36 protein-coding genes and 1 pseudogene are annotated in these 47,051 nt (G+C 71.4%); 12 read left to right on the top strand and 25 right to left on the bottom strand.

All coding sequences use genetic code 11. The features are described from left to right. Window positions 1-2,599: 2,599 nt before the first annotated feature. The 5 genes from ACIBW6_RS23390 to ACIBW6_RS23370 form a co-directional block, all read right to left on the bottom strand. The gene (locus tag ACIBW6_RS23390) at window positions 2,600-2,995 is read right to left on the bottom strand and encodes an RHS repeat-associated core domain-containing protein (RefSeq protein WP_399062592.1); all 396 of its coding nucleotides are present in this window, start codon (window positions 2,993-2,995) and stop codon (window positions 2,600-2,602) included. An 814-nt stretch (window positions 2,996-3,809) separates the two neighbouring features. Beyond that, entirely contained in the window at window positions 3,810-7,112 is a 3,303-nt protein-coding gene (locus ACIBW6_RS23385; RefSeq protein WP_399062590.1) for an RHS repeat-associated core domain-containing protein, read from the bottom strand. 178 nt (window positions 7,113-7,290) lie between these two features. Continuing rightward, window positions 7,291-7,860: a hypothetical protein gene (locus ACIBW6_RS23380; protein ID WP_399062588.1), complete on the bottom strand. Its 570-nt coding sequence runs from the start codon at window positions 7,858-7,860 to the stop codon at window positions 7,291-7,293. Window positions 7,861-8,317: 457 nt separating this feature from the next. Further along, window positions 8,318-9,439, bottom strand: a complete 1,122-nt coding sequence (locus tag ACIBW6_RS23375; protein WP_399062586.1) for a tyrosine-protein phosphatase — start codon at window positions 9,437-9,439, stop codon at window positions 8,318-8,320. Between the two features lie 317 nt (window positions 9,440-9,756). Further along, a complete protein-coding gene (locus ACIBW6_RS23370) occupies window positions 9,757-10,656 on the bottom strand; it encodes an SGNH/GDSL hydrolase family protein (RefSeq protein WP_399062584.1) in 900 nt (299 codons plus the stop codon). A 184-nt stretch (window positions 10,657-10,840) separates the two neighbouring features. Here ACIBW6_RS23370 and ACIBW6_RS23365 point away from each other — a divergent pair. Next, a pseudogene (locus tag ACIBW6_RS23365) lies at window positions 10,841-12,123 on the top strand (PucR family transcriptional regulator). 69 nt (window positions 12,124-12,192) lie between these two features. Here ACIBW6_RS23365 and ACIBW6_RS23360 read toward each other — a convergent pair. From ACIBW6_RS23360 to ACIBW6_RS23350, 3 genes are all read right to left on the bottom strand, one after another. Next, window positions 12,193-13,119, bottom strand: a complete 927-nt coding sequence (locus ACIBW6_RS23360) for a hypothetical protein (RefSeq protein WP_399062582.1) — start codon at window positions 13,117-13,119, stop codon at window positions 12,193-12,195. 108 nt (window positions 13,120-13,227) lie between these two features. Continuing rightward, the gene (locus ACIBW6_RS23355) at window positions 13,228-14,421 is read right to left on the bottom strand and encodes a S1 family peptidase (RefSeq protein WP_399062580.1); all 1,194 of its coding nucleotides are present in this window, start codon (window positions 14,419-14,421) and stop codon (window positions 13,228-13,230) included. 238 nt (window positions 14,422-14,659) lie between these two features. Next, window positions 14,660-15,262 carry an HD domain-containing protein gene (locus tag ACIBW6_RS23350; RefSeq protein ID WP_399062578.1) on the bottom strand — a complete coding sequence of 201 codons (603 nt, stop codon included), beginning with the start codon at window positions 15,260-15,262 and terminating at the stop codon, window positions 14,660-14,662. A gap of 192 nt (window positions 15,263-15,454) precedes the next feature. Here ACIBW6_RS23350 and ACIBW6_RS23345 point away from each other — a divergent pair, with 192 nt between their 5' ends. Next, the gene (locus ACIBW6_RS23345; RefSeq protein WP_399062576.1) at window positions 15,455-15,664 is read left to right on the top strand and encodes a hypothetical protein; all 210 of its coding nucleotides are present in this window, start codon (window positions 15,455-15,457) and stop codon (window positions 15,662-15,664) included. A gap of 219 nt (window positions 15,665-15,883) precedes the next feature. On the opposite strand, the gene ACIBW6_RS23340 is transcribed toward ACIBW6_RS23345, so the two are convergent. Beyond that, entirely contained in the window at window positions 15,884-18,661 is a 2,778-nt protein-coding gene (locus ACIBW6_RS23340; protein ID WP_399062574.1) for a CDP-glycerol glycerophosphotransferase family protein, read from the bottom strand. Window positions 18,662-18,948: 287 nt separating this feature from the next. Here ACIBW6_RS23340 and ACIBW6_RS23335 point away from each other — a divergent pair, with 287 nt between their 5' ends. Together ACIBW6_RS23335 and ACIBW6_RS23330 are read left to right on the top strand one after the other, a co-directional pair. Beyond that, the gene (locus tag ACIBW6_RS23335; protein ID WP_399062572.1) at window positions 18,949-20,361 is read left to right on the top strand and encodes an endonuclease/exonuclease/phosphatase family protein; all 1,413 of its coding nucleotides are present in this window, start codon (window positions 18,949-18,951) and stop codon (window positions 20,359-20,361) included. Window positions 20,362-20,525: 164 nt separating this feature from the next. Continuing rightward, entirely contained in the window at window positions 20,526-21,341 is an 816-nt protein-coding gene (locus ACIBW6_RS23330; RefSeq protein ID WP_399062570.1) for an acyltransferase, read from the top strand. Window positions 21,342-21,433: 92 nt separating this feature from the next. On the opposite strand, the gene ACIBW6_RS23325 is transcribed toward ACIBW6_RS23330, so the two are convergent. The 7 genes from ACIBW6_RS23325 to ACIBW6_RS23295 all read right to left on the bottom strand — a co-directional run bounded on the left by ACIBW6_RS23325 (window position 21,434) and on the right by ACIBW6_RS23295 (window position 31,329). Next, the gene (locus tag ACIBW6_RS23325; protein ID WP_399062568.1) at window positions 21,434-22,501 is read right to left on the bottom strand and encodes an NAD-dependent epimerase/dehydratase family protein; all 1,068 of its coding nucleotides are present in this window, start codon (window positions 22,499-22,501) and stop codon (window positions 21,434-21,436) included. Next, window positions 22,498-23,214: a 2-C-methyl-D-erythritol 4-phosphate cytidylyltransferase gene (locus ACIBW6_RS23320; protein WP_399062566.1), complete on the bottom strand. Its 717-nt coding sequence runs from the start codon at window positions 23,212-23,214 to the stop codon at window positions 22,498-22,500. Before ACIBW6_RS23320 ends, ACIBW6_RS23325 begins: the two co-directional genes overlap by 4 nt. A 3-nt stretch (window positions 23,215-23,217) precedes the next feature. Further along, entirely contained in the window at window positions 23,218-24,786 is a 1,569-nt protein-coding gene (locus ACIBW6_RS23315; RefSeq protein ID WP_399062563.1) for a CDP-glycerol glycerophosphotransferase family protein, read from the bottom strand. Window positions 24,787-25,419: 633 nt separating this feature from the next. Further along, the gene (locus ACIBW6_RS23310; protein WP_399062561.1) at window positions 25,420-26,163 is read right to left on the bottom strand and encodes an ATP-binding cassette domain-containing protein; all 744 of its coding nucleotides are present in this window, start codon (window positions 26,161-26,163) and stop codon (window positions 25,420-25,422) included. Next, window positions 26,160-26,738 (bottom strand): hypothetical protein, encoded by a 579-nt coding sequence (locus ACIBW6_RS23305; RefSeq protein WP_399062558.1) that lies wholly within the window; start codon window positions 26,736-26,738, stop codon window positions 26,160-26,162. The genes ACIBW6_RS23310 and ACIBW6_RS23305 overlap by 4 nt, the downstream gene beginning before the upstream one ends. Beyond that, entirely contained in the window at window positions 26,735-28,024 is a 1,290-nt protein-coding gene (locus ACIBW6_RS23300; RefSeq protein WP_399062556.1) for a hypothetical protein, read from the bottom strand. Before ACIBW6_RS23300 ends, ACIBW6_RS23305 begins: the two co-directional genes overlap by 4 nt. Before the next feature lie 236 nt (window positions 28,025-28,260). Further along, the gene (locus ACIBW6_RS23295) at window positions 28,261-31,329 is read right to left on the bottom strand and encodes an AfsR/SARP family transcriptional regulator (RefSeq protein ID WP_399062554.1); all 3,069 of its coding nucleotides are present in this window, start codon (window positions 31,327-31,329) and stop codon (window positions 28,261-28,263) included. 160 nt (window positions 31,330-31,489) lie between these two features. On the opposite strand from ACIBW6_RS23295, the gene ACIBW6_RS23290 reads away from it, so the two are divergent. The 3 genes from ACIBW6_RS23290 (at window position 31,490) to ACIBW6_RS23280 (ending at window position 35,504) form a co-directional block, all read left to right on the top strand. Next, window positions 31,490-31,861, top strand: a complete 372-nt coding sequence (locus ACIBW6_RS23290; protein WP_399062553.1) for a hypothetical protein — start codon at window positions 31,490-31,492, stop codon at window positions 31,859-31,861. A 19-nt stretch (window positions 31,862-31,880) separates the two neighbouring features. Beyond that, window positions 31,881-32,267, top strand: coding sequence for a hypothetical protein (locus tag ACIBW6_RS23285; RefSeq protein ID WP_399062551.1), 387 nt, complete (start codon window positions 31,881-31,883; stop codon window positions 32,265-32,267). Window positions 32,268-32,732: 465 nt separating this feature from the next. Further along, entirely contained in the window at window positions 32,733-35,504 is a 2,772-nt protein-coding gene (locus ACIBW6_RS23280; protein WP_399062549.1) for an AAA family ATPase, read from the top strand. A 15-nt stretch (window positions 35,505-35,519) separates the two neighbouring features. Here the strand turns inward: ACIBW6_RS23280 and ACIBW6_RS23275 are convergent, their stop codons facing one another. Further along, the gene (locus ACIBW6_RS23275; RefSeq protein WP_399062547.1) at window positions 35,520-36,326 is read right to left on the bottom strand and encodes an alpha/beta hydrolase; all 807 of its coding nucleotides are present in this window, start codon (window positions 36,324-36,326) and stop codon (window positions 35,520-35,522) included. 232 nt (window positions 36,327-36,558) lie between these two features. On the opposite strand from ACIBW6_RS23275, the gene ACIBW6_RS23270 reads away from it, so the two are divergent. The 3 genes from ACIBW6_RS23270 to ACIBW6_RS23260 are packed head-to-tail and all read left to right on the top strand — an operon-like array spanning window position 36,559 to window position 38,956. After that, window positions 36,559-36,795, top strand: a complete 237-nt coding sequence (locus ACIBW6_RS23270; RefSeq protein WP_399062545.1) for an acyl carrier protein — start codon at window positions 36,559-36,561, stop codon at window positions 36,793-36,795. Next, window positions 36,792-38,033 (top strand): beta-ketoacyl-[acyl-carrier-protein] synthase family protein, encoded by a 1,242-nt coding sequence (locus ACIBW6_RS23265; protein WP_399062544.1) that lies wholly within the window; start codon window positions 36,792-36,794, stop codon window positions 38,031-38,033. Before ACIBW6_RS23270 ends, ACIBW6_RS23265 begins: the two co-directional genes overlap by 4 nt. Before the next feature lie 14 nt (window positions 38,034-38,047). Next, window positions 38,048-38,956 (top strand): alpha/beta fold hydrolase, encoded by a 909-nt coding sequence (locus ACIBW6_RS23260; protein ID WP_399062542.1) that lies wholly within the window; start codon window positions 38,048-38,050, stop codon window positions 38,954-38,956. Between the two features lie 63 nt (window positions 38,957-39,019). Here ACIBW6_RS23260 and ACIBW6_RS23255 read toward each other — a convergent pair whose 3' ends face one another. Continuing rightward, window positions 39,020-39,889 (bottom strand): SigB/SigF/SigG family RNA polymerase sigma factor, encoded by an 870-nt coding sequence (locus ACIBW6_RS23255; RefSeq protein ID WP_399062540.1) that lies wholly within the window; start codon window positions 39,887-39,889, stop codon window positions 39,020-39,022. Between the two features lie 139 nt (window positions 39,890-40,028). After that, entirely contained in the window at window positions 40,029-40,976 is a 948-nt protein-coding gene (locus ACIBW6_RS23250) for a DUF389 domain-containing protein (RefSeq protein ID WP_399062538.1), read from the bottom strand. Between the two features lie 105 nt (window positions 40,977-41,081). Here ACIBW6_RS23250 and ACIBW6_RS23245 point away from each other — a divergent pair, with 105 nt between their 5' ends. Then, the gene (locus ACIBW6_RS23245) at window positions 41,082-41,480 is read left to right on the top strand and encodes an ATP-binding protein (RefSeq protein WP_399062536.1); all 399 of its coding nucleotides are present in this window, start codon (window positions 41,082-41,084) and stop codon (window positions 41,478-41,480) included. A gap of 41 nt (window positions 41,481-41,521) precedes the next feature. On the opposite strand, the gene ACIBW6_RS23240 is transcribed toward ACIBW6_RS23245, so the two are convergent. The 6 genes from ACIBW6_RS23240 to ACIBW6_RS23215 form a co-directional block, all read right to left on the bottom strand. Then, a complete protein-coding gene (locus ACIBW6_RS23240) occupies window positions 41,522-41,893 on the bottom strand; it encodes an STAS domain-containing protein (protein ID WP_399062534.1) in 372 nt (123 codons plus the stop codon). A gap of 73 nt (window positions 41,894-41,966) precedes the next feature. Continuing rightward, entirely contained in the window at window positions 41,967-43,064 is a 1,098-nt protein-coding gene (locus tag ACIBW6_RS23235; RefSeq protein ID WP_399062532.1) for a serine hydrolase domain-containing protein, read from the bottom strand. After that, window positions 43,064-43,993, bottom strand: coding sequence for a DUF6895 family protein (locus ACIBW6_RS23230; RefSeq protein ID WP_399062530.1), 930 nt, complete (start codon window positions 43,991-43,993; stop codon window positions 43,064-43,066). The genes ACIBW6_RS23235 and ACIBW6_RS23230 overlap by 1 nt, the downstream gene beginning before the upstream one ends. A 743-nt stretch (window positions 43,994-44,736) precedes the next feature. Then, window positions 44,737-45,534, bottom strand: coding sequence for a hypothetical protein (locus ACIBW6_RS23225; RefSeq protein WP_399062528.1), 798 nt, complete (start codon window positions 45,532-45,534; stop codon window positions 44,737-44,739). Continuing rightward, window positions 45,531-45,725 carry a hypothetical protein gene (locus ACIBW6_RS23220; protein ID WP_399062526.1) on the bottom strand — a complete coding sequence of 65 codons (195 nt, stop codon included), beginning with the start codon at window positions 45,723-45,725 and terminating at the stop codon, window positions 45,531-45,533. The genes ACIBW6_RS23225 and ACIBW6_RS23220 overlap by 4 nt, the downstream gene beginning before the upstream one ends. A gap of 306 nt (window positions 45,726-46,031) precedes the next feature. Further along, window positions 46,032-46,499 (bottom strand): DUF6299 family protein, encoded by a 468-nt coding sequence (locus ACIBW6_RS23215; protein ID WP_399062524.1) that lies wholly within the window; start codon window positions 46,497-46,499, stop codon window positions 46,032-46,034. A gap of 468 nt (window positions 46,500-46,967) precedes the next feature. Here ACIBW6_RS23215 and ACIBW6_RS23210 point away from each other — a divergent pair. Next, the coding region (locus tag ACIBW6_RS23210; protein ID WP_399062617.1) for a cold-shock protein at window positions 46,968-47,051 on the top strand (84 nt) is incomplete at its 3' end.

The raw sequence follows: 47,051 nt of genomic DNA, 5'->3' as shown, positions 1-47,051 counted from the left end.
CGCGCGGTCTGCTCCGCAGACACGACGCGCCGCCACTACGTGGCGGAAAGACGGCCACGCTCCGCGTGGCTCACCGGCCGGCTCCGCCGTCCGGTGCGGCCAACTCCGTTGTCCGGGGCTCGAATTGCTCCGCAATTCGGCCTGCAGGAATTCGCTTCGCGAATTCCTGGGGCTGGCTGTGTCTTGAGGGGTCGTGGCTGTGGGGGTTGGTTGTGCTGGGTGTCAACATGCTTGTGTTGTGCGGTAGTTGATGGTGTGTGGGGGTGATGGGGTGTCAGGTTTGGAGGGTGAGGTGGCCGGCTGTGGTGTGGGGCTGTTGTTTGTCCCGGCAGGTGGTGCACAGTCCGCCCTGCATCGCTTCGGGCCGGCCCGGTGTCCTGCACTCGGTGTCCGCACACTCCACCAGATGACGACGGCGACCCTGGGGGACGGGAGGGGATACCGTCCCTGGGGGTTCTGCCCTGTACACGCGCTCGGGAGGAAGTTTCTCCCTCAGCCGGCGCTCCACGAACCCACGCGGACTATGCACCACAGGAGGCAAACCTCCGGACAATGCCTGAGCGAACCCCACCAGGTCAGGATCCCGCTCAAGCCACCGCACAGCCAGCGGCTCCAAAGCCTCACAATCCCTGGCAGACAGCCTCAGCCTCGCATCCCACACAGCAAGCCCGGCCAACGCCTGGTACGCCTCAGAACGAACAGTCAGACCAACAGAGACCGGAACCAACACACGCGCCGCAGGCGGTGCCTGTCCGGGCGTCAGAACCGGAAGCAGACTGGATGCCTGGCCAGGCCTCAGACCGGGTGCCTGTCCCGGTCTGAGGCCTGGCCTCAAACCGGCCTCCGGCTCTACTTCCACCTCCGGCACGAGCTCCAGCTCCGGCTCCGGCTCCGGCTCCGGCTCCGGCACATCACCATTGAGGAAGCAGGCCCACCACTCATCACTGCGTGCAATACGAGACCAGTACGTACGAAACACCCACCGCGTCACCCCACCCTCAGGACTCGCGAGAGTCCGCACACGACGCAGATGCCCCACCACAGACAACTCCGTCAAGGCACCCCGCACCGCCATCTGCCCATACAACGGCTGCTCCCTGGCGAGAGTCTTCACATCCATCGCCGCCTGCTCAGGCAACACGTCGACCAACCCCGCCACATACCGTGCACGCAAGGACAGATGAGCGAACGAGTCCCCCCGAAGAGTGCCCTGACCAGGCACAGCACGCTTCCCGAACCCCGGACTCGCCAGAGGATGTGCAGGAGACGGCACCACAACGGTAGAGTCAACACCAGCCACGAGATCGCCTCTAGGATCTTGTCGGTCAAACCCCGGCGGGTGTTGCTAGCACCCGGCCGGGGTTGTCTATTACCGCGGACGTTAGACGATCAACACACTACGTCGCAAGCCGATCACCCAAAGTCACCACCCCGCATGGCAACACCCGTTCAGCAGAAACGATCCGCTATCGCACGAAAGAAAAAAGCCGAACGGGGAGGGTGGGCGGGTGGGAAAGAACTTCACCCACCCAATCCTTACAAACACCGCTCGAACCTCGGCCCTCGAAGCTCAACACCCCCGGCCAAGATAAAACAGCAGCCCACACTCATCCCTTCCTAGCCCCCCACAACCCACCCCCAAAACCCGAGCCCCGAGCCTCGGGCCCCCAGCCGATCGGGAGCGCCTACTGCCGCCCCCGCAGGCACCGCGCACTCGGCAATCAGCTGGACGCAGGCCACGCTGAAAAAACGCACGTCGAAGCCCACCACAGCGAGTGAAGCTCGAGCTTCGAGGCTCGGCGTTTCCAGCGGACGCAGAGTCGACGGAAGCCTTGCAGCTGGGCGGAGGTGTGCTCCACGGCCCAGCGGCAGATGCCGAGTCTGGTGTCGTGCCGGGCGTTCCGGCGGCTATGGCAGGCACCGGGCCGCGGGCGCGGGCCTGGTCGCGGTGGGTGCAGTGGTCGGCGAGGTGCGAGTCGGTTGCGCCGAGGGCGAGTTGGCTGCGGAGGGATGGGATCGCCTCCCCGTGGAATCCGTGGCGAGATGCTGACCTCATTACAGTCCTTCAGTCAGGCCAGGACGCCATGCCCGACCCGAAGCCGAGTCCTTTGTTGGCAGCCGTCGTCTCCGAATCTCGCGAGAGCACTACCGCTTGAATTTCTTCCACAGAATGGCGCCAAGGATGACCGCGACAGCGATGGCCAGGGCGTAACCGGCTGCAGCCCTTTCGAAGAGATACCCACGCGCAGAGATCATGTTTTCCTCCGTCCTTGCGCTTGTGGCTGACCGGTCAACGCCTCAGCCGCCACACCGGTTACGGGACAACCTTTGGAGCGTCCTACCCGTGAACTTTGCCGCCCCCCAACGCCAGGAGGAACCGGAAAGCCTATTCGGGTTTCTACTTCTTGCCCTTCTTGATCCTTTTCTCGTACCTAGACCAGGAGAACAAGCTGATCACCACAACCAGAGTGAAAATTATTGCTCCTGTAGGCCAGAAACCGTTCACGGTGCTCCTTCCGATTCGCGGACGGTTACGTCCAGTCCCAACCACCGATCGCGGCACCGCCGAAGTAACTAATGCCTTCGTAGCCGATGTCAGTCATCTTTGCCGCCGTGCCCCCAACTTTGGCGGCCGCCATCGCGGTTCCAACTCCTCCGGTGCCTGCGCTAAGAATGCCGGTAGCCGCAATCTGTCCGGGGGAATCGCCCTCAAGGGTTCTTCCGGAGCGACACTCAGTCCAGTGCTCGCAACAGCTATTCCACCAGCGACCAAGGCGCAGCCTGGAAAAAACGAGGCCGCAGCGCTGATCAACGTTCCAGCGATGCCCCGAGCGTTGCCCCAGCCCTTCTTGTCAAGCCCGAGGAAGTCGAGTCCGCTCGGGTCCATGTGGTTGGTGGGGTCGCCGACCGCATAGGCGTAGAGATGGGATTCCTTGCCGGAGGGGTCGGGCTGGGGAAAGCGGCCGAGCTGGGGGTCGTAGTAGCGGGCGCCCATCTTGTAAGGTGCTGCGCGGCCAAGACTAATACTCTAGCTGTAGATCGTGATCTTCATGTCTGAGCTGCGGCTTGTCGCCGGGACTGGTGCCACCTTCTTCAGGCCGTGAGGTCGCCCCTCACCTGCTCCAGGTGCCCCAGAATTGTGTCGATCGAGTCGTCGCCGAGCGCCAACCACACCGGCGTCTCCTCCGCGTCGAGGGCCCGGGTGACCGCCGCCGCGGCCTTCGCCGGGTCGCCGGCTGAGTGCTGCCCCCCGTCTCCACGAAAGAGCGTGTCGCGCCCACCGTGTCCGCGTAGTCCACGATCCCGTCCGCGCTCAGGCTGTGGTTGCCGAACAGGCTCGTACGGAAGGCGCCCGGCTCCACGATCACTTCAGAGTGGTTCCGTGGCGGCAGCGGTCACGTTGCTGACAGTAGTGGGTTAGTAGAAGGCCGCGAGGCCGAGCGAGGCAATCCGCGCGGCGCCGAATTGAAGGATCCATAGCCCGAATGCCTCGCCGTGGGGGGCATCAGGGTATGCACGGGATTCACGTTCCTATCAGTCCTACAGCGATAAGAACACCTACAACCGCGAAGAGAACACCCGCACATCTGAATATCCAGACTATGGCACGTGACGTCTCTCTGGTCCGCTTCTCCCCGAAGAACTTTCCGGAACTCTCAGCGTTGGATCTTTCAACACTCTCGGCGCCTGCGGCGAAAAAGCATCCGAACAACGCCATGAGTATTCCAGCTACAATGTGACCCATTTCCGGGATCAACTCCATCTTGCCTCTGGTGGACGAGCCAGAGCCCGCCCACCAGAACTAGCTTCTAAAATTGGACTCTGGCCCCAGCAGAGCAGCCAGGGAAATTCAGGCCAGCGCCACCGCCGAAGCTGAAACTCTTTCCCAGATCCAATTCGAACTCTGGAACGACGGCGCTACAGTTGAGATACCCGTACCCGTCAGTCTCGCTGCCGATAGTGCCACTGTTCAGGTCGGCACTGAAGCCGCCTCCGGGCGTGCCAAGCCCTATCTGGAAATAACCGCCCCCTTCGCTGCCATCCGAGTTCTCGGCGTAGCCTCCTCCGAGACAAAGCCAAAAGCATGCCTCGGCTCCGAGCGACCATGAGCTGTGCCCGCTCGGGTCGAAGCGGTTGATGGGGTCGCCTGCGGCGTAGGCATAGAGGTTGCTTTCCTTGCCGGAGGGGTCGGGCTGCGTGAAGCGGCCGAGTTGGGGGTCGTAGTAGCGGGCGCCCATCTTGTACAGGCCGGACGGGTCGAGGTAGGTGCCGGTGTAGCGGTAGGGCTGGTTGGTGCCGGTGGTGGTGCGGGCTTCGCCGTAGGGGCCGTAGCTGTAGGTCGCGGTGCGCTTGCCGCTGGCGTCGACCAGGCCGATGACGCTGCCCTGGACGTCGGTGAGGTAGTACTGGCTCGACCCGCCGCTCGTCATGGCTGTCAGCGTGCCCGAGGCTTCCCGGACGAAACCGGTGGTGTTCTCGCGGGTCATGCCGGTCGCGGCGTTGGTGAACGTCGAACTGCCGCGCGTCAGGCGGTCGTTGTTGTCCACGCCCGCGTAGGTGTACGTCGACGCCGTGCCCGACGCGGTCAGCGCGGACAGCTGGGTGTACGGCGTCCACTGGCCGCCCGTGCGGGTGCCGGTGGGTGAGGCCGCGGAGGTCTCGTTGCCGTCGCCGTCGTAGCTGAAGGCGGTGTTGCCGCCGAGCGAGGTGAGTTCGTTCGCGTTGTTGTACTCGCGGGCGGACTGGGTGTCGGCGCAGGCGGGGAGGCTGGTGCCGGTGGAGCGGCCGGTCATGTTGCCGGCCTTGTCGTAGCAGTAGGCCCAACCCGCAGTCGTGGCGCTGTCCTTGGTCTCCACGGCCTTGGTCAGGCGGCCCTTGGAGTCGTAGGTGTAGGCAGTCGCGGCGCCGTCGGTGGTCCGCTTGTAGATCTTGTCGCTGTCCTTTCCGGACTTGTTGTAGTCGTACGTGATCGTGGACAGGACGGTGGAGCCGTTCTTGACCTCGATCTTCTGGGCGCGGCTGGACTTGTCGTAGTCCGTCTTCTGCACCGTGCCACCGGGGTAGGTGGTGGTGGTGCGGTCGCCGTTCTTGTCGTAGTCGTACGTGGTCTTGGCGCCGCCCGGCTGGGTGAGGGTGGTGAGCTGGTTGGCGTCGTTGTAGTCGTAGGTGAGGGTGCCGCCCGCGTCGGTGGCCGTCTTCACGTTGCCGGACGCATCGTAGGTCACCGAACTGGCGCCGCCCGCGGGCAGGGTGCGGGTGCGTTCGCGGCTCTGCTCGTCGTAGGTGTACGTGCTCGTACCGGTGGGCGAGGTGCGAGACTTGATGTTGCCGTCCGCGTCGTAGACGAACGTCGTCAGTTTGCCGTCGCTGGTCTGCGTCTTGAGGCGGTCGCGCTTGTCGTAGGTGTAGACGGTCTTGACGCCGCGGCCGTCGGTGACGGTGTCGGTGCGGCCCAGCGCGTCGTAGGTGTAGGTGATGTCCTCCTGCGCGGAGGGGCGGTCGACCTTGGTCAGGTTGCCCTTGGAGTCGTACGTGAAGGACGTCTTGTTGTCCTCGGGGTCGGTGGCCGAGCAGCGCTGGCCGGGCAGCCCGTCGCACTTCATCGTGCCGGACTTGGGGTTGTAGTCGTAAGACCACTTGGCGCCGTCGGAGCCGGTGGTGGTGTCGGTCTGCGACATCATGTTGCCCGAGGTGTCGTAGCCGTTGGTGACCTTGTCCCCGCTCGCGGAGGTGAGGGTCTCGGGGTAGTGGCCGCCGGACTTCTGCGTCCAGGCCGCGGTCGACTGCGCGCCCGTGGGCTGGGTCGCCGACTTCGGGTTGAAGGAGTCGTCGTAATCGAACTTCACCGTGTTGCCCGGAGTGGATCCGACGCCCATGCCGTCGACGGCGCTGGTGACGTTGTTGTCCGGGCCCCAGGACTTGGATCGTTCCCGGTCGAGGGGATCCTTGGTCTTCTTCACGCGCCAACGGGCGTCGACCGTGATCTCGGTGTTCTTGCCTCGCGGGTCGGTGACGCGGGCGACGCCTTCGCCTGCGCTGCCAGGCTGGGGAAGGATGTAGCGGAAGGCGGTGGTGGCGCCGGTGCCCGCGGTCTTGTCGACGACCCGGGTGATCGACGCGAGGAGGTTGGTGTTCCAGGTGAACCGCGTCTCGCGGCCCTCCGGCGTGGTCACCTTCGTCATCCGGTGCGAGGTGTCGTACTCGAAGACCGTGGTCTTGCCGTCGGTGTCGGTGAACGTCTTCAGGTCGTTGCCCGACCAGGTGTACGACACGTAGCGGCCGGTGTTGTCGGTGACCTTGGTGATCTGCTTGCCGTCATTGGTGAACGTCAGGGTGCGGCCGGAGGCGGAGGTGACCTTCGACGTGAAGGCGCCGGAGTACGTGATGGTGGTCGCGTTGCCGTTCTTGTCCTCGACCTTGCTCACGCGCGCGTCGCCGGTCGTGCCCGAGCGGGTGAAGGTCGTCTTCTGCCCGTTCTTGCGCGAGGTCAGGGTGAACGACTTCTTGTCCGAGGACTGTGTGAGGTCCTGTTTGTAGCCGGGGGCCGGGGTGAACCCCGAGCCGTCGCGCTCGAACACGGCGATCGTGCTGGAGGGGCCCTGCACGTAGACCGATGTCGGGTTGGGCTCGTGGATGAGGTAGTCGCTGCCTGTGGTCGCCTTCCAGCTGGTGTTCAGGCCGTTGTAGGCGAGACCGAAGGACAGGCCCGGGCCGGCGTCGGCGATGTCGAAGGCGTTCGCGGAGAGCAACAGGTTGCCGTTGCCGTAGTTGACCTGCGCGCCGACCGAGTCCGACAGCGGTGCCTCGTGGAACTCCGACCACGGGACCTGGCCGATGCCCAGGCCCTGGAACGTGGATTGCAGGATGCCTTCCTGCACCAGCTCGCGGTCCTTGCCCGGCGTACCGATCGGGGTGCTCTTGGGGGCCTTGGTCTTGCCCGACGGCGATGCGGACAGCGTGGGCGGGGTGGGCTTGTCGGCGGGCGCGGCCTGCGCCTGGGCGGGTATCAGCGCGACGAGCAGCGCCGTTCCGGCCGCTGTGGCGACTGCGGTTGCCGCTGCAGAGTATTTGCCGCGTCTGCTTCGCCGGTTTCCGGGCATGACAGAGTGCACGAGGGACTCTCCTTGGATCGGTCGGGCTTCACGGGCCGTTGGGCTGAGGAGCAGGACCCGGCGGGTGGCAGCCGGTGGGCGGCTGCCACCCGCACCCATTAGGTGCGCTCGTGGCGCACCGGGGCGGGGGCCCTGCGGTATGAGCCGGTGCGGGGTGGGCGCCCGCACCGACGGTGTGTCAGCAGCGCTTGGACGTCCTGCCGTTGTAGCCGCCCGGCTCGTCGGCGATGGTCAGCGTGCCGTCGCCCGAGGTGCAGTCGTCGACCGAGTCGGCGCCGTTGCCCCAGAACTCCTGGGACAGCGAGTCGTAGACGCGGCGCTCTCCTTGCAGCACCTCACGGTCGTAGTTCCAGACGCCGACCTGGAGGTCGAACTTGATCTTCTTGTCCAGGAACGACTTCCACACCCACACGTACCCGTAGTTCTCCTTGCACTGCGGCGAGTAGAACTGCTTGACCGAGGCGATCTTCTCGGTGCCCCGGTAGGCGTAGGCCGTCGTGCCGATCTGGTAGGCGTCGGAGCACACGCCGGCTGCCGCCGCGGCAGCGGTGGCCGGGTTTCCGGCCTCTGAAGGAGCGCTCGAGGCCGGCGGCTGCGCGCCGGGAGCGGGGGTGGGCCCCGTCCCGGCGGATGCCGTGCCCGCTCCGGCCAGCGTCAGGGCGAAGGCTCCCGAGGCGGCGGCCGCACAGGCCAGCGATCTCAGACTCTTCTGGGCGCGCGAAATCCGCGCACCGTTGGTGCGTCGCATCAAGACTTCCCCCCACAGGAAGACAGACCTCGCAGACCCCTGCGGTCACGAGGAGCCCACAACCTGTCACGGGACCTGCACAAGTCGGCGGTCGTGCCCTCGAACATCTGCACCACACGGGCCAGAACAAGCCCCTCCGCATAGCAAGTTCCGGACAGGGACGCACACGTCATCGGCACGTGTGTCGACGAAAGCCGGTCACCGGCCCGTCAAGTACCGGCAAAACATGGCTGGAATCGCTTGTTTGCGTTGCTCGACGTGCACGAGTGAGTATCCAACCGCACTGTTCGAGCCAGGTGTAGACCATGCTTATGGGGTTCTTGTTCCGGTATGCCGACCGTTTCGCCCTGTCATGGGGGTAGTTGGGGTCGCAGCGAAAATGGCGTCGGACATGAGCCGCTCGCCGAAACCCATTTGACAAGCGCTTTCCCTGACGAGGGCGCCGCCGCCTGTTCCGTCAGTCGGTCAGCAGCCTGGTGCGCAGGGCCGTGACCGTCGGTGTGTCCAGGCGCAGGCCCTCTCGTACGTACGTGTCGAAGTCCCCGTAGATGTGGTCGACCTCGGCGAACGCCGCGCGCAGCCAGCTCAGTTCGACCGCCTGCGGGTCGCCCGTGTACTGGTTGCTCGCGAGGAAGTCCGCCTCGACCGTGGCGCGTGGTACGCCGAGCAGGGTGAGGAGGACGGCCGTGCCCCAGCCGGTGCGGTCCTTGCCCGCGCTGCAGTGGAAGACCGTGGCGCCCGAGGTGTTCGCGGTGACGGCCGTGACCAGGTCGTGGAAGGCATGGTCGGCGCCCACGAAGTTGACCATGAACGGGTAGCCGATGGACTGGCCCAGGTCGGAGGAGCCGGAGAAGAGGCCGGCGGCGAGGGCCTGGGCCAGGGTCATCAGGGCCGGGTCGTGGAAGCGGATGCCGTGGCTGAGCGAGACGACGTCGGCGACCTGGTAGGCGACGCCGGCCGGCAGGCGGTCCGGCTCGTCGTGGCGCTCCATCGCGTTGCGCAGGTCCACGGCGCGCGTGAGGTGCTGCGAGACCAGTCGCTGCTGGTCGGCGTCGGTGAGGGCGCTCAGCTTGTTGGAGCGGTAGACCAGGCCGGGGCGGACCCAGTGGCCGTCGGTGGTGCGGTAGCCGCCGATGTCGCGGAAGTTGCGGGCCGACGCCAGGCCGAGCGAGCGGTCGGCGACGGTGAGCGCGGCGCCGCTGTCGGGAGTGAGGCGGAGGTACCAGCGCCCCGCCTCGGGCAGCGTGCCCGCCGGGACGGTCAGGGAGCCGGTGCCGGGCCCCGTTCCGAGGGCCGTGCCGGTGGTGGCGTCGGGTGCGGTGACGGCGGTGACGGTCACGGATGCGGCGGGTGAGGCCCAGGAGAGGGTGTAGCCGCCGTCGGCCGCGCGGGTCGCCGTGGCGGCGGTGAAGGGTACGGCGGGGGCCGTGTGCACGGTGGCCGCTGCCGCGGGGGCCGTGTGCACGGTGGCCGCTGCCGCGGGGGCCGTGTGCGGCGCGGCGAGCGCGGGCGGGGCGAGGGCCGTGCCGGTGAAGAGGGCGGCTGTGACGACGGCGCCGGCTATGCGGTGCGTACGCATGGTGGTGTCCTTGTCTGTCTCGGTCGAGGCATCAGGAGGTGGGCCGGGCGGTGCGGGGGGCGGTGCCGCGGACATTGATGACACGGCCGGTGGTCAGGAAGGTGGCCTGCCTTCTGCTGACGGGCGGCGGACGAGTGAAGGGGGGCCTCGTGCGGGGCGTGGCCGTACTCGGGTCCGGCGGGCGGGTGTTCCGCCGGACCCGGGTGGTCGTGGCCGAGACGTGCGCGGGCCGGCACCCCGGGCAGGGTGTGCGGGTCGGCGCGGGCCGGCGCGGGCACCTTGCCGTGCGGCTTCGTGTGCGGGTGCCGGCCCGTGGGTCAGTCGTCCTGCAGGTGTGCGCCGATGATGCGGGCGTAGTTCTCCTCGCCGCGCCGGTTGGGGTGCAGCGGCGCGGCCGGGGCCGTCGGCACGTATCCCTCGACCCATTTGGCGGACGGTGCCTGGCAGGCGTCGTGGCCCTTGCTCGGCGTGGCGAGGTCGATGTACTGGGCGTCGTGCGCGGCGCTCTGCTCGGCGATCACGGTGTTCATCCGGTCGACGCTGCCCTGGAGGAAGTCGGCGTCCACGGGGAGCACGGGCTGCAGGGGCCAGCAGCCGCCGGGTTTGATGTAGAGCCCGTATCCCGTGACGACGACCCTGGCCCGGGGCGAGCGCTGGTGGATGCCGTCCAGGACGTCCGCGAGGCGGGGCGCGAACTCCGCGAGTCTTTGCCCCACTTGGTCGACGCCGCCCGCGGTGTACCTCTCCTTGCAGGGCGTGGCGTTCGGGTCCAGCGTCGTGCAGTCCTGTGCGATGCCGACCAGTCCGGCGTCGTTGCCGCCGATGGTCAGGGTCACGAGGTCGGTGTCGGCGCGCAGGGCGTCGAACTGCGGCGGCGCCGAGCCCATCGGGATGTCCAGCAGCGACAGGGACTGCTTCTCGGTCATGTGCTGGGACTTGGCGCCGCTGCAGGTCACGTCGCGGAGCGAGGCGCCGAGGCTCGACGCCAGTTCGTGGGCGTAGTTGTGCGTGGAGCGGCCGCACGCCACCGGTCCCGTGATGTCCGGGATGAGCGGTCCCGAGGCCATGGAGTCGCCGAGGGCGACGTACGAGGGGGTGTCGTCGGCCGCCGCCAGGGCGCCGGTCGCCGTGGCGGCCACCGTCGTGGCGGTGAGCGCGAGGGCGACGGCGGAACCTCTGACGGTCCGCCAAGTCGACTTGCTACGAACGGAGTTCACGGTGGCCTCCGGTGCGGGCGAGGGCGTAGGGGGCATGGCGGGTGCTGCGGTCATCATGCAGACTCGGGCACCGGCTTTTAACTGGGGTGTGACGCAGACTTCGGCGGGGGCTTTTGTGACGCGTGACAAGGAGCGGCTCGCTGTGAACGGCGCGCAGGCGGGCCAGGACACGGGTGGGCGGCCGTTGTGCATCGCGGGGCGTCCGGTGGCGGGCCGGCTGCGGGCCCGTGTCCCCGCCCTGACCGAGCGCGTCGTCGCCCGGCTCCTGAGCGAACTGCCGGTCTACGCGGAGCTGCCCCAGGAGGAGATCGCGGGCGACATCGCCCACATCGTCCAGCACAACCTGCGGCTCTTCACCGACGTCGTGGAGCACCGCAGGGACGCGTCCGGCGCCGAACTCGCCGAGCAGCGGGACTCGGCGGCCCAGCGCGCCGAGGAGGGCGTACCGCTGGATGCCATCCTCGCCGCCTACCACATGGGCATCGCGATGTGCTGGGAGGAGACCGCGCGGGACGCCGGGCCCGGGGACCTGCCGGCCGTCCTGGAGGTCATGGACCGCCTGCTGGCCCTCCAACGCCAGCTGATCACGGCCGTGAGCGGCGCCTACCTGGAGGCCCGGCAGCTGCTGGACAGCCAGGAGCACGGCGGCCGGCACGCCTTGCTGGCCGCTCTGCTGAGCGGTGAGGACCTGGAGGGCTTCACCCGCCGGACCGGGCTGCGTCCCGCGCCCCGGTATCTGGCCATGACGCTCGCGCTCGCCCCGCACCCCGACGAGAGGGCCCAGGCCCCGGGGCCAGGACCGGGGGTCGCCGCCCAGCGCAAGATCCGCCGTATCCGTACGGTCCTGGACCGGTTCGCCGCGACGCCCGCGTTGACCGCCCTCGATCCGTCGGGCGGCACCGTCCTGCTGCCCGTCGCGCAGCGCCGCCGTGGGCCGGGCCCGGCGGGCTCACCGAACTGGTCGCCGCGGCGGCCCGGGCGGCGGGGGCGCCCGTCACCGCGTGGGCCGGGCCCGGCGGGCTCACCGAACTGGTCGCCGCGGCGGCCCGGGCGGCGGGGGCGCCCGTCACCGCGGCCGCCGAGACCGCGGAAGCTGCCGCGATACCCCGGGCGGTGGCCCGCAACGCCGAGGTCGTCGACCTCGTCATCCGCACCGGACGCGCGCCCGGCCTCTACTGTCTGGCCGACGTCCTGCTGGAGTACCAGCTGAGCAGGCCCAGTGAAGCGCTGCGGGGCCTCGCGCAGCTCCTGCGGCCGCTGGACGCCAAGCCCGAGCTGCTGCGCACCCTGGAGACCTATTTGCGGCACGGCCTGGATCGCCGGCGCGCGGCGGCCGCGCTGCACGTCCACCCCAACACCGTCGACTACCGCATCCGCCGCATCGATCGGCTGACCGGCCTCTCCCCCGCCCGTCCCGCGGACGTCCAGTACCTGTCGGCGGCGCTGATCGCCCGCCGGACGGTGTGAAGCGCTCGGCGCTGCGCGGGGCCGTCCTCATGGTCGGCCCCGCCGCCCTGCGACGGGAGCCTTCCGCGGTCATTCCCACTCCCACTCCAGCCCGTACACCCCCGGCGGGCACTTGGCGGGCAGGAGGTGGGCGGTGTGGGAGGCGTCCAGTTCGACGCGGTGGCGGTGGCGTGGTTCGCCGCCGAGTCGTTCCCGGTAGGAGTAGTGGCAGCGCGCCGGGAGCGCCAGCGGGTGGAACCGTACGTGCAGCAGGTAGGCCTTGAGCGGATCGCGGATGCGGCGTTCGTGGGAGTGGGAGAGCGCGGAGGTGGGGCCGGTGCGCAGGGTGTACTCGACCACCGCCGTCTCGTTACGGGTGAGCGGCCGGCCGAAGGAGATCTCGGCGACGACGCTGCGCAGCTCCGGCAGGAGTCTGCGGCCGGTCAGCTCACCGTTGTGGACGGCGATGTCCAGGTCGTCGAGCGGCGACGCGTCCAGGAAGTGGACGACGGTGAGGTGCCGGGCGCCCTCCGCGACGGCTCGCACGACGCTGGTCACGGTCGTCTCGCGGATGGCGCGGTGCGCGTCCAGGGTCACCGTCTCGTGGCTCATCAGCAGGTGGGTCTCGGCGTTGAAGTGCGCGAACGCCTCCCCGAGGGCTTGTTCGACGTCGGAGGCGTCGCCGTAGACGCAGCGGGCGGCGCCGGGGTCGAGGGGCAGGGAGCGGCCCCGGGGCCGGTGGGGGCCCAGCAGGGAACGCAGGGTGCCCGGGCGCAGGCCGAGCAACGGCTCCAGGGCGTCGACGGCCTGCAGCGACGTCGTGCGCTCGGGCTGGCTGCGGCCTCGCTGCCAGTGGCTGAGCGTGGCCACGCTCACGGTGATGCCCTGGTCCTGGAGGCGGTCGCAGACGCGTTCCAGGGGCAGTCCGCGGCGGCGCAGGGCGTCCCGGAGCGTCGAGGCGAAGTCCGTCTCGGGGGCGCCGGGTGTGGGGGGCGCGTGGTTCAGGTCGCTCGGCATGGTGTCTTTCTGCGCGAACGCGGGTGCGTGCGGGGTGGCGGGGCCGGGCCGCATGCCGGAGGGACCGTCCACCGTAGCCGGTGGACGGTCCCTGGGTGGGGGGCGGGATCAGTTGGTGTTCAGCGTCAGCCCGTAGTAGCCGAGCGCGTCGTCCAGCGGCTGGAAGTAGGAGGAGCCGCGCGAGTTCACGCCTCCGGTGCAGGTCTGTCCGGTGGGGCCGCCGGAGGTCATGCCCTGGGCCTGGTTGCCGGAGATGTAGGCGCCGCCGCTGTCACCGCCCTCGGTGCAGACGGTGGAGCTGCCGAGGCCGGTGACGACGGTGTCGGGGCCGCCGTTCTGGTCGGTGTACGTCACGCTGACGTTGTAGGAGCTGACCTTTCCGCAGGTCCAGCCGGTGGTCTGGCCGGACTTGCACAGGGCTGCGCCCGACGCGGCACGCCGGCTGCCCTGGACCGCGACCGGGCTGCCGTTGCCCCAGGTGCCCACGCTGGTGGCGAGGGAGTTGCCCGCGTCGAGGGCGGCGACGCCCATGTCCACGCTGCGGGAGCCCAGCGCGAACCGGGTGTGGGTGGCCTTGGCGAAGCGCACGTTGTCGTAGGAGAGGACGGGCAGGTCCGCCACGCAGTGGCCGGCGGTGACCAGGTACTGCTTGCCGTTCCTGTCGTGGGCGCCGTACCCGACGGAGCAGATGTAGCCGTTGAAGGTCATCCGGCTGCCGGGGTAGATCACCGCCTGCGGGGCGAGTTCCTCGCGGGCGGTGACGACCTTGACCGCGGAGCCGTACTTCGCGGCCTCGGCCAGGAACGCCTCGGCGGCGGCCCGGTGCCCGCTCGCGACCTCGACCGTGACGGTGTCGGTCGCCAGGTCGACACCCCACGCATTCACCCCGGTCGGCGTCCGCCGGGCGGCGACGGCGTCCAGCTTCGCCTTGATGGCGTCCAATTCCGCCTGCCCGCGGGCGGGTATCCGCGCGCCCAGGCCTGCTTTCTCTACTTTCTTCGCTGCCGCCGCATCGGGTGTATTGACGGTCAGCTTGCCGGCGGCGGTGAAGAACGCGCCGTCGGTGGATATCCCGCTCTTGGTCAGGCCCGCCAGTCTGTCCTGCTGTGCCGTCTGCCGGTCCAGGCGGTGGACGGCGGCTTCCTCACTGACGCCGAGCGAGGCGGCCAGGGCCTGCACCATCGCCGGCTGGTAGCGCGGGGAGGCGCCGTCCTGGTGGTCCTGGGCCGCCTGGGCTCCGCTCGCCACGGAGACCGAGAGGAGAATTCCGGCGGTCGCCACGAGGGCGTACTTACGCGACATGCGCACACTGATTCCTTCCAGTAGCAGGCAAGCCCTCAGCACAGAAAAGGGGGGGCGCTTGCCTGGCGGCGAAAGTATGGGGGGTGTTCGCCACGCCCCGACTCTGGCCGAGGTGCTACTGGGGCATCAAGGCTTGTGGTAGCGGGAGTTTTTTACAGAGAAAGCACGGAACTGTATAGGCGCGGTGGGGCTCTTGCGCGCTCGTGCCGGTCGCCGCCCGGCGGCCCGCGGCCGGTGGTCAGGCGTCGTCGAGGGGGTTGGCGGTGATTCTGGTGCCGAGGCCGGAGCGGATCGCGTCGGCGGCGGAGCTGTCCGGTTTGCGGGCGGCCTGGGCCGTGAAACAGGCGAGGAAGTCGTCGGTGAACCCCTGTCGCGGATAACGGCGCAGCACCTCGGCGCGGAACGCGGGGCTGAAGTCGTCGATACCCGCTCCGACGACGTCGGTGGCCGCGGCCCGGGAGATCAGGTGGCTCTCCGGGTCGTCGGCGACGTCCGCGACCGGTCCCATGTGCCGGACGATCACTGCGCTCAGGCGGTCGCGGCGCCGGCGTGGCCAGCCGGCGCCCGCGGCGAAGACGTGCGCGACGTGGCCGGCCGCCACCTCGAAGGAGAGGGTGGCGTGGTCGAACTCGGGTGTCAGGCCGATGTCGTGGAACAGGGCGGCGACGTAGAGGAGTTCGTCGTCGTACGTGATGGTGTGCTGCCGGGCGTGGGCGGCTGCCCAGGCGTGGACGCGGTGTGCGTGGTTGAGGAAGGCCGTGGACTGGTAGGCCGAGGCCACTTCCAGGGCCGTCTTCGTCGCGGCCGTGTCGGGTACCGCGAGGTCGTTCAGGGACGTCATGTGCGGACGATACGGCGCGGAAGGTGTGCGCGCGTGGTCCAATCGGCGCGGCGGGCCGTGGGCAACTTCTCCGCGGGGCGGGTGTGCGCGGCGCGGGCGATGTGGGGGCGTCCGCCTGTGTTGTCGTGGCGGGGCAGGTGTCAGAGCGGGGAGAGCGAGCATGGGGTGCGTATGACGCAGTGGATCGTAGCCATGGAGACGAACGACGCCGGCGGCCTGGTCGAGGAGGTCGACGCGGCGCCCGCCGATGCCGTGGCGCACGCTTTCGACCCGCGGGCCGAGGCGGCGCCGCACGCCATCGACTCCGCCTTCACCGTGCAGGCGGAGCATGCGTGGCAGATGCCGCTGGAGCGCGGGCGCCGCTGCCCGTTGTGTGCGGAGGCCGTTCCGCCGCACAGCTGACGGGGTGTGACCCGCAATTGCTGCGTACACCGCACCGTTTTCGATGGCGGACTGATGACGGTCGAGAGCTCGAAGGTCGCTTCCTGGGAGCGCTTCGCGCTCCACGTACCGTGAAGCGGCCGGCGCGACGGCCTGGCCGCCCCGCGCGCCGGAGGTCAGCGCACAAGCCCCTGACCGCACAGGTCAGGGGCTTCGTGGGTGCGGAGGGTTCGCGTTAGCTCAGTCGGTGGTCGGGGGCGCGGCGTGCGGGCCGCCGGCGAGCAGGCGGTCCACGACCCGCTGGGTGGCGAGACCGTCTCCGGGCTCGCAGAAGTCCGTTCGGAACCGGGCGTACTTCTCCCGGTACTCCGCCTCGACGGCCTCGATGTCGCGCACCGCCTTGACCAGTTCTTCGGAGTTCTCAAGGAGCGGGCCGGGGGCGCGGGTGGTGAAGTCGAAGTACAGGCCGCGCAGCGAGTCGCGGTAGTGCTCCAGGTCGTAGGTGAAGAACAGCATCGGCCTGCCCGAGTGGGCGAAGTCGAAGAGCGCCGAGGAGTAGTCGGTGATCAGCACATCGGTGATGAGGTACAGGTCGGCGATGTCCGGGTAGCGGGTGACGTCCCACACGAAGCCCCCGCCGACGCCGGGCACGCTGCCGTGCACGCGCGGGTGCTTGCGGAAGAGCAGCACGTGGTCCTGGCCGAGTTCGGCCTGTGCCGCGGCGAGGTCGATGCGCAGGTCGAGTTTGTACAGGTTGCTCGCGTGCCGCTGGTCCTCCCGCCAGGTGGGGGCGTAGAGCACCACATTCTTGCCCTCGGGCAGGCCGAGCCGCTCCCTGACCCGCGCGGCCCGCTCCTCGCGGTCGGGGGCGTGGAAGATGTCGTTGCGCGGGTAGCCGCTCTCGAACATGTCGCCTTCGATGGAGTACGCCCTGCTCATGATCTCCGTGGTGTAGGCGTTCGGGGACACCACGAAGTCGAACTGCCGGTAGCTGTGCGGCAGGCTGGCGATGTAGGCGGGGCTCGACTTGGGGGAGCCGCTGAGATCCTTGCCGATCTTCTTCAGCGGTGTGCCGTGCCAGGTCTGCACCACCCGCTGTCCGGGGCGGGTGACGAACCAGTCGCCGATCGCCGTGTTGACCACGACATAGCGGCTGCGTGCCAGTGCCTCGTACCACTCGCGGCTGCCCCAGGTCACCACGCGCGCTTGCGACGGCATCTCGGGCAGCCCCGAGTCCTGGGTCCAGATGTGTTCGAGGTCGGCTCCCCGGCGGACCAGCTCCTCGTAGACCGACCGCGGCGAGTCCGAGAACTGCTTGCCCCCGAGGCTGAGGTAGAGCACCGCGTCGCGCACGGGGAGCTTGCGCTGCTCCTGGTAGTACTCCTCGCGCAGGATGCGCTGACGGTAGGCGCCGTGCTCGTCGGGGCCGAGCAGCCGGTCCGGTTCGATGAAGACGCGGTCGAAGAAGCGCCGGTCCACGGTGTAGCCGCGCTGCGTGCCGCTGAAGGACAGGGGCAGCTCCTGGACCTGCTCGGGTCGCAGGAGGACCGGGACGTCCCCGGACTTGTCCCAGACGTCCACGTCGCGGAAGAACAGGTACCAGCGGCCGGGGCACATGGGCAGGTCGGGGCCGTTCACCTGGGGGGCCGCGTCGGGGCTGATGCGGACCGTGAACCGCCCGCCGGCCAGCTCGGCCGGCACTTCCTTCTCCTCGAAGCGGACGCCGTGCCGCAGGACGGCCTTCTTCCCGGCCGCCCCGTCCCCGGGATACGTGCCCTCCAGCACCAGCTGTCCCGGCCCCGCCACGGTCATCGTGTCGACCACGGGGCGCACGACGCGCGTGAGCAGCGCCAGCCTGCCGGGGCCGTCGCGGTGGACGGCCAGTTCACGGCCGTGGGCGAGGCGGTGCCTGCTGGTCGTGAAGCCCTCGGCGAGGATGAGGTCCACGCTGCTCCCGTCGGCTCTGCGCAGCGCGACCTTGAACTGGCGGGACTTGATCCCTTGCGGGTCGTTCGCGGACAGCTCGGCGACGCTGAAGACCGCCTGGTGGCGGCGGAACGCGTCGGGGGAGCCGGGCACGGCGGTGAGGGGGCTGTCGAGCCGCGTGTCGCCTTCGACGACGCTCGCGGTGGTGGGGGGCTCGGCGTCGCCCCGCGCCCTGGTGACCAGGCGCAGTTCGCCGTCGGTGACGGTGCAGGACTCGATCTCGACGGAGGGCTGCTGCACCGTGATCGCCACGGCGTTCTTGCTGAAGCCGACCACGAGGCGGGAGCCGTCCGCGAGGTGACGCACCTGGTTGTGGCCGGCCGTGCCCGCGTCGCGCTGGCGCACCCGCGCGCCGTAGGTCCCGCCCGGACCGACGATCCCGATGTGCAGGAACCACTGGCCCGCGCCGCGTTCGGCCAGCTCGCGCAACCGGCGCGCGGGGACGAGGACTTCGAAGCCCGTGTCGTCGTAGCAGTGCAGGGCCTGTCCGGAGGCGGCGGTCGCCTGCGGGCTCTTGGTGCGGCGCATGCGCACCTTGATGCGCTCACCGCTCTCGGCGTGCTCCAGCACCGCGGAGCGGCCGATCGCCCGGCTCGACGGACGGGGCATGTTCGCGACGAACGCGTACCCCTCCCACACCAGGTCGTCGCCGCGCCAGCCGACCGAGGTCAGCTGAGCCGTCATCGGCAGGTCGCGCCGCTTGAGCCGGGCTATTCGCTCGGGCAGCGCCAGGTCCCGCAGCCCCGGCAACGCCAGCCGGGGGCGCAGGGTGCCCGTCACCAGGAATGCGCCGGGATCCCTGCGCTGGTCGCGGACCGCCGCGACCAGGTCGTCGTCCCGCCCTTCGGCGGCGAGATACCACATGACGCGCTCCCGCGGAGGCATGCCGGTGAGCACCCCCTCGCCGTGGAGGTCGAGCAGTTCGCGCGCCGTGGCACGCAACTCCTCGCGCTCGGCCGGGGAACTCTCGGGAAAGAACCGCAGGGTCCTCCGCACTCCTGCCGATGCCAGGTCGGCGAGAGACTGCGCCATGTGTAACGCCCTTCTTCACATTTTTTTCAACCGCAAGCCTTTGAACGTTAACCGAGCGGTAGGGGTGCGGTACGACATATCCGGTAACGGTACGGGCACATGCGGTGCCGATCCGTAGCGCTCGGGCGGGCTCCGGCGCGGGTCGCCTGCCGTGTACAACCAATCCCTGCCGCGAGGTGTCTAACTCCCGGCCCTTGATCCACATGCCGCTTCCGCCTCGCTGCCGGAAGTGGCCTGTCACCGGACGAGAACGGGATACATGACGAAGAGACCACCTCGGACTGCTGTTGAGCCTGCTGGTGGCCCTGACGGGGCTGTCCACGGCGTCGCCCGCGCAGGCCGCCGACGTCCTCACCGAGAAGTCGGCGGGCCGGAAGTTCACGCTCGAGTCCAAGGCGGCGAGCGACAAGGCGGGCCGGCCCATATGCGTGGCGGCGGAGACGGAGGACGCCGGCAACCAGAACGGCAAACTGCGGGCCCGCACCGACTGCGCCGACGCGGGGGCGTGGGAGACCTTCACGCTGCACACCGATGACAAGGGCGCCCACACGGCACTGCGTTCCGAGGCCGAGGGCCTGTACGTGTCCGCCGAGTTCCACGACGCCGGCACGCACTTCGGGATGCTCCGGGCCCGCCAGGACGGCGGCATCGGCGCCTGGGAGCGCTTCGAGCTGGTGCCGCAGGCGGGCGGCTACTACGCGCTGCGGTACACGTTCAGCGAAGGCGGTGCGAAGACGTCCTACTACGTCTCCGCGGAGATCGACGACTCCGGTCAGGACGAGGGGCTGCTGCGCGCGCGGGAGACCGGAACCCCCGGTTCGTGGGAACTGTTCAAGCTCCACGAGGTCACGTCGAACACGAACCCGCCCGCGGCCGCGTCCACACCCCAGCGCGGCATTCATGCCCTGACGTGGAACACGTGCAGCAACAATGACGGGTGCGGCATGTACATCATGTCGGTCGACGAGTTCACCTACGCCGTGTCCCAGCGTGCCGTCGACGCCGACGCGGACGTGATCTTCTTCCAGGAGTTCTGCGAGAAGCTGGCCAAGCCGCTGGAGCAGAAGCTGGAGGCCCGGTTCGACGGGGGCGCGGACGCCTGGGACGTGCGGTTCGCGCCCATCCAGTACCAGATCGGCAGCACGGACGAGTGGGCCCAGAAGGACTGCGCCCGCAACCGTGGGGCCTACGGGGTGGCGGTCGCGGTTCCCGCCGAGAACACCTGGTACAAGGCCATCGAACTGGAGTCGCCCGTCCCCCGGGACAAGGAGAAGTTCGAGCGGCGTACCGCGCTGTGCGCGGCGGTGCGGTCGTGGGCGGTCATGGCGTGCTCCGCGCACTTCAGCACGGGTGGGGCGACGTATGACGATCCCACTCGCGAGGTTCAGGCGGCGCAGGCGGCGGACCTCGCCAGGAGGGTCGCCGGGTACGGGGGCTACCGCCCGGTCTTCGGTGGCGACCTCAACGCCACCCCCACCGTCACCGTCGTGAACAGCGACGTCCCCGTCCTCAAGCCCCTGTACGACTCGTACAAGGAGTGCGACCAGCCGGGCAACCGGCCCACCAAGGGGACGAACAAGCTGGACTACCTCTTCGCCGCCGGCTCGGCGACCTGGTCCGGGTGCACGATCGGCTCCGCCGTCGCCAATCCCTCCGACCACCAGCCCCTGTGGGGAACGGTCACGCTGCCCGCTCGATAGCCGGCGGCGTCGACGGCCGCTTCACGGCACTGATATCACTCTTATTTTAAGAAGTGACTGTCTGATAAGTTGCCGTGAGATCCCATGCCGGAACGGAGGTAACGGGGGCGGACGAGCTGCCTGTCCGGTCACAGCCGAAGGCGCCGAACACCCCTCAGACCGCGATGCTGCAAGTGCGCAAGCTAGAGCCTTATAAGGACGATCAGGGAAACGAGATCGTCTACTCCGGCGAGGTCCGTGAGGAGAAGATCGACATCCGGTTCAAGGGGGCCAACAACAGGCTTGTCATCGCCCCCGACGCGGACGTCAAGGATCTGCTCGTGACGTTCACCGGCGACAACGGTGAGATCGAGATCGAGCGGACCACGAAGCGGCGTGCGGGCCTGCGCTTCGAACTGCGGTGTGGTCACGAGTCGCGCATCCGGATCGGTGAGAACGTGGGCTGCGCCGGCCGCACCTTCCTTTCCGCCGTCGAAGGCGTATCGGTGACGATCGGTGCCGACGTGATGTTCGCGAAGCACATCGAGGTGCGCGGCGACGACACCCACCCGATCTTCGACGTGCGTTCCGAGAAGCGCGTCAATCCGTCCCAGTCGATCGTGGTGGGCGAACACGTGTGGATCGCCAAGCACGCGGTGGTGATGGGCGGTGTCAGCATCGGCAGCGGCTCGGTCATCGGCTTCCGTTCGATCGTCACCTCCAACATCCCGAACAACTGCATCGCGGTGGGCGCACCTGCCCGTGTGGTGCGGCGCAACATCGCCTGGGAGCGTCCCGAGGTGGTCGGCCGCCGGCCCAACGAGCTGTATCCGCGCAAGGGCGAGAAGTCCGAGCCGTACTGGAACCTCACCGACGACGACGCCTCGCCCGCGGCGCCTGTGGTGAAGGCGCAGCCCAGGAAGAAGCAGCGGCTGCTGGTCCGCGTTCTGCCGGGCCCGGTGCGGCGCGTGGCCAAGAAGTACCGCACGGCCAAGAAGTAGGGCACTCAGCACAGATGGCCTCGGCCCGGACAGGAGTCCGGGCCGAGGCCATCTGTCGTTCGCCGACGCGTGGAGCGCGAGGCGGCCTCGGGTCAGGCCGTCGTCGACTCCAGGTGGGTCACCATGCGGTTCAGGCCGGTCGGCAGGTCGACCACCGCGCCCCAGCCGAGCTCCGCGAGCCGGGTGCTGTCCAGACCCTGCTTCTTGGAGAAGCTGTAGGACCGCTCGTCGGACTCATTGGTGAAGCGCAGCCGCAGTTCGCGCTCCGGGCGCACCTCGATGAACAGCTCGGCCAGCCGCCGGATCGAGATCAGGCCGGCCGGGTCCGCGACGTTGTAGGCGCCCTGGTCGCCCTGGAGCAGCGCGTAGAACAGACCCGCGATGGCGTCGGCCACGTAGGTGTAGGTCCGCACGCCCGAGCCGTCGCTGTTGAGCACGATGTCCTTGCCCAGCACGACGTTCGCCGCGAAGTCGGCCTGGACGCGGCCGTCGTCGAGCGCCATGCCGGGGCCGTAGACGTGCCCGAACCTGACGATGTGGCTGTCGATGCCGTGCTGCGCCTGGTAGGTCGCGCAGATCGTCTCGGCGGCCCGCTTGCCCTCCGCGTAGCAGGCGCGCGGGTTCAGGATGTCGAAGCCGCCGTAGCTGTTCTCGGCGATCAGCTCGGTCTCCGGGGGCTGTTCGCCGTAGACCTCGGCCGAGGACATCAGCAGGAAGCCGCGGCTGCCCTTGTCGACGCAGAGGTCCAGCAGGTTGAACGTGCCCAGCAGGTTCGCCTTGATCGTCGCGACCGGCTTGCTGCCGTGCAGGGCCGGCCGGGCGGCGCTCGCGCCGTGGATCACGTAGTCGACGGGGCCCTCGAGCTCCAGCGGAGCGGCCACGTCCTGGACCAGGAGGTGGAAGTCGGGGCGGTCGAGGACGTCCGCGAGCAGCCGCCGGGCCTTGTCGCCGTTGCGCACCAGGCCGTGCACGGTGATGCCCGCGTCGTGCCGGTCGTTGAGCGCGAGGAGCGTGTAGACGACGTAGGACGGGAGCATGCCGCTCGCGCCCGTGACGAGGACGGTGGACCCGCGCAGCGCGTCCCACGGCAGGTCGCGGGCGAGGATCTCGTCGAGGTCGCGCGCGACGACCTGGCTGGTGACAGTGGTGGGGGTGGTCATATGCCTACGATCTGCTGGTTCTCAAGGATCTCGAAGTACGTCCGGCACAGGTAGAAGTCCTCGGCCGTCGTGATCTTGATGTTCGAACGGGGGCCGACCACACGGTAGATCTTGCGGCCGTAGCGGTGCATGAGCGAGCAGGAGTCGATGCTGTCGTGCTCCCCCTCCTCGACCGCGCGGTCGTACAGCGAGAGGATCTCGTCGAGCCGGAAGCTCTGCGGGGCCTGGGCGGCGTAGATGTGGTCGCGCGGGATCACGTCGTCGATGTGGTCGTACTCACTGGACACCACGGTCTCGTTGAACTTGGTGCAGGTGATGGCCGAGCCGTGCTCGACGACCGTCTCGATGTTGGCGGTGATCAGCTTGGCGTCGATCAGCGGCCGCACGCCGTCGTGCAGCAGCACGACGGTGTCCTCGGGGCACTCCGCGGCGACCACCTTGAGCGCGTTGTGGCGCGACTCCTGGCCGGTGCGGCCGCCGTCGACGATCCACCTGACCTTCTGCATCTCGTAGCGCCGCAGCAGGCTCTCCAGGTGCTCGCGGTACTCCGGCAGGATCGCGATGGCTATCGCGTCGATGTCGGGGTGCGCCTCGAAATGCTCAAGGGTGTGGATGATGACGGGCTTGCCGTGGACTTCCAGGAACTGCTTGGGAAGGGCACGGCTGTTCATTCTCGAACCGATACCGCCGGCGAAAAGCAGGGCAACGTTCATGACTCATACCTCCGACTGGTCGCTCAGCGGCTCGTCGCTCAGCTCGGCATCATCTGGGACGGGTTCGAGCCAGGGGCGTCGGGCGCCCGACTCGGGGTGGTGGTCACCGACGACCAGCCAGTCGATCACGCGGTCCGCCGAATTCATGTCGACGTAGTCGAAGTTGTCCCGGCGGAATTCCTCGACCTTGGTGAGGTCGAAGTCCTTCTCCTGGAGCGCCTTGAGCAGTTCGTCGAAGGTCACGCAGATCGTGCCGGGGGCGACGGAGTCGTAGTCCCGGTGGAATCCGCGGACGACCGAGTACGTGTCCTTGTCGTACGCGTAGAACAGGATCGGCTTGTCGAGCAGCGTGTATTCGTAGATCACGGACGAGTAGTCGGTGATGAGCACGTCGGTGACGTGCAGCAGGTCGTTGGTGTCGGGGAAAGCGGCGAAGTCCACGATCCGGTCGGCGTATTCGGCCGGGATCGGCGGGGCCTCGTCGATGAAGTGGTGCATCCGGAAGAGCACGACGTACTCGTCGCCGCAGACCTCGTAGAGCTTGTCGAAGTCCAGGCGGTCGTAGTCGTAGTGGGCGTCACCGATGCTCTTGCCGCGGAACGTCGGCGCGAACAGCACGAGCTTCTTGCCGCGGAACTGCGGGTAGGCGGCGAAGAAGTCGTCCTTGACCTTCTGCGAGTGCGCCGGGTCGAGGAAGGTGTCGATACGCGGCAGACCGGTCGGCACGACCGCCGACTCCTCGATGCCGAACGCCTCGGCGTACACCGGCACCAGGTGCTTGGACCCGGTGATCACGTAGGTGTACTTGCGGTGGGCGTTGGTCAGCTTCGGCGAGCCGTAGCGGCCGAACCGGCTGTAGCCGACCGCCTTGAAGCCGCTGCCCGCGTGCCACAGCTGAATGATCTTGGTCTCGGGCGCGATGTTCAGGTTGGCCAGGAGACCGAAGTAGTCGTCCATCAGGACGGTGTCCGACGTCGCCAGGTGGTAGATCAGGCGCAGGGTGCTGCGCTTGTTGGCCGTCGAGGGGATGCGGAAGGAGCGGTTGAACTCGTACTTCTTGTCCAGGCCCCGCTCGACCATCCGGTCGTGGACACGGGCCAGGTTGCCGCCCATGCCGGTGCGCATCTCGGAGGCGAACAGGATGCGGTTGCCGCGCGGCGGGTTCAGCCGGCGCGCCGTGTCGTAGACGCGCTGGGCGAGCTTGCGGCGCCGGGCACGCGGGAGGACCTTCAGCGATATTCGCTTGCCGAGGGGCTTCTTCACCGGGTTCTTGGGGGCGCCGCCGCCGCGGAACAGCTGGTACGTGCGCATGAGGAACGCCGGGTGGTCCTCGTCGTCGGAGATACCAAAGGCGATCACGTAGACCGAGCGGTTGCGGTCGTACAGGAAGGTGCGGGAGTCGGCGTCGAGCCGGTCCGCCTGCGACAGGTCGAAGGTGGCCTCGGGCAACCGCTCGTCGTTCAGCACCGGGACGATGCGCCACGTGCCGTTGGGCACCTGTCGCCGGTCCTGGAAGTTGGTGACGTTGATCTCCAGGACGTGTTGTTCGGCGTCGATCTGCCGAGCATTCACCGGAAATTCACGGTCATTGTCAATGATGACAAAGCGCAGGGCACTAGGATCTCCTGTGAGACCAGAGACCCTGACGGTCAGCGTGAGATGCACGCGCTCCCACGATATGGCCGCAACCAGGCAACGCGTCATCGTCATCCTTCCAGGTGTGAACCGCCATTCCCCGGTAAGAGGTATGCGCGACGGTTGTGTCACCTGTCGGCGCCAGAGGAGACGGTCGACGGATCATAGCGCATCAGGGTCATGTCACCATCAGCCCGACCCAACCCCCACACACCACGAATACATTGCGTAATTGCGTGCTCACGCAGGGGTCGTCAAAAGGGTGTGAGGGTAATGGCGGACCGCCCGGGACACACCGACCGCCGGAGGGCATGGGACGTCCCAACTCATCGGCGCGGGCGCCTCGTTAATTTCTTGTTTCGTCGTACACGGGCCTTGGCCTGAGCTGGACCGACGGACCTTCTCGCGCGGCCTCGGGCGGCGGCCCGGCCCCGGCGCCACCCCACTCGGCGCTCCGCCCGTCCGGCTGCTCGACGCACCCGCGAACGGGCTCGACACCGCTTTTCGGCCACATGATGGCGGAGATGAACTGAGCCCGCACACCGGCTCGTTGCGGGACACCGCCCCAGGTCAGGCCCGGGCGCCGTGGTCGCGCAACAGGGCCGTGTACGCGCCCTCGGCCGCCCGGCCCTCGACGGTGCCGGCGGGTGTGCGGGCGAGGAAGGAGCCGGTGTCGCCGTGGTGGATGATCCGGCCTTCGTGGACGACGGTCACGTGATCGGCCTCCTCGGCGAGGTCGGCGACGTCGTGGGTGGACAGCAGCACCCGGATGTCACCGGTGAGCCCCGCGAGCAGGTCCCGGAACACCCGGCGCTGGTACGGGTCGAGCCCGGCGGTCGGTTCGTCGAGCAGCAGCACCCGCGCCCCGTGCACCAGGGCGCCCGCGACGCCGACGCGGCGGAGCTGGCCTCCGGAGAGCCGGTCGCTGCGCTCGTTCATCCGGTCGCGGAGGTCGACCCGGGCGAGTGCCTGGCGGGCGCCCTTCCAGGCGTCGGGCCGGCTCATGCCCTTGAGCCAGCCGATGTAGGCGACGTACTCGCGTGCCGTGAGACCGGGCACCGGGGTGATGTCCTGCGGCATCCACGCCACGTCCTGCCGGTACCGCCGGCTCCCGGCCGCGATCCCGTCGAGCCGGACGCTGCCGCGCTGCGGCTTGGCCACCGAGGCCGCGAGCTTGAGCAGGGTCGACTTCCCGGCGCCGTTGGGGCCCAGCAGGACGGAGAGTCCGTCGGGCAGCGCGTAGTCGAAGTCCCGCAGGACGGGCCGGCGTCCGCGCCGGTAGCGGTAGGTGCAGCGGGTGAGTTCGAGGGTCACGGGGCCTTCCTCGGGGCGAAGAGCAGAGCGGCCAGGCCGGCGGCGAAGGCCAGCAGGGAGACGACGGCCGCGGGGACGTCGTCGGCGGAGTGCGGCACGACGGTCCACCACCGCGGCACACTGCCCCGGAAGCCGATGCCGACGACGAGAACCAGCCAGGCCACGGGGACCAGTACCGCGGAGGGGCCGAACACGGTGTGGCTCAGGAGCAGCAGACCGGTCAGGAAGAGCACGTTGCGGCCCGCCGCGGCGGCCTCCTGCGTACCGCCGAGGGCGGCGGTCAGCAGCGCGCAGCACAGTGCCGCCGCGGCCACCGCGCTGACGAGCGCGGCGTCATAGCGGGCCACCGGCCGCACCCCGGAGTCCTCCGGGGCGGGCACCCGTGACTCCAGGAGATGCATGAGGCAGGCGACGAGGGGGACGGGCACGAAGAGGGTCAACGCGACCTGCGGCGAACCGATCAGGGACGGCAGGGCGACCCGGATGTTCTGCACCGCGAGGAGCGGGAGCAGGAAGGCGGCCAGGGCCAGCGGGACCGTGAACCCGGCCCGCCGGGCACCGATCCACCACCTCATGCCGTGCTCCCCGTGGCGCTCTTCGGGCAGGAGGCGAGGTTGCTGCGGATCCAGGTCCGCTGCGCGGCCTGTGACCGGCCGAGGACGTCACGGACCCGGTCGCCGACCTGGCTCTCGGTCTTCTCGCTCGCGGGCGTGACGCCTTCGCTCCGGCGGCGCTCCCGGTACATGTCGACCTGGCCGGTGCGGATGGCGCCCCACAGCCACACCGAGCGGGCCCGCACGAGGGGGACCTCGGCGCAGCGGAACTCCAGCGCACGGACCATGACTTGGTAGCCCACCTCATGGGGTCGGTCCGCGGTCATGAGGCTCATCCGCCACACCCGGTCGCCCGAACCGGTCGCGGCCTGCCCGGTGTAGACGTCCGCGATCCGGTCGGGAGCGGTGACGGGGACCCCGGCGGCGCGCAGGGTGCTCAGCGTCCGGGACGCCTCGCGCCGGGCACGGTCCAGATTGCCGGAGGCCACGCGCGGCACGCAGACCTGCGGGTGCGCACCCGAACAGTCCGTGGGGGCCTGGCCGGTGGCGGTGGGAGGGTCGTGCGGCCAGTCCCGGGCGAGGTGCTGGGCGCCGAGGACACCGGCCGCGGCCACGCCGAGCGCGAGGACGCCCCGCAGCACGCGGGGCCCGCGCGGCAGCCACAGGAGCAGCAGGCCGGCGGCCACGCCGCCCGCCAGGAGGACGGGAGCCACGAGGGACACCGGCCGGGGCACCTCGCCGAAGCCGACGCCGGCGAACTGCCCGGACACATGGCGGAGCCAGTACGGTTCGGTGGCCCGGGTGAACGCCACCGCGATCCAGTCCACGACCGCGACCACCGGCGCCGCGATCAGCCGCGGCAGGACCGAGCCCAGGGCGAATCCCGCGACAGCGTGGCAGACGACTATCAGCATGCCCGTCAGGGGCAGCCGCAGGGAGTCGGGGGTCGGCGCGGTGCCGCTGCGTGCGAGAGAGATCGCCGGGGGCAGCAGCAGGACGGTCCACGCCACCATCACCACGGGCAGCAGAACGTCGGCCGCCACCCGGCAGCGGCTCCGGGACGGCGCCGTTTCCCAGATACGTGCCTTGCGCAGTCGCCCGCTCTCCCATACGCCGAGCCCGGCGGCGGCCGCATAGGCGAGCGCGTAAAGAGTCACGAGCGGAGCCGACACGATCGCCGGGGCCCAGTGGTGGTACTGGCTGGGCGGGGTGGTCTCCCCCGACACGTAATACAGGGCGGCCAGCAGCAGGACAGCGGGGCCGGCCCAGCGCACACTGCTGCTCCGCAGTGCGGTGGTGAATTTCATCGCGTCTCACAAAAAGTACCGGTGGTACTGCTCGACCAGTTCGCTCAAGCGGTAGGAGCGAGAACGGGAGTGATGACCGCGGCTCAGCCGACCGATTGACAACTCCCGTGCATGCGGGACCCCCCTCGCAATGAGCAGGACAGTAACACCGGGGAAACGGGAGAACAATTTTTCCTTTCGCGTGACGCGGATATTCGCGAATGTCGCATTTGCTGGGTACGGCGCTTTTCCGTTCGCTACGGCAGGCCGGTGGGAGGCGTCAGCCGCTCGGCCACCGCGTCGGCCTCGGTGGTGCGGTCCTGCTCCCGGTAGAGGGCGAGTGCCGTCCGCCAGGCCTCGCGTGCCGCCTCGTGGTCGCCGGTGTCGGCGTGGGTCTCCGCCAGGGACGCCCAGGTGTCGGCGGCGCGGTTGGCGTTGCCGATGGCCTGGAAGTGGGTGAGTGCCTGCTGGTAGGCGTCGCGGGCGCGGCGCGTGCGGCCGGTGCGGCGCGCGATGTAGGCGAGCGTGTCCCAGGTCGCGGCCTGCCCCTCGCCGTCCTCGTGGGCCTGGAGCAGCGGCAGCGCCTGGCGGCAGTGGGCCTCGCCGCTCGCGTAACGGCCGAGCCGTGCGAGGGCCCAGCCGGTGCCGTTGAGCGTGTTCGACTCGCCTACCTGGTCGCCGAGTTCGCGGTATCCCGCCAGCGCCCGCGCGAAGTGCGGCAGGGCCTGCTCGTAGGCGTTCATCCGGACGTGGACCTCGGCGAGCGAGTGGTGGGTGCGGGTCAGGCCCCGGGTGTCGCCGTCGGTACGGAACCACGCGAGGGCCTCGTCGAGATGGGGCAGGGCCTCGGGGTAGCGCTGGGCCTGCGCCAGGGCGACGCCGAGCCGCTGGCGGGTGTGGGCGGCGAGTGACGGGTCGCCGAGGGCGGTGGCCGCGTCCAGCGCCGTGTACCAGGCTCTTATGCTCTCCTCGAACAGTCCGCGGCGCCAGCGGAACGTGTGCAGCGCCGAGGTCAGCCGGCACAACTCCAGGTACATGCCGCGCTGTTCGGTGAGCCGGACGGCGTCGGTGAGGCAGGCGTACTCGGCGTCGAACCAGGCCAGCGCGGCCTGCGCGTCGGCGAGGGCGAGGGGCGCGGGCCCGGGGTCGTCGAGCGCGGGCGGGTCCTGCGCGGTGCGGTGCGGTTCCAGCACCCGGTGGGCCGCCCGGGCCGTGCGCACGTAGAAACCGACGAGGCGGCGGGTGTGCCGGTCGCGTTCCTCCGGGGTCAGGCAGGCCGCCTGCTCCTCGGCGTAGAGGCGGACCAGGTCGTGCATCTGGTGGCGGCCCGGCCGGTGCTGGCGGACCAGGCAGGCCTCTTCCAGCACGCGCAGGACGCGCCGGGTCCGCGTCGGGTCGCTCTCGATGAGGTGGGCGAGCGCGGTCAGGGACACGTCCTGGTGCGGGACCAGGCCCAACAGGGCGAAGACGCGGGCCGGTTCGGCGTCCAGCGCGGTGTGCGAGGCGGCGAACAGCACGCGCAGGCTGGCGGAGACGTCGCCGGCGTCCAGGACGTCCAGGCGGGTGCTCGGGTCGCGCAGGTCCTGGGCGAGCTGGTCGAGGGAGGCGCCCGGCAGGCCGTCCGCGTGCGCGGCCGCGATGTCGAGGGCCAGCGGCAGTCCGGCGCACCAGCGGACGATGTCGCGCAGCGCCGGGTCGTTCGCGGCGCGGTCCGCGCCCACCCGGCGGGCGAAGAGCCGTGCTGATTCCCCGGCGGGCAGCACGCCCAGGCCGACGAGGTCCGCGCCGGCCCGCACCTTGAGGCTGCTCAGCCGGTTCCTGCTGGTCACGAGCGTGCGGCAGGTGGGCGTTCCGGGCAGCAGCGGCATGACCTGCGCGCTGTCGCGGGCGTTGTCGAGCACCACCAGGATCCGGCGCCCGGCCATCAGGGTGCGGTAGAGGGCGGCGCGGCCCTCCGTGTCGGCGGGCAGCTCGCTCTCGGCCGCGCCGAGCGCCATCAGGAACAGGTGCAGGACGTCACCGGGGTCGGTGGGGCGGGCGCGGGGGCTGAACCCGTTGAGCTGGGCGTAGAGCTGGCCGTCGGGGAAGTCGCCGGCGTGCTGGTGCGCCCAGCGCAGGGCGAGCCAGGATTTGCCGACCCCGGCCATGCCGGCGATGACGGTGACGCGGGAGGTGGGGACGCCGGTGGGGGTGTCGGTGGGGGCGGGGGCGCCGGTGGGGGTGTCGGTGGGGGCGGGGGCGCCGGTGGGGGTGTCGGTGGGGGCGGGGGCGCCGGTGGGGGTGTCGGTGGGGGCGGGATGGGTGGCGCGGTTGCCGTGGTCGGCGCGGGCCCCTTGGCCGTCCGGGGCGCGGTGGGCGTCGCGGATGCCGTCGCCGTCGCGGCCTTCGCGGGTGCCGTCACCGTCGCGGCCGTCGCCTTCGCGGCCGTCGCGGCCGTCGCCTTCGCGGCCGTCGCGGCCGTCCAGGAGGCGGAGTGCGTCGTCCCTGCCGACGAACCCGGCCGGGCTGACGGGGAGTTGGCGCGGGATGCGGTGGGGCGGGGCGGCGGGCGCGGGGGCAGGGTCGGGGGCGGGGGCGGCCAGGGTGTCGTCGGCGACGAGGATGCGCCGGTGAAGGTCGCGCAGCGAGGGGCCGGGGTCGGCGCCCAGCTGCTCCGCGAGCCGCCGCCGCAGCCGCTCGTACGCGGTGAGGGCGGCCGCCGGCTGTCCCGTGCGGTACAGGGCCCGCATGTGCAGGTGCGCCACCTGTTCGTCGAGGGGCTGTTCGGTGGCGAGCGCGGTGAGGGGCTGGAGGAGGTCGGCGTGTCCGCCGTGGTCCAGCAGGAGTTCGTAGTGGTCGAGGCGGGCCCGCCGGTACTCCTCGGTCAGCGTGCGGCGGTGGGCGTCGAGCCAGTCGGAGCGCAGTCCGGCGAACGGCTCGCCCCGCCACAGCGCCGACGCCCGGCCGTACGCGGCCACGGCCTCCCGCGGCTCGTCGGCGGCGCGCGCCCGGTCGACCAGGGCGCGGAAGCGGAACAGGTCGACGGTGTGGGCGTCGGCCCGCAGCACGTACCCCGCCGAGGTCCGCACGATGTCCCACCGCTCCGCGTCGCCGGGGGCCGAGCGCAGGGCGCGCAGCCGGGACACGTAGCTGTAGAGCGAGGCCATCGCGCGGGGCGGCACGGCCTCGCCCCATACCCGGGAGAGGAGGGTCTGCGCGGACACCGGCCGGTTGACGTCGAGGAGGAGCAGGGCGAGGACGCAGCGCTGGCGCGGCGATCCGGGGGCGAAGTCGACGCCCCGGGAGCGCAGGGTCACCTCGCCGAGAAGGGTGAAGCCGATGCTCATGCCGGTCCCTCGTTCCGCCGCGGTCCGGCCGGCCCGCCGGCCGCGGCGGCCTGCCCGACGCCGGTCTGTGCGCCCCTGCAAGAAAGTATCAAGGTCCTTGCAGGGCGCGTACCGGACGCTGGGGGCGACCAGCACGTACCGCAGGGGGAAGGACCACATCGTGCCCCATCACGACGTACTGTTTCGCGGGCTGCTCGGCGTCGCCGCCGCAGCGGCCCTGGTGACGGCCGGAGCGGGCGCCGCCACGGCGCGGAGCGCGCCGCCGGCCCACGCGGTCGCCGCACCGGCGAAGACGCTCGGCGCCCAGTCCTCGGCCGGCCACTATCTGGTGAACGGCGCCCGCATCCACACCCGGCCCAGCACCGGTTCCACCACGGTCGGCTACGGCTACACGAGCCACGGCGTCACCGTGCAGTGCCGCCGTGTCGTCGCAGGTCAGGAGTGGTTCTACCACACCGACACCACGACGGGCGTGACCGGCTGGGGCCGGTACGACGTCGTCGTCCCGTACATCGTCGTCGGCGACTGCTGACCCGGCCCGAGGAGCAGCCATGCACACGCACGTCCTTCGCCGTCCTTTCGTCGCCGCTCTCGCCGCCCTCGGCGCGACGGGCGCCCTGCTGCTGTCCGCGTCGGTCGCGGGCGCCGCCGAGCCGGCTCCGGCCGCGCCCGCCGCCGCCCCGCGGGCGGCCGCCTCCGCTCCCGGTGACTACCTGGGGACCGGGGTGCGGATCCGGGCCCAGGCCAACGGTTCGTCCACGATCAAGGGGCTCGGGTACGCCGGGCAGGGCGCGACCGTCTACTGCTGGCAGGACGGCCCCACCTCCAATCCCAACCTGATCATCAGCTGGTACTACCACCGCAACAACGCCACCGGGGTCACGGGTTGGTCGAGCTGGGACGTCTTCCGGCCGTCCGGCGAGGTGCCGCACTGCTGATCCGGCGGGCCCGGCCATGACCCGGAAGGCCCTGCAGGCCCGGCCGCGTCCGGCTCTTCGTCCACGGGGGTGACGGAGGGCCGGACGCGGCCGTCTCGCATCTGAGGCGAGACGACTTGTGGGCGCGTGAACCTGAGCAGCGGTCAGCCTCGTTCCCGGTGTGACGGGCGGATCGGCCCGGCCCTCGGACCCGCCTGCCGACCGGTGGGGCCGGCAGGACGGTCGAGGCGCAGGTCGACGGTGATGATACGTGTGAGTTCACGAGGTTCGGCCCCCGGGCGGGCGGACGCGCGCGTCAGTTGCCTGCCTCTGCCCGGCAGGTGCCGCAGCGGCAAGCATATGGGTATGTTGTTGGCGCACACGTGTGGCACCCGCACGGGGGGTGGCCCCCGAGCCGGGCATGCGCGAGCACGGGTACCGGCGGCCGGTCGGGCGTCCGTGTGGCGGTGGAGGGAGTGGGGGACGATGGAGTCGGTCGCCGGGGTCATGATCGGCCGGGAACGGGAGCAGGGGGTGCTCTCCGCGTTCGTCACGGCGCCGGAGGGCCGGGCCCTGGTGCTGCGGGGGGACACCGGTGTGGGCAAGAGCGCGCTGCTCGGACACGTCGTCGGCCGCGCTCACCAGGAACAGCACCGGGTGGTCCGGGCGGCCGGTGTGGAGGCCGAGGCGGAGCTCCCGTTCGCCGGTCTGCACCAGTTCCTGTACCCGCTGTTGTCCCATATCGACCAGTTGGACGCGGTGCACCGCCGGGTCTTCGACGTCGTCTTCGCCAGGAGCGACGGCTCGCCCCCCTCGGTGATGACCCTGGGCATCGCGGTGCTCGACCTGCTCTCGCTCGCCGCGTCGCAGCGGCCCCTCCTGCTGGCCCTCGACGACGGTCAGTGGCTGGACGCCGCCAGCACGGAGGTCTGCGGGTTCGTGGGGCGGCGGCTCACCGGCAGCTCGGTGCGGCTCGTCGTCGCGCTCCGCTCCGACGTGCCCTCGGGGTTCGACACCGCCGCGCTGTCCGAACTGGCCGTGACCACGCTGTCGGCGGCCGCCTCCGAGCAGCTCCTCGACGCACGGCACCCGGACCTCGACCCCCGCACCCGCCGACTGGTGCTGGACGAGGCCCAGGGCAACGCCCTGGCCCTGCTGGAGCTGCCGCCCTACGTGCGCGGCGGCCCGACCGGACGCACACCCGAGTCCGTCCTCGGACTCACCGGCGTCCCGCTGCCCCAGCGCCTGCAACAGGTGTACGGCGCCCGCATCGAGGCCCTCGGCGCAGGCGTCCGCGCGGAGCTGCTGCGCGGGGCCCTGGACGGCGTCGGGGCGGGCGCCGGCTCGGGGCACACCCGGGGCACGCGCTATCGCATGGCGGACGCCGACGAGGCCGCGGCCTGCGGGCTCCTCGACACCGACCCGGCCAGCGGCGCCTTCGTCTTCCGCCACCCCCTGGTGAGCTCGACCGTCGTCCAGCTGGCCACGCCGAACGAACGGCGCGCGGCCCACACGGTCCTCGCCCAGGTGCACCGGGACGACCTGGAGCGGCGGGCCACGCATCTGGCCGCCTCGACGGTCGACCCCGACGAGGGGACCGCGGCCGTCCTGGAGGCGGCCGCGGACCACGACCACGCCACCCGGCGGGGCGGCGCCCTGGCGGCGGTGGCCTGGCTGACCCGGGCGGCCGAACTCAGCGAGAGCCACGCGGAGCGCTCCCGGCGGCTGGGCAGCGCCGCCTACATCGCCGGGCACGCGGGCCTGCTCGGCCGGGCCCAGCAGCTGATCCACTCGGACCCCGGGCCGGGCGGCCACGAGTCGCCGGCCTCCGTGATCGCCTCGGGCTACGTCGCGCTCTTCGAGGACGGTGACGTGCGCTCCTCGCAGCGCCAGGTGTTCGCGGCGATCGAGGCCCTGCGCGACGAGGGGGTACGCGCGCCAAACGCCCTCCTCAACCGGCTGATCGACCTGCTGCTGGCCATCAACCAGTACGCGGGTGACGCGGCCGCCTGGGAGCGGACCCATGACCTGCTGGCTCCCCTGGGCGACCTGGTGTCGCCGTACTCACGTATCTACCAGGACGCGTGGGGCGACGTGGTCCGGCGCGGTCCGGGCGTGCACACACGTGTGGAGCGGGCCTTCGCCGGCCTCCACCGGCTCGAACCGTGGGACATCAGCCGGCTGGGGGTCGCCGCCTACCACGTGGACACCCTCAGCCAGTACCGGCCCCACATCCAGCGCGGCGTGGACCGGGAGGTGGAGACGGGCGCCCTGGGCAACGCCATGACGATGCTGCACCTGGTCATGCTGGACCAGATCGCGGTCGGCGAGTGGGACGAGGCCGAGCGGACCGGCCGGCGCTCCCTGGAGCTCACGACGGCGCACCGGCACGGCCTCTTCGTCCAGCACACGCGGGCCTACCTCGGTCTGCTCGCCGCCCTGCGCGGCCAGGCCGAGCGCGCCCGGGAGCTCCAGGCCACCGTCGACACCTGGGCCCGCCCCCGCGGCATCGGCTTCCTCACCCAGATCGCCGACGCCATCGGCACCACCGCGGCCCTCGCGGAGGGCGACTACGAAGCCGCCTACCTCCACGCCATCGGCATCACGCCCCCCGGCACCTTCCAGCCGTACGCGCACCAGGCCAGCCGCACCCTCCTCGACCTCGTCGAGGCCGCCGTGCACACCGGCCGCGCCCAGGAGGCCCGCGCCCACGCCCTCGCCGCACACCACGGCGACCTCCCCGCCGTCTCCCCGCGCCTCGCCCTCACCACGTACGGCGCCCTCGCCATGACCACCGCCGACCCCGCCGAAGCCGAACTCCTCTACCAGCGGGCCGGGTCCCACCCCGGCGCTCCCCGCTTCCCCTTCGAACTCGCCCGCGTCCACCTCGCCCACGGCATCCACCTGCGCCACACCCAGGGACGTAGGGCCGCACGCCACCCCCTGACCCTCGCCGCCGACGCCTTCGGCCGGCTCGGCGCCGCCCCCTGGGCCCGGCGCGCCCACGCCGAACTGCGGGCCACCGGCGCGTCGTCGCTGCCCGCGTCGGCGCACCTGGCGGCGCTCACCTGGCAGGAGCGCCGGATCGCGGAGCTGGCCGCGGGCGGGCTGACCAACAAGGAGATCGGCGAGCGGACCCACCTGTCGCCGCGCACGGTCAGCTCGCACCTGTACCGGGTCTTCCCCAAACTCGGCATCACCTCCCGCGCCGCCCTGCGCGACGCGCTGGGCAGGCTGCCCGGCGACGAGAACGCCTGACGTCCGCGCGGGTGTTCATCCGCGCACGGTGAGCGGGCGCACGCCGCGCTCCTCCAGCCAGCCCAGCACGTGGTCGGCGACGAGGCGCCAGCCGCCGTCGATCGTCAGGCTGTGGGCGCGGTCCGCGAACTGCTTGAGGTCGGTCACGGCCACGGAGTCGCCGTACTGCTTGTACACGGCGCGGGTGACGGCGTCGGGGACCAGCCGGTCCTCCTGCCCCGAGATCAGCAGGAGCGGTCCGCGGCGCGCGGTGGCGGTGTCCACCCCGGCGAGCGGGCTGCGCGCGGCGCCGCCGCAGCCGAGGTCGGTGAGCAGGCTCCGGGGCGCGGGCACGGCGTAGCGCTCGAAGAGCCGGCCGGACTCCCCCGCGGTCGCGGTGTTGGCAAGCACCTGGTGGAACTGGGCCGGTGACAGCGTCACCAGCCGGTCGCCGCCCGCGCCGCCTGCGGACGGCCGCAGGAGGACGGGCGCCCCGGGCAACGGCACCTGGTTGATCGGGGCCGGTGCGATGGCCACCGCCGCCCGGCCGACGTCGGCGGCGACGAGCCGCTGCGCGATGAGCCCGCCGACGGAGTGCCCGATGATCACGGGCGGTGCGTCGAGGGAGCGCACGATGCCCGCGTAGTGCTCGGCCAGCCCGTCCAGGTCGAGGCCGGCCAGGGGGCCCGGGGAGCGGCGCGTCTCCCGGGCGGTGGCCGCCTCCCCGGGCCAGCCGGGCGCGAGGGCGCGGAACCCCCGGCTGGTGAAGCGTTCCACCCATGCCTCCCACGAGAGCGCGTGCAGCCACGCGCCATGGACGAAGACGACGGGAGTACGGTTCACGGCTGGTTCCTCCGGTCACGGCTGGTTCCTGCGAGCGGGACGACCGCCCGGCACCGGCAGGCGGGCGACTGCCCCAGGATCGGCCAGGGCGCGGGCCGCGGACGACAGTCGAATGACTGAAAGTGCCGGACCGGCACCCCTCGATCGGATGAACACCCCGCGGGCCGCGCCACCTCCGTGCGCGGGCGGCCGTTGGACAGTGTTCGACAGGCGTGAGCGAGGAGCGGGCGGCATGAACAGTGCGGAACATGTGACGACCTTGATCACGCGGATGTACAGACTCGCGCCGGGCTCCGTCCGTCCCGAAGTGCCGCTGCACCAGCTCGACATCGACTCCCTCGCCCTGGAGGAGCTGCGGCTGATCCTGGAGGACGAGCTGCGCGTCGACCTCCAGGACGCGAATTTGACGTCCCGCAGCACGGTGGGCGAGTTGCAGGCCCTGGTCCACGAGAAATCGGCGCTCGCGTGAGGGCCGCGGGCACGGCGGCCGAGCCGGTCGCGGTGACCGGGATCGGCCTGGTCACCGCCGCGGGCCACAGCGCCAAGGAGACCTGGGACGAGGTCACTTCGGCCCGGGCGCCGCGGGGTGTGGGCCGGCCCGAGGAGCTGCGGGACCTGCCGTGCGACTTCATGTACACCGTCGACGGGCTCGACATGGAGGCCGCGCTCGGCCGCTCCACCCTGCTCCTTGACCGCTTCGCGCAGCTGGCCGTGGTGGCCGCCCGCGAGGCCGTGGCCGACGCGCGGCTCGATCCGGGGAGTTGGGACGCCACGCGCGTCGCCGTCGTGGTGGGCACGGCCCACGGCGGCCTGCGCTACTACGACGAGCAGCAGGCGGTGCTCTCCGGGCGCGGCGCCCGCCGGGTCGCGCCGAAGGTCGCCCCGCTGAGCGTGAACAACAACGCCGCGAGCGGTGTCTGCCGGGACCTGGGTGCCCGCGGGCCGAGCCTGGCGGTCAGCACCGCGTGCGCCTCGGGCACGGACGCGATCGGCACCGCGCTGGGGATGCTGCGCGCCGGGCGCTGCGACATCGCGGTGGCAGGCGGCGCGGAGTCGCTGGTGTCGCGGCTGGTCTTCGCCAGTACGAGCCAGATGCGGGCGCTGTCCACCCGGGTGGACGACCCGGCGGGCGCCTGCCGGCCCTTCGACGCCGACCGGGACGGTTTCGTCGTGGGCGAGGGCGCGGGGCTCCTCGTCCTGGAGCGAGCGGAGCACGCCCGCGCCCGGGGCGCCACCGTGCGGGCCCGGCTGGCCGGGTACGGCTCGTCCAACGACGCCTTCTCCCCCGTCGCGCCGGACGAGTCCGGGGCGGGCATCGAGCTGGCGCTGCGGTCCGCGCTCGCCGACGCCGGTGTGGCCCCGGCCGACATCGGCCACGTCAACGCGCACGGCACCTCGACCGTCCTGAACGACCTGGTCGAGAGCGCCGCCCTGCACCGGGTCCTCGGCGACGGCCCGCTGGTCACCTCGACCAAGGCGATGACGGGGCACGCGCTGGGGGCGGCCGGCGGGATCGAGGCCGCCCTGACCGCGCTGGCCCTGGAGAGCCGGCTGGTCCCGCCGACGGTCAATCTGCGCCGGCCGGACCCGCGGGTGCCCGTGCAGGTGGTGGCCGGGGCCGCGCGCCCGGCCCGGCTGGACGCCGCGGCGAGCACCTCGCTCGGCTTCGGCGGCCACAACGCCGTACTCGTCCTCACCCGCGCCTGAAATCGAGGAGCAGCATGTCCGACGCCTACGCCGAGCAGATCCGCAGCCTGACCGTGGGCGGGGTGCCGTACACCTACCGGGTGCTGCGCCAGCCCGAGCCCCGCACCGAACCGGTCGTCGCGATGGGCGGGGTGCTGGAGGGCATGCACAACTGGACGTACCTGGAAAGCACCGTCCTGCCGAAGGCGAGCCTGGTCACGATCGACATGCCCACCCTGGACCCGTCCTCGTTCCGGGGGGAGAGCAACAGCGTCGGCATTCTCTGCGACGGCCTCGAAGGCGTCATCGACGACCTGGGTGCCGAGCGCGTCAACCTCTACGGCTACAGCCTGGGCGCCGCCGTCACCTTCCAGTACGCGCAGCGCCACCCCGGCAAGGTGGCCCGGCTGCTGATCGGCGGTGTGCCCGAGCAGATGCCGCGGGACGCCCTGGAACAGCTGCGGCTCTCCGTCGAGCGGGCGCGGGCCGGGGACGCGGACGGTTTCGCCGGGCTGCTCTCCGCCGCCCTGCTCTGCCTGGACGAGAGCCATCACGTGCACCGCCGGGACCTGTCCCACGAGTTCATGCTGCGCTTCTTGCGCAACGCGGTGCGCACCCCGGGCAACATCGACCGGCTGGAGGCGGGCCTGACCAGTCATCACCGGCTGACCGGGGGGCTGAGCGGGGTGCCCACCACGGTCTTCACCGGCGAGCACGACCACTTGCACACGGTCGACCGGCAGCGGGAGTTCGCCGCGACGATCGACGGCAGCCGGTTCGTGACGTTCCCGGACTGCGACCATGCGCTGCCCGCGCAGCGCCCCGAGGCGATCCGGTCCCTCGTCGCGTCGTTCCTGATGGAGGACGAGGCCGGCGCAGCCGCCCCCGTTGCCGCTCGGACGGAGCGGTCCTGCTCCGCGCCGGGGCCGCGGGCGCACAGGTAGGGGCCGTCGCCACGACGATCGCGGCGGCGGCCCCGGATCCCGCTCGGCGGGGGGCGGCGCGTCCTACTCGGCGGTCAGCAGGCCCGCGCGCAGCTTCTTCAGGACGCGGGTGATCAGGCGGGAGACGTGCATCTGCGAGCAGCCCAGCTCCTCGCCGATCTCCGACTGGGTGCGCTCCTCGACGAAGCGCAGGTGGAGCAGGTGCCGGTCGCGCTCGTCCAGGCCGGCGACGAGCGGGGCCAGCGAGTGGAAGTTCTCCACCAGCTCGAAGCGCTCCTCGTCGACGCCGATGAAGTCGGCGAGCATGGTGTCGGACTCGTCGTCCTGACCGTTGACCGCCGCGTCCAGCGAGATGCTGTTGTAGCCGTTCGAGGCGCGCTGGGCCTCGGCGACCTCGGCGGGCTCCAGCTGCATCAGCTCCGCGAGCTCCGCCGTCGACGGGGTGCGGCCCAGGCGGGTGCGCAGCTCCTCGGTGGCCTTGGACAGTTCGATGCGGGCTTCCTGCAGGCGGCGCGGGACGTGCACGGCCCAGGAGGTGTCACGGAAGAACCGCTTGATCTCGCCCGTGATGTAGGGGACGGCGAACGAGGTGAACTCGACCTCACGGGTCAGCTCGAACCGGTCGATCGCCTTGATCAGGCCGATCGTGCCGACCTGGACGATGTCCTCCATCTCCTGCGGGCCGCGGTGCTTGAACCGCGACGCCGCGTACTGCACCAGGGAGAGGTTCATCTCGATCAGCACGTTGCGCACGTAGCTGTATTCGTGCGTGCCCTCTTCCAGTTCGGCCAGCCGGTCGAAGAAGTGGCGGCCGACCTCCCTGGCGTCCTTGGGCGCGATCGACGCAGGGTCCGCGTACGCGCGCTCGATCAACCCCTGCGCCCTCTGCGCGGTGAGGTCCTGAGCCTGCTGCTGCGTAGCCACGGTGGTCATGCTCTGCCCCTTCGCCCTCTGCTCGTGCTGCTCGTACGGAAGCTGTGCGTCGGGCCCGCTTACCCCGGGCCCGGCCTTTCATACCTATCACTCGGCGCGGTTTCCTCCGCAGGTGGCTCCCCGTGCCGGGGGCGGCTCCTCAGGCCGGCGGGGTGGCAGCGGTGCGGGCGCGCTCGCGGGCCCACAGGTACTTCTGGAGCAGGAGGGTGAGGGTGCCGGCCAGGGTGATGCCCAGGAGGTTCAGCAGGAGTTGCTTGGTGGAGCCCCAGGTCTGGCCGGTGTCGCGGTAGGCGAGGGCGATCGCGGCGTTCGCCGCCGCGGGCACCGTGGTCACCGAGATGGCGACCCCCACCAGGGCGCCCGACTTCGCCGAGGTGAGGGAGAGCATGCCGGCGGCGCCCGCGAGCACGGCCACCACGAAGGAGAACCAGTCCGGCGCGTAGACGAAGCCGGTGTTGGGGCGCTCGCCCTCCAGGCTGCCTTCGCTGAACAGGCCCACCGCGTCCATGAACCAGCTGAAGCCCACCGTCACCACCATCGCCGCCGCGAAGCCGACGAGCAGCGCGATCAGCGAGCGCAGGGCGAGCCGCGGGGCGCGCTGGACCAGGGCCGTGCAGACGCCGGCGAGCGGGCCGAACTCCGGGCCGACCGCCATGGCGCCCACGATCAGGATCGCGTTGTCGAGCACGACGCCACAGGCCGCGATCATCGTGGCGAGGACGAGGAACGCCACGTAGGTGACGGTGAGCGTCGACTCCTCGTGCGTGGTCTCGCTCAGGTGCTCCCACAGGACGGCGTCGGCGCCCTCGCCCGGCGCCTCGTCCTCCGCGCGGTCGGCGCGGCGCGACAGCGACAGGTCGATGGAGCCGACGGCGATCGAGCCCACCTCGTCGATGCCGAGCGCGCGCAGCCCCTCGATCAGTCCGTCGCCCGCCTCCCGGGCGGCGTCGCACGTCACGACGTCGCCGGCCGGATCGCGGGCGGCGCCCGGCAGCACCGTCAGGTGGGTGGTGCCGACGGTGTTCTCGATCAGGCGCACCACGGCGTCCGTCGTGTCGGCTGGGGTGATCAGGCGCAGGTGCAGCATGCGCGTACGGTAACCGGCGGCGGCCGCCCCCAGGTGTGCGCCCGGCGCCGACGGGCACGCGGGGTGCGTAGGAAAGAACGCACACGCACCAAGGAGGCTTCCCCCATGAGCGCTCCCGCCATGCCCTTCACGGAGCGCATGACCTGCTCACAGGCGCGCGCCGAGACCAGTACGGCCGTCCTCCCGCTCTGCGCGGGACTCGCCCACCATCAGGCGCGCCGGCTGCGCGAGGACGCGCTGCTGATCGCGAGCGAACTCGCGGCGAACGCGCTGCGCCACGGCGGGGGCATCACCCGCTTCAGTGCCTGTGTCCGCGAGCACGCGCTGGTGGTGCAGGTCAGCGACCGCAGCGACAAGGAGCCGCTGCTGCTCCCGCACGACCCGGCCATGCCCGGCGGTTTCGGCTGGCTCATGGTGCGGAACCTGGCCCGCTCGGTGACGGTCGAGCGGCACGCCGGCGGTAAGACGATCACGGCCGTGCTGGCGCCGGCGCCGCGCGCCTGAGGCGCTGACGGGCGTACGCGGTCCTGTGCGAAGACAGGACCTCAGGGCGTCTCGGAGGCGCGTAGCCGGGCGAGGGCGTCCTGTCGGCCGGGGACCAGCGGCAGGATGGTGTCCGTGCCGGTGACCCGGAGCAGCCGCTCCACGCTCTCCTGCAGCGGCCCGCACAGGACGAGCGGGCGCCGCTTCACGGTGTGCCCGGAGAACGTCACCAGCAGCTGATTGAGGAAAGCGCTGTCGGCGAAGGTCAGTTGCGACAGGTCGATCAGGGTCGCGTCGGTCGACGTGTCGGTGAGCACGCGCGTCAGCGTGTCGACGACCTCGGTGAGGTCGTGCAGGTCCAGCTCACCGCGCGGGGCGACCACCGCCACCCGTTCCTGCTGGTCAACACTTATCTTTCCGCCGCCGGACGTCATGGGCAGCACCCTCGCACATACGCCGCCGCGGATGCACATCGCCCTCCTGCCTTCGGCGGTGCCCCTGTTCGGGTCAGGCACCGAGCGCGCGCAGGGTGGCGTAGGCCTGCTGGATGAGCCGGTTGCCGTGCCCGGGCGCGCAGTTGGCGAGGGCGACGACGGCGACGCGGCGCCCGGGGTCGAACCCGGCGAAGGCGGTGCAGCCGCGCGTGCCGCCGGAGTGGTGGTAGACGCGTGAGCCGTCGGGCAGCGGGCGGACGTTCCAGATCAGGGCGGTCTGCCGGGTGCCGTGCCGCAGCGCGAGCCGGGGGCGGAGGGTGTCGGTGAGTGCGGCGCTCAGCGGGCCGGGGACCGGTCCGGCGTCGTCGGGGGCGAGCAGTGCCTCGGTGAGGGCGAGCAGGTCGCGGGCGCTGGAGCGGACGGCGCCGGCCGCGGGCATGCCGGGGATGCGGAACGGCGGCCGGGGGCGGTGGTGCCAGTAGCCGGTGACGTCGGCCGTGCGCGCGTCCGCGGGCGGGGTGCCGGCGTCCGTGTCGGTGAGGCCGAGCGGGCGCAGGACGCGCTCCCGCAGGAGGCGGGCGTACTCCGGTGGCCCCGGGGAGGGCTCCGGGGGGTCCGCGGCGGCACACAGGGCGTGGCCGAGGAGGCCGACGCCGAAGTTCGAGTAGTGGACGCGGCTGCCGGGCCGCGCGCGCAGCCGGGTGCGGGCCAGGGCGTCGAGGGTGTCGGCGGCGGTGAAGGCGGCGTACGGGCTCGTGAACAGGTGGGGCAGCGCGGTGCGCAGCAGGCCGGGGGGCAGCCGGGGCAGGCCGGAGGTGTGCGTGGCCAGGTGGGTCAGGGTGATGGCGGCGCCACCGCGCGGCAGGCGGGTGCCGGGCGGCAGGTGGCGGGCGAGCGGGTCGTGCGGGCGCAGTTCGCCGCGGGCGGCCTGTTCGGCGAGGAGCAGCGCGGTGAACGTCTTGGTGAGCGAACCGATCTCGAAGCGGGTCCGCTCGTCGGCGGGGGCGCCGCCGTGGTGGGCGGTGGTGCCGTGGACGAGGAGGGCGCGCCGGCCGCGGCGGTGCACGCCGACGGCGACCGCGGCGTCCGCGGGCACCGCGGCGAGCAGCGCCGTGAGGTGCGGTGTCGCGGCGGGCCACAGCGGGTCGTACGCGGGGCGGGCGGGCGGCATCAGTGCGGCTGCGGGGTTTCCAGGGCGCGGGTGAGCGCGAGGTTGCCGGCGATGACGGCGACGATGGTGGGGTGCTGGTGGTCCTCGAAGCGCTGGGCGGGGTCGTCGGTGACGGGCTGGTCGTCGCGGGGCACCATGCCGTCCTCGTGCTGGACCCCGGCCAGCCGTCGCCAGTCCTCGGGGTCGACGTGCGCCTCGGGCAGGCACATCTCGACGATCATCAGCTCGGCCATCAGGTCCCAGTGGGCCGCCTCCGCCCAGATGTCGGTCCACACCGGCAGCCAGCACCGGAGGTAGGCGGCGAGCTCCGTGGGCAGGCCCGTGGGCAGCCGTCCCCAGTCGGTGAGGTGGTAGACGGTGTGGGTGACGGCGTACGCGGTCAGCCAGTCGATGTGCCAGGGGTCGGGTGTGGCTCCGAGCCACGTGGCTCGGGTGAGCGCCTCCCACCGGGGTGTGCCCGCGCCGTGGTCGAGGCCGGTCACCCGCACGGCGTTGGCGACGGCGAGCCGGCGGTTGGGCACGTGTTCCGAGGCGTGGGTGGACCGCAGGGTGACCGTGTGGGCGAGGAGTTCGTCCAGTTCGCGGTGGTGGTGGCCGCCGCGGACGAAGTGGGCGTACGTCTCCAGGGGGTCGGTCTTCAACGGGTGGCGCAGCAGCCGCTCGTAGAGCAGGGAGCCCTCGCCGGCCTGCTGCCAGCAGTAGGCGAGCAGTTCGCCGGCGAGGGCGAGGTCGGTGGTGCCGGCAGCGCCGCTGCGCAGGACCAGGGAGGCGGCGAGAGCGGTCTCGCCCAGCGCCTTGTACGCGCCCCGGTCCGCGCTGAGGTCGGCGTCGGGCAGGTCGGAGAGGGCGCCGTGCTCACGGTTGGCGTGCAGCCAGCCCAGGGCCCGGGAGCTGATCGCGTGGGCGAGTTCGGCGGGCGGGTGACTCATGTGGGCTCCTGGCGGCGGGGGCGTGGGGTTGAGCGGGTGCGTGGGCTTGGGCGGGGGTGCGGGTGCGGCTGGGCGGGTGCGTGGGCTTGGGCCGGGTGCGGGTGCGGGCGGGTTGGTGGCTCGCGGCGCGGGGCCGTCCGGGCGTCCGGGCTCGTGTGCTGACGGACGGACGTCGCGTGGCCCGGGTTCATGCGGGCGCCCGGTGACGGGGACCCGGGTCGACGGGCAGCGTCTGAACCGGGCTCACGCGGGTTTCCCACGGGTGGGCTGACAGGCGGACGTGGCTCGCGAGGGCCCGGCTCGCCCGGGCCCGGCTCGCCCGGGCCCGGCTCGCCCGGGCCCGGCTCGCCCGGGCCCCCGGCGGCGGGTCGGCGTGCGTCGTCCGGGCCGGGCTCGTACCCGCCCCTGCGGCGGGCGCTCGGGGCGACGGGGCTAGCGTTGTCCTGGCTCACGCCGGCCCCCGGTGGCGGGTCGGCGGGGGTGGCCCGGGCCGGGCTCGTACCGGCCCCTGCGGTGGGCGCTCGGGGCGACCGGGCTCGCGTCGGCCTGGCGCACGCCAGCCCCCGATGACGGGTCGGCGTGCGTCGTCCGGGCCGGGCTCGTGCCGGCCCCTGCGGTGGGCGCTCGGGGCGACGGGGCTCGCGTCGGCCTGGCTCACGCCGGCTCCCGGTGGCGGGTCGGCGGGGGTGGCCCGGGCCGGGCTCGTGCGGGGGCCCGGCGCGTGGCGCTCTCGCCGGTCGGGGTCACGGGGATTCCTGGCCGAGGAGGTGGGCGGCGATGGTGGTGTCCAGGGTTACCCGGGTGCCGCCGGCGACGAGGGCCAGGTGGGCCGTGAGGGGTGCCGGGTCCAGGGGGAGCGGGACGCCTTCGGTGTGCAGCCAGGCAAGCCAGCGGGTGATCCGGGCTGCGGTGGGGTAGTCACGGCGCAGGACGGCGCGGGTGGCGCCGCGGGCCAGGCCCGTCGCGCCCGCGCGGGCGGCTGCGTGCACCGGCCCGTCCAGTCCGGGCAGGGCGAGCGGGGCGAGCTGTCCCATCCGTACCGACCAGGGCACCCACCCCTCGCGGGTGCCGTCGCCGTGGACCGTGGCGGGGGTGCGCCGGGGCGCCGTCGGTGCCTCGCAGCGCGGCGGGGGCGGGGGTTCCGGCGCGGCGGGGGCGACGGCTCCCGGGTCGACGCGGGTCAGCACGGTGACCAGGGACCAGTCGATCCAGGCCCGTACCCAGGGGGCTTCCGCGCCCTCGGGCGGTGCGGCGGGCGGCGGCTGGGACGGCGGCAGCGCGTCGAGCGTCGCGGCGATGGCGACGGTCTCCTCGGCGGAGGGGGCGGCGCCGGTCAGGACGGCGGGCGCGAGGACGTCCGCACCGAGCAGACGGACCGCGCCGAGGGCGGCCACCTGCTCCTGCGGCGGCAGCGCGGCCGCGTCGGCCAGGTGGGCCGCCGTGACGGCCGTGTGCCCGGCGCCCCGCAGGGCGTCGAGCACACGGCCGGCCAGACGCTCAGCCGACCCGTTGTGGGCGGTGCGTGAGCATTCGTCGATCACCGGCCTTTCGGCTCCTTCGGCTCCTTCGGCGAGAGCAGCAGGCCCAGGCCGAGAAGCAGAGCTCCGGCGCCGCCGCCCGCGTCTTCCAGCGAGGGGATCGGAGCGTCACTCACTGGCGCTTCCGCCGGAGCCATCAACACGTCGATGACGTCCTTGTCGAGCACGAGGCCCGTGGTCTGGAGGGTGAGCATCGCTAGCTCCTCCGCATCGAGGTCGGCACTTCCGGAGTGCCCCAACACCTCACCCAAACACCACAAATTGGTGCACAGCAACACATGCCACCCGCCGCTGAGCAGCGGACGGAGATCACCGGCGCCGCCGGACCCGCACGGCCCCGTCCTGACACGCGCGCGGCCGGGTGCGCCGACACCGGCCCGAAGCTCCGCCGTTAGGCCGAACGGGTGAACGGTTGAAGGGGACACAAGGGCGCGACACCGCACGACGAGGTGATGCGACGCGCGCGGGGCCGGACGGGCCGGGGCGGGTACCCGCTCGGCTCAGCCCTTCAGGGTCACGTCCTGCTGCCGTACCGCGTGGAAGTACGGCAGCGGCAGGCCGTGCTGGAGGCGCAACTCCATCACGGTGGCCTCCACCTCCACGGCGCCAGCCTCGACCCCGCCCCCGGAGGCCTTGCCGGTGTTCTCCCAGCGGTGCTCGGCGCCGTCGCAGACGGCCGTGCTGCCGCCGATGCCCTGCCGGGCGAGCGAGCCTCCCTTGCGGACGGAGGAGGAGACGAGGGGCAGGCCGGTGCTGTCCGAGCACTGGTAGGTGCCGGTCAGCGTCACGGTGCCGTCCGCGGCCACCTTGCCGACCGGGTCGACGGTGACGAACTCCTTCGCTTCGGTGGGTGCGGCGGCCGGAACCGCGGTCGGAGCGGCGGCCGGGGCGGCGGCCGCGGTCGGGGCGGCGAGCAGCAGCGAGGCGCCGACCACCGCGCCCAGGGTGGGGCGAAGCCGAGGTGACATGGGAAATCCTCCTTGTTCGGGATCTCCATTGATATCCGGCCTCCCGCGCCCGGTCGCCGACCGTCATCCCTTCGGCGGCGAGTCCGGCGCGGTGCTGGACGCCCCCGTCGCCGCGCGGGACGCGCGCCGGCGGGCGCGTGGTGCGGGCCGCGCCGAAGACCGGTCCGAACTCGCCGTCGCCGACGGCGAGTTCGGACCGGCTGCCGGAGGCGGGCCGCGGCCCGGGGCGCCGACGCCGGGCCGCGCCGCCCGGGAGCGACCCGCGACCGTCGCGGCCGTCGCCCCGCGCGGCCCTCACTGCGGGTCATCGCCGGGCCCTCAGCAGAACGGAGCACAGTGGCCGGGGCAGGGCTGGTGTGTGCACACGTGCGCGGGGTAGAACGGTGCAAGGCCTGCCCGTGATCATCGGACAGCGCTCTCGACATCCCAGCCCGGCACCCTGTCGGGCGAGAGTTAAAGGACAGCAGTATGGCCAGCGGTACCGTGAAGTGGTTCAACTCCGAAAAGGGCTTCGGCTTCATCGAGCAGAGCGGCGGCGGACCCGACGTGTTC

It is taken from the genome of Streptomyces sp. NPDC049813, from assembly GCF_044465085.1.
Taxonomy (GTDB): domain Bacteria; phylum Actinomycetota; class Actinomycetes; order Streptomycetales; family Streptomycetaceae; genus Streptomyces.
Note: the sequence above shows the minus strand (reverse complement) of the source record. Positions and strands in the feature narration are given on the sequence as shown.

What these genes read in the sequence shown, in the direction of transcription:
- ACIBW6_RS23215 (WP_399062524.1), bottom strand. Translation starts at nt 46,499, where the DNA reads ATGTCACCTCGGCTTCGCCCCACCCTGGGCGCGGTGGTCGGCGCCTCG.
- ACIBW6_RS23375 (WP_399062586.1), bottom strand. Translation starts at nt 9,439, where the DNA reads ATGCGTACGCACCGCATAGCCGGCGCCGTCGTCACAGCCGCCCTCTTC.
- ACIBW6_RS23355 (WP_399062580.1), bottom strand. Translation starts at nt 14,421, where the DNA reads ATGTCGCGTAAGTACGCCCTCGTGGCGACCGCCGGAATTCTCCTCTCG.
- ACIBW6_RS23250 (WP_399062538.1), bottom strand. Translation starts at nt 40,976, where the DNA reads ATGCTGCACCTGCGCCTGATCACCCCAGCCGACACGACGGACGCCGTG.
- ACIBW6_RS23305 (WP_399062558.1), bottom strand. Translation starts at nt 26,738, where the DNA reads ATGAGGTGGTGGATCGGTGCCCGGCGGGCCGGGTTCACGGTCCCGCTG.
- ACIBW6_RS23230 (WP_399062530.1), bottom strand. Translation starts at nt 43,993, where the DNA reads ATGAGTCACCCGCCCGCCGAACTCGCCCACGCGATCAGCTCCCGGGCC.
- ACIBW6_RS23280 (WP_399062549.1), top strand. Translation starts at nt 32,733, where the DNA reads ATGGAGTCGGTCGCCGGGGTCATGATCGGCCGGGAACGGGAGCAGGGG.
- ACIBW6_RS23360 (WP_399062582.1), bottom strand. Translation starts at nt 13,119, where the DNA reads ATGCCGAGCGACCTGAACCACGCGCCCCCCACACCCGGCGCCCCCGAG.
- ACIBW6_RS23295 (WP_399062554.1), bottom strand. Translation starts at nt 31,329, where the DNA reads ATGAGCATCGGCTTCACCCTTCTCGGCGAGGTGACCCTGCGCTCCCGG.
- ACIBW6_RS23325 (WP_399062568.1), bottom strand. Translation starts at nt 22,501, where the DNA reads ATGACCACCCCCACCACTGTCACCAGCCAGGTCGTCGCGCGCGACCTC.
- ACIBW6_RS23340 (WP_399062574.1), bottom strand. Translation starts at nt 18,661, where the DNA reads ATGGCGCAGTCTCTCGCCGACCTGGCATCGGCAGGAGTGCGGAGGACC.
- ACIBW6_RS23270 (WP_399062545.1), top strand. Translation starts at nt 36,559, where the DNA reads ATGAACAGTGCGGAACATGTGACGACCTTGATCACGCGGATGTACAGA.
- ACIBW6_RS23320 (WP_399062566.1), bottom strand. Translation starts at nt 23,214, where the DNA reads ATGAACGTTGCCCTGCTTTTCGCCGGCGGTATCGGTTCGAGAATGAAC.
- ACIBW6_RS23390 (WP_399062592.1), bottom strand. Translation starts at nt 2,995, where the DNA reads ATGGGCGCCCGCTACTACGACCCCCAGCTCGGCCGCTTTCCCCAGCCC.
- ACIBW6_RS23245 (WP_399062536.1), top strand. Translation starts at nt 41,082, where the DNA reads ATGAGCGCTCCCGCCATGCCCTTCACGGAGCGCATGACCTGCTCACAG.
- ACIBW6_RS23350 (WP_399062578.1), bottom strand. Translation starts at nt 15,262, where the DNA reads ATGACGTCCCTGAACGACCTCGCGGTACCCGACACGGCCGCGACGAAG.
- ACIBW6_RS23330 (WP_399062570.1), top strand. Translation starts at nt 20,526, where the DNA reads ATGCTGCAAGTGCGCAAGCTAGAGCCTTATAAGGACGATCAGGGAAAC.
- ACIBW6_RS23255 (WP_399062540.1), bottom strand. Translation starts at nt 39,889, where the DNA reads ATGACCACCGTGGCTACGCAGCAGCAGGCTCAGGACCTCACCGCGCAG.
- ACIBW6_RS23240 (WP_399062534.1), bottom strand. Translation starts at nt 41,893, where the DNA reads ATGACGTCCGGCGGCGGAAAGATAAGTGTTGACCAGCAGGAACGGGTG.
- ACIBW6_RS23260 (WP_399062542.1), top strand. Translation starts at nt 38,048, where the DNA reads ATGTCCGACGCCTACGCCGAGCAGATCCGCAGCCTGACCGTGGGCGGG.
- ACIBW6_RS23300 (WP_399062556.1), bottom strand. Translation starts at nt 28,024, where the DNA reads ATGAAATTCACCACCGCACTGCGGAGCAGCAGTGTGCGCTGGGCCGGC.
- ACIBW6_RS23235 (WP_399062532.1), bottom strand. Translation starts at nt 43,064, where the DNA reads ATGCCGCCCGCCCGCCCCGCGTACGACCCGCTGTGGCCCGCCGCGACA.
- ACIBW6_RS23285 (WP_399062551.1), top strand. Translation starts at nt 31,881, where the DNA reads ATGCACACGCACGTCCTTCGCCGTCCTTTCGTCGCCGCTCTCGCCGCC.
- ACIBW6_RS23380 (WP_399062588.1), bottom strand. Translation starts at nt 7,860, where the DNA reads ATGCGACGCACCAACGGTGCGCGGATTTCGCGCGCCCAGAAGAGTCTG.
- ACIBW6_RS23220 (WP_399062526.1), bottom strand. Translation starts at nt 45,725, where the DNA reads ATGCTCACCCTCCAGACCACGGGCCTCGTGCTCGACAAGGACGTCATC.
- ACIBW6_RS23345 (WP_399062576.1), top strand. Translation starts at nt 15,455, where the DNA reads ATGGAGACGAACGACGCCGGCGGCCTGGTCGAGGAGGTCGACGCGGCG.